Annotated in this window: 43 protein-coding genes, 2 tRNA genes, 1 other RNA gene and 1 riboswitch; of the genes, 9 read left to right on the top strand and 37 right to left on the bottom strand. The window is 42.8% G+C overall.

Features of this window, described 5'->3' with window-relative positions:
• Window positions 1–71 precede the first annotated feature (71 nt).
• The 20 genes from NFR88_RS13525 to NFR88_RS13430 all read right to left on the bottom strand — a co-directional run bounded on the left by NFR88_RS13525 (window position 72) and on the right by NFR88_RS13430 (window position 23,507).
• Window positions 72–1,763, bottom strand: coding sequence for a ribonuclease J (locus NFR88_RS13525; protein WP_251616725.1), 1,692 nt, complete (start codon window positions 1,761–1,763; stop codon window positions 72–74).
• A gap of 130 nt (window positions 1,764–1,893) precedes the next feature.
• Window positions 1,894–4,365 (bottom strand): leucine--tRNA ligase, encoded by a 2,472-nt coding sequence (leuS, locus tag NFR88_RS13520; protein WP_251616720.1) that lies wholly within the window; start codon window positions 4,363–4,365, stop codon window positions 1,894–1,896.
• Between the two features lie 8 nt (window positions 4,366–4,373).
• Window positions 4,374–4,718, bottom strand: coding sequence for a ribosome silencing factor (gene rsfS, locus NFR88_RS13515; RefSeq protein WP_160202626.1), 345 nt, complete (start codon window positions 4,716–4,718; stop codon window positions 4,374–4,376).
• Entirely contained in the window at window positions 4,711–5,292 is a 582-nt protein-coding gene (yqeK, locus tag NFR88_RS13510) for a bis(5'-nucleosyl)-tetraphosphatase (symmetrical) YqeK (RefSeq protein ID WP_251616717.1), read from the bottom strand. The genes rsfS and yqeK overlap by 8 nt, the downstream gene beginning before the upstream one ends.
• Window positions 5,261–5,872, bottom strand: a complete 612-nt coding sequence (gene nadD, locus NFR88_RS13505; protein WP_251616714.1) for a nicotinate-nucleotide adenylyltransferase — start codon at window positions 5,870–5,872, stop codon at window positions 5,261–5,263. The genes yqeK and nadD overlap by 32 nt, the downstream gene beginning before the upstream one ends.
• 2 nt (window positions 5,873–5,874) lie before the next feature.
• Entirely contained in the window at window positions 5,875–7,638 is a 1,764-nt protein-coding gene (gene aspS, locus NFR88_RS13500) for an aspartate--tRNA ligase (RefSeq protein ID WP_251616712.1), read from the bottom strand.
• 16 nt (window positions 7,639–7,654) lie between these two features.
• Window positions 7,655–8,908: a histidine--tRNA ligase gene (gene hisS, locus NFR88_RS13495; RefSeq protein ID WP_251616710.1), complete on the bottom strand. Its 1,254-nt coding sequence runs from the start codon at window positions 8,906–8,908 to the stop codon at window positions 7,655–7,657.
• The gene (gene hemZ / locus NFR88_RS13490; protein WP_251616707.1) at window positions 8,896–10,233 is read right to left on the bottom strand and encodes a coproporphyrinogen dehydrogenase HemZ; all 1,338 of its coding nucleotides are present in this window, start codon (window positions 10,231–10,233) and stop codon (window positions 8,896–8,898) included. Before hemZ ends, hisS begins: the two co-directional genes overlap by 13 nt.
• Before the next feature lie 49 nt (window positions 10,234–10,282).
• The gene (locus tag NFR88_RS13485) at window positions 10,283–10,903 is read right to left on the bottom strand and encodes an MBL fold metallo-hydrolase (RefSeq protein WP_161908517.1); all 621 of its coding nucleotides are present in this window, start codon (window positions 10,901–10,903) and stop codon (window positions 10,283–10,285) included.
• Window positions 10,904–11,014: 111 nt separating this feature from the next.
• Window positions 11,015–13,213 carry a RelA/SpoT family protein gene (locus NFR88_RS13480; protein WP_251616704.1) on the bottom strand — a complete coding sequence of 733 codons (2,199 nt, stop codon included), beginning with the start codon at window positions 13,211–13,213 and terminating at the stop codon, window positions 11,015–11,017.
• Between the two features lie 48 nt (window positions 13,214–13,261).
• The gene (secD, locus tag NFR88_RS13475; RefSeq protein ID WP_251616702.1) at window positions 13,262–15,511 is read right to left on the bottom strand and encodes a protein translocase subunit SecD; all 2,250 of its coding nucleotides are present in this window, start codon (window positions 15,509–15,511) and stop codon (window positions 13,262–13,264) included.
• A 299-nt stretch (window positions 15,512–15,810) separates the two neighbouring features.
• Complete coding sequence (gene yajC, locus NFR88_RS13470; protein WP_160202634.1) at window positions 15,811–16,206, bottom strand: preprotein translocase subunit YajC; 396 nt, start codon at window positions 16,204–16,206, stop codon at window positions 15,811–15,813.
• A gap of 37 nt (window positions 16,207–16,243) precedes the next feature.
• Window positions 16,244–16,330 (bottom strand) — tRNA-Leu (locus NFR88_RS13465).
• A gap of 97 nt (window positions 16,331–16,427) precedes the next feature.
• Window positions 16,428–16,509 (bottom strand) — tRNA-Leu (locus tag NFR88_RS13460).
• 77 nt (window positions 16,510–16,586) lie between these two features.
• The gene (locus NFR88_RS13455; protein WP_251616699.1) at window positions 16,587–18,224 is read right to left on the bottom strand and encodes an ABC transporter substrate-binding protein; all 1,638 of its coding nucleotides are present in this window, start codon (window positions 18,222–18,224) and stop codon (window positions 16,587–16,589) included.
• Window positions 18,208–18,810, bottom strand: coding sequence for a dephospho-CoA kinase (coaE, locus tag NFR88_RS13450; protein WP_160202636.1), 603 nt, complete (start codon window positions 18,808–18,810; stop codon window positions 18,208–18,210). The genes NFR88_RS13455 and coaE overlap by 17 nt, the downstream gene beginning before the upstream one ends.
• A gap of 9 nt (window positions 18,811–18,819) precedes the next feature.
• Window positions 18,820–21,489, bottom strand: a complete 2,670-nt coding sequence (gene polA, locus NFR88_RS13445; protein WP_251616696.1) for a DNA polymerase I — start codon at window positions 21,487–21,489, stop codon at window positions 18,820–18,822.
• Window positions 21,490–21,615: 126 nt separating this feature from the next.
• Window positions 21,616–22,404 carry a formate/nitrite transporter family protein gene (locus tag NFR88_RS13440; RefSeq protein WP_160202638.1) on the bottom strand — a complete coding sequence of 263 codons (789 nt, stop codon included), beginning with the start codon at window positions 22,402–22,404 and terminating at the stop codon, window positions 21,616–21,618.
• 196 nt (window positions 22,405–22,600) lie between these two features.
• On the bottom strand, window positions 22,601–22,924 hold the full coding sequence (locus NFR88_RS13435; protein WP_161908523.1) for a hypothetical protein: 324 nt from the start codon (window positions 22,922–22,924) through the stop codon (window positions 22,601–22,603).
• 61 nt (window positions 22,925–22,985) lie between these two features.
• Window positions 22,986–23,507 carry a hypothetical protein gene (locus tag NFR88_RS13430; RefSeq protein WP_251616687.1) on the bottom strand — a complete coding sequence of 174 codons (522 nt, stop codon included), beginning with the start codon at window positions 23,505–23,507 and terminating at the stop codon, window positions 22,986–22,988.
• A gap of 154 nt (window positions 23,508–23,661) precedes the next feature.
• On the opposite strand from NFR88_RS13430, the gene ssrS reads away from it, so the two are divergent.
• Window positions 23,662–23,840, top strand: a non-coding RNA gene (ssrS, locus tag NFR88_RS13425) — 6S RNA.
• A 12-nt stretch (window positions 23,841–23,852) separates the two neighbouring features.
• On the opposite strand, the gene NFR88_RS13420 is transcribed toward ssrS, so the two are convergent.
• The 8 genes from NFR88_RS13420 to murI form a co-directional block, all read right to left on the bottom strand.
• The gene (locus NFR88_RS13420; RefSeq protein ID WP_251616685.1) at window positions 23,853–24,758 is read right to left on the bottom strand and encodes an alpha/beta hydrolase family protein; all 906 of its coding nucleotides are present in this window, start codon (window positions 24,756–24,758) and stop codon (window positions 23,853–23,855) included.
• A 1-nt stretch (window position 24,759) separates the two neighbouring features.
• Window positions 24,760–25,932 carry a M20 family metallopeptidase gene (locus tag NFR88_RS13415; RefSeq protein WP_160202641.1) on the bottom strand — a complete coding sequence of 391 codons (1,173 nt, stop codon included), beginning with the start codon at window positions 25,930–25,932 and terminating at the stop codon, window positions 24,760–24,762.
• Window positions 25,933–25,948: 16 nt separating this feature from the next.
• Complete coding sequence (locus NFR88_RS13410; protein ID WP_161908527.1) at window positions 25,949–26,893, bottom strand: MBL fold metallo-hydrolase; 945 nt, start codon at window positions 26,891–26,893, stop codon at window positions 25,949–25,951.
• On the bottom strand, window positions 26,868–27,965 hold the full coding sequence (locus tag NFR88_RS13405; protein ID WP_251616683.1) for a YkvI family membrane protein: 1,098 nt from the start codon (window positions 27,963–27,965) through the stop codon (window positions 26,868–26,870). The genes NFR88_RS13410 and NFR88_RS13405 overlap by 26 nt, the downstream gene beginning before the upstream one ends.
• Window positions 27,966–27,968: 3 nt before the next feature.
• A complete protein-coding gene (gene rarD, locus NFR88_RS13400) occupies window positions 27,969–28,862 on the bottom strand; it encodes an EamA family transporter RarD (RefSeq protein WP_251616682.1) in 894 nt (297 codons plus the stop codon).
• Window positions 28,863–29,456: 594 nt separating this feature from the next.
• The gene (locus NFR88_RS13395; RefSeq protein WP_160202645.1) at window positions 29,457–29,669 is read right to left on the bottom strand and encodes a hypothetical protein; all 213 of its coding nucleotides are present in this window, start codon (window positions 29,667–29,669) and stop codon (window positions 29,457–29,459) included.
• 310 nt (window positions 29,670–29,979) lie between these two features.
• Window positions 29,980–30,513 carry a hypothetical protein gene (locus NFR88_RS13390; protein ID WP_251616675.1) on the bottom strand — a complete coding sequence of 178 codons (534 nt, stop codon included), beginning with the start codon at window positions 30,511–30,513 and terminating at the stop codon, window positions 29,980–29,982.
• A gap of 20 nt (window positions 30,514–30,533) precedes the next feature.
• Window positions 30,534–31,346 (bottom strand): glutamate racemase, encoded by an 813-nt coding sequence (murI, locus tag NFR88_RS13385; protein WP_160202647.1) that lies wholly within the window; start codon window positions 31,344–31,346, stop codon window positions 30,534–30,536.
• 72 nt (window positions 31,347–31,418) lie between these two features.
• On the opposite strand from murI, the gene pepF reads away from it, so the two are divergent.
• Genes pepF through NFR88_RS13370 form a run of 3 tightly spaced genes read left to right on the top strand, consistent with a single transcriptional unit; the run spans window position 31,419 to window position 35,104 of the window.
• Window positions 31,419–33,218 (top strand): oligoendopeptidase F, encoded by a 1,800-nt coding sequence (pepF, locus tag NFR88_RS13380; RefSeq protein ID WP_251616672.1) that lies wholly within the window; start codon window positions 31,419–31,421, stop codon window positions 33,216–33,218.
• A gap of 42 nt (window positions 33,219–33,260) precedes the next feature.
• Entirely contained in the window at window positions 33,261–34,064 is an 804-nt protein-coding gene (locus NFR88_RS13375; RefSeq protein WP_160202649.1) for an NAD(+)/NADH kinase, read from the top strand.
• A complete protein-coding gene (locus NFR88_RS13370; RefSeq protein ID WP_160202650.1) occupies window positions 34,061–35,104 on the top strand; it encodes an RluA family pseudouridine synthase in 1,044 nt (347 codons plus the stop codon). The genes NFR88_RS13375 and NFR88_RS13370 overlap by 4 nt, the downstream gene beginning before the upstream one ends.
• Before the next feature lie 6 nt (window positions 35,105–35,110).
• Here NFR88_RS13370 and NFR88_RS13365 read toward each other — a convergent pair whose 3' ends face one another.
• The 6 genes from NFR88_RS13365 to NFR88_RS13340 all read right to left on the bottom strand — a co-directional run bounded on the left by NFR88_RS13365 (window position 35,111) and on the right by NFR88_RS13340 (window position 42,324).
• The gene (locus NFR88_RS13365; RefSeq protein ID WP_251616670.1) at window positions 35,111–37,453 is read right to left on the bottom strand and encodes an ABC transporter permease; all 2,343 of its coding nucleotides are present in this window, start codon (window positions 37,451–37,453) and stop codon (window positions 35,111–35,113) included.
• Between the two features lie 2 nt (window positions 37,454–37,455).
• A complete protein-coding gene (locus tag NFR88_RS13360) occupies window positions 37,456–38,217 on the bottom strand; it encodes an ABC transporter ATP-binding protein (RefSeq protein WP_371874477.1) in 762 nt (253 codons plus the stop codon).
• Window positions 38,218–38,278: 61 nt separating this feature from the next.
• Window positions 38,279–39,559 carry a HAMP domain-containing sensor histidine kinase gene (locus NFR88_RS13355; protein WP_251616669.1) on the bottom strand — a complete coding sequence of 427 codons (1,281 nt, stop codon included), beginning with the start codon at window positions 39,557–39,559 and terminating at the stop codon, window positions 38,279–38,281.
• The gene (locus NFR88_RS13350) at window positions 39,549–40,232 is read right to left on the bottom strand and encodes a response regulator transcription factor (protein ID WP_251616667.1); all 684 of its coding nucleotides are present in this window, start codon (window positions 40,230–40,232) and stop codon (window positions 39,549–39,551) included. Before NFR88_RS13350 ends, NFR88_RS13355 begins: the two co-directional genes overlap by 11 nt.
• A gap of 110 nt (window positions 40,233–40,342) precedes the next feature.
• Window positions 40,343–41,455 carry an ATPase gene (locus NFR88_RS13345; RefSeq protein WP_160202654.1) on the bottom strand — a complete coding sequence of 371 codons (1,113 nt, stop codon included), beginning with the start codon at window positions 41,453–41,455 and terminating at the stop codon, window positions 40,343–40,345.
• A gap of 107 nt (window positions 41,456–41,562) precedes the next feature.
• Window positions 41,563–42,324, bottom strand: a complete 762-nt coding sequence (locus NFR88_RS13340) for a DUF975 family protein (protein WP_161907499.1) — start codon at window positions 42,322–42,324, stop codon at window positions 41,563–41,565.
• An 81-nt stretch (window positions 42,325–42,405) separates the two neighbouring features.
• Here NFR88_RS13340 and NFR88_RS13335 point away from each other — a divergent pair, with 81 nt between their 5' ends.
• From NFR88_RS13335 to NFR88_RS13325, 3 genes are all read left to right on the top strand, one after another.
• The gene (locus NFR88_RS13335; RefSeq protein WP_161907500.1) at window positions 42,406–43,023 is read left to right on the top strand and encodes a thiamine diphosphokinase; all 618 of its coding nucleotides are present in this window, start codon (window positions 42,406–42,408) and stop codon (window positions 43,021–43,023) included.
• A gap of 44 nt (window positions 43,024–43,067) precedes the next feature.
• Window positions 43,068–43,179: riboswitch (TPP riboswitch) on the top strand.
• A gap of 51 nt (window positions 43,180–43,230) precedes the next feature.
• Entirely contained in the window at window positions 43,231–43,881 is a 651-nt protein-coding gene (gene thiT / locus NFR88_RS13330; protein ID WP_161907501.1) for an energy-coupled thiamine transporter ThiT, read from the top strand.
• A gap of 56 nt (window positions 43,882–43,937) precedes the next feature.
• Window positions 43,938–44,714: an enoyl-CoA hydratase-related protein gene (locus NFR88_RS13325; protein ID WP_160202658.1), complete on the top strand. Its 777-nt coding sequence runs from the start codon at window positions 43,938–43,940 to the stop codon at window positions 44,712–44,714.
• Between the two features lie 33 nt (window positions 44,715–44,747).
• Here NFR88_RS13325 and NFR88_RS13320 read toward each other — a convergent pair whose 3' ends face one another.
• From NFR88_RS13320 to NFR88_RS13310, 3 genes are read right to left on the bottom strand one after another with little or no spacing between them, the layout of a single operon-like run.
• A complete protein-coding gene (locus tag NFR88_RS13320; RefSeq protein ID WP_251616664.1) occupies window positions 44,748–45,800 on the bottom strand; it encodes a lysylphosphatidylglycerol synthase transmembrane domain-containing protein in 1,053 nt (350 codons plus the stop codon).
• A complete protein-coding gene (locus tag NFR88_RS13315; protein ID WP_251616661.1) occupies window positions 45,775–46,515 on the bottom strand; it encodes a polysaccharide deacetylase family protein in 741 nt (246 codons plus the stop codon). The genes NFR88_RS13320 and NFR88_RS13315 overlap by 26 nt, the downstream gene beginning before the upstream one ends.
• The gene (locus NFR88_RS13310) at window positions 46,512–47,552 is read right to left on the bottom strand and encodes an MGDG synthase family glycosyltransferase (RefSeq protein WP_251616658.1); all 1,041 of its coding nucleotides are present in this window, start codon (window positions 47,550–47,552) and stop codon (window positions 46,512–46,514) included. Before NFR88_RS13310 ends, NFR88_RS13315 begins: the two co-directional genes overlap by 4 nt.
• Window positions 47,553–47,746: 194 nt before the next feature.
• On the opposite strand from NFR88_RS13310, the gene NFR88_RS13305 reads away from it, so the two are divergent.
• Both NFR88_RS13305 and NFR88_RS13300 read left to right on the top strand, forming a co-directional pair.
• Window positions 47,747–48,463 (top strand): AzlC family ABC transporter permease, encoded by a 717-nt coding sequence (locus tag NFR88_RS13305; RefSeq protein WP_160202661.1) that lies wholly within the window; start codon window positions 47,747–47,749, stop codon window positions 48,461–48,463.
• Window positions 48,460–48,771, top strand: coding sequence for an AzlD domain-containing protein (locus NFR88_RS13300; protein ID WP_160202662.1), 312 nt, complete (start codon window positions 48,460–48,462; stop codon window positions 48,769–48,771). The genes NFR88_RS13305 and NFR88_RS13300 overlap by 4 nt, the downstream gene beginning before the upstream one ends.
• Window positions 48,772–48,870 lie beyond the last annotated feature (99 nt).

Raw genomic sequence — 48,870 nt, 5'->3', positions numbered from 1 at the left:
GGGTCACTAAAGCATAAGGTCTGCCTTTGCCAAGCAAACTTCGCTTCGCTCGTTTTCTTGGGGCAGGACCATTATACATCCAGGAAAATCGGAAGGATGATTGGACTTCTCTTGGTTTTTCGGAAGATGAATTTCCGAAGATCTTCTCTTACGTTGTTCTTAATGGCGCTCCAGTCTTTGCTGCCATTTCCCGATAAGGTATCTTCCAGAGATTGTCTTGCCACAGCTCTGGCATCGTTGATCAGATCCTCGTTCTCTCTGACATAGACAAATCCACGAGAAACAATATCTGGTCCTGAAATCACCTCTCCGCTAGCTCTGTCGATAGCTGCAACCACAATAATCAAACCGGATTCGGACAGCAGTTTTCTGTCCCGAAGAACGATATTTCCAATATCGCCCACACCCAGACCGTCAACCAGTACATCTTCTGCGCTGACAACATTCTGGAACTTCGTTGCATTGCGCTTATCCACAGTAAGCTGATCTCCATTAGACAAAATGAAAATGTTCTTCTTTTTCATACCTATGGATTCAGACAGGGCCGCATGCTGCACTAAATGTCTGTGTTCACCGTGTACCGGCATGAAAAACTTTGGTTTGATTAGCGTATGAATCAGCTTCAGTTCTTCCTGGCAGGCGTGACCTGAAACGTGAATATCCGCTATATCGTTATAAATAACTTCCACTTCTTTCTCGTAAAGTCTGTTTACAACGCTGGATACTGTTTTTTCGTTTCCTGGAACCGGCGTTGAGGATAGGATAACCATATCGCCCTTTTTCAGTTTTACACTGCGATGTTCATCATTTGCCATTCTTGACAGCGCTGACATCGGCTCACCCTGGCTTCCTGTTGTGATAATCACCAGCTGATTGTCAGGAATATTTTTTGTCTTATTCAGGTCTACATAGGTGCCTGCCGGAAAGTGCAGATACCCAAGCTCCTTTGCCAGATTTACTACATTGTCCATACTTCTGCCGGAAACGGCTACTTTTCTGCCGTATTTTGCAGCAAGCTCTACAATTTTCTGTACTCTGTGGACGTTAGAAGAGAAAGTGGCAATAATAATTCGATTCTTTGCCTCTCTGAAAATACCATCCAGCGTCTGACCTACCACTCGTTCAGAGGCGGTATAGCCTTTCCTGAGCACATTGGTACTGTCAGCAAGCATTAAATCTACACCTTTTCTTCCGATTTCAGCAAACTTTGCCAGATCAATAGGTTCTCCATCAATTGGTGTATAATCAATCTTAAAGTCGCCTGTATGAAACAGGCTTGCCGCTGGTGTCTGAATGTACAGACAGATGGCATCAGCAATGGAATGGGTAGTTCTAATTGCCTCTACCTTAAATTCTCCTACTTTAAATTTTTCTCCAGCTTTTACAATATGAAATTTTGCTTTCAGTCCGTGTTCCTTCAGTTTATTTTCTATAAGTCCAAGGGTTAACCTGGTTCCATAGATCGGTACCTGAATCTGTTTTAAAAGATATGGGATTGCACCGATATGGTCTTCGTGACCGTGGGTAATTACCATACCTACAATTTTTTTCGCATTCTTTACCAGATAGCTGAAATCTGGAATGACGACATCAATGCCGTACATTTCATCTTCTGGAAAAGACATGCCGCAGTCAATGAGTAATATCTGGTCTTTATATTCTAAAACCGTCAGGTTTTTACCTATTTCATTGAGACCTCCGATTGGAATAACTTTCAGGTTTTCTGCCTTTTTCGTCTGCTGCGCAGGCTTCACTGTCCTCATTACATTTTTTCTTGGTGAGGATTTTTTCGTAGACTTCTTTAGCGGCAAAACCTCTTTATTCTGCGGTCTCCGGACAGCCGCTTTTTTAGCTTGCGGCTTCTTACTGTTGTAATCTCTCATATACTCCCCTCTACTTTATAACAATATTTACAAGCTTATTAGGGACTGCAATGACTTTTACCACATTCTTGCCCTCTGTCAAAGCTTTTACTTTGTCATCAGAAAGCGCAGTTTTTTCCAGTTCTTCTCTTGTTAAATTATTTGCTACATTTAATTTCTCTTTTAATTTTCCGTTCACCTGAACTACAATTTCAACCATATCTTTCACCAGTGCAGCTTCATCATATGCAGGCCAGCTAACCTCGGTCAAGGTCTTAGTGCCGTCCAGAGTCTGCCACATTTCTTCGCAAATGTGCGGTGTAAACGGTGAAAGGATAATAACCAGTGTATCGATTGCCTTCTTCATGAAGTCCTGGTTTGCGTCTTCCAATTCTTTATATCTGTACAGCGCATTAACAAGTTCCATAATAGAACTGATGGCTGTATTGAAGCTGAATCTTCCTCCTACATCGTCGGTTACTTTCTTGATAGTAGTATTGAGGACATAATTCAATTCCTTATCTGCGTCTGTTTTGATTTCGTATGCACCACCTGTGCCCTGATAATTCTGGGTGAAATCATAAACCAGACGATATACACGGTTTAGGAAACGGTAGCTTCCTTCTACCCCTGCATCGGACCAATCCAACTCTCTTTCCGGCGGTGCTGCAAAGAGAATAAATAATCTTGCAGTATCAGCGCCGTATTTGTTGATAATTTCTTCAGGACTGACAACGTTGCCCAGTGACTTGCTCATCTTCTTGCCGTCCTTGTTTACCATACCCTGTGTCAGCAGGTTCTTGAACGGTTCTTCGTGTTTGGTCAGTCCCAGGTCGTAAAGTGCCATCTGGAAGAATCTTGCGTACATCAGATGTAAAATCGCATGTTCTACACCGCCGATGTACTGGTCAACATCCATCCAGTAGTCGACTTTGTCTTTGGCAAAGGCTGTTTCCTGATTCTTCGGATCGCAGTATCTTAAGAAGTACCAGGAAGAATCCAGGAAAGTATCCATGGTATCCATCTCTCTTTTGGCTTCTTTTCCGCACTTCGGACAAGTGCACTTGCCAAAGGTTTTGGAAGTGGTCAGTGGAGACTCGCCTTTTCCGGTAAATTCTACGTCAGTCGGAAGCAGCACCGGCAGGTTTTCTTCTTTTTCAGGCACCCAGCCGCACTCTTCGCAGTAAATCATCGGAATCGGGGTACCCCAGTATCTCTGTCTTGAAATCAGCCAGTCACGGAGTCTGTAGTTGACAGTTTTCTTACCGATGCCTTCTTCGCTAAGCCATTCGATAACTGCACCGATAGCTTCTTGATTGTTCATACCATCAAACTTGCCAGAGTTAATCATAGTACCTTCTGCGGCAAAGGCTTCTTTCAAGTCATGAACATCAATTTCTGGATTGTTAGAATCTACAACCGGAATAATTTCTAAATCAAACTTCTTTGCAAAGTCGAAATCTCTCTGGTCGTGAGCAGGTACCGCCATGATGGCACCTGTTCCATAACCCATCAGCACATAGTCAGAAATAAAAATCGGAACTTTCTTTCCGTTGACCGGATTGACTGCGTATTTTCCGATGAATACACCAGTCTTCTCGTTGGTGGTGGAAGTTCTTTCGATGTCGTTCATATGCTGTACTTTGTCCAGATATGCAAGAACTGGCGCTTCGTATTCTGTACCCTTTACAAGGTCCATTACATATGGGTGTTCTGGCGCCATAACCATGTAAGTAACACCAAAGAGCGTATCAGCGCGAGTGGTAAATACTTTTAACAACTTATCAGTTTCATCAATTGTAAAATCGATTTCCGCACCGATGGACTTTCCGATCCAGTTTTTCTGCATGACCTTAACCTTGTTAGGCCAGCCTTCCAGCTTGTCAAGGTTGTTCAAAAGTCTGTCAGCATAGTCTGTAATTTTGAAGTACCACTGGGAAAGATTCTTCTTTCCAACCGGTGATTTACATCTTTCGCAGCAGCCATCCACAACCTGCTCATTGGCAAGTACAGTCTGGCAGCTCGGGCACCAGTTTACAGGATTTTCCTTCTTATAGGCAAGGCCCTTGTTGTAGAACTGAATAAAGATCCACTGCATCCACTTGTAATAATCCGGATTGCAGGTCTGCACCTCTCTGTCCCAGTCATAAGCAAGCCCCAGCTGGTCAAGCTGCGCTTCCATTTCGTGGATATTGTCCCAGGTCCATTTGCTCGGTTCCACGCCGTGTTTAATCGCTGCATTTTCAGCAGGAAGTCCAAAGGAGTCAAAGCCCATCGGGTGCAGCACGTTGAATCCCTGCATTGCCTTGCATCTTGCAATGACATCACCGATAGAATAGTTTCTCACATGTCCCATGTGCAGTTTTCCCGAAGGATAAGGGAACATTTCCAGCACATAGTACTTTTCCTTGCTCTCATCAATGTCAGTTTTGAAAGAATCATTCTCTTTCCAGTGCTTTTGCCATTTACTTTCAATTTCTTTAAAGTTGTATTTTTCGTTCATTGCTTTTATTAATCCTCCAAATCTAAAAAGCTGCAGTCGCCCCACACCTTTTCGATATTATATTTTTCTCGCATTTCTTTCGTAAAGATATTGACGATGATATCGCCAAAGTCCATCAAAACCCAGCCGGAGTTCTGCTTTCCTTCAATGTTCTTTACAAGAAGTCCTTCTTTTGCAAACTGATCTTCTACTTCATCAACCAGGCTATTTACCTGTCTTTCTGAATTACCGGTTGCAATCACCAGATAGTCTGCAAATGTTGCTTTTTCCATGATATCGATGACAGCAATATCAAGCGCTTTTTTGTCATCTAAGGTTTTCGCCGCAAGCAGCGCAAAACTTTTATTATCCATTTTCGTTCTCCTTTATGGCATATTGTTTCTGTAAATAATCTCTGGCAGCAATCGTGTCTGTATCAAGGAAATTTCCCTGCTGCCGAACATATTCTATGGTTCTGCTCAGAGAAAGTAAACACGCCTTATCTAAATCTTCTTCTGCCGCCTGTCGGATCTCCTCTACACCCGGATAATTTCGATTTGGCTCAATGGCATCTGCAATATAGATTACTTTTTCCAGCGCGCTCATGGCAGGTCGTCCTGTCGTATGATAGCTGACCGCATTAATAATATCCGGATCTGTTATCCCAAAATCCCGTTCCATCACGATAGCGGCAATTTTTCCGTGGGCCAGATTGCCGTTGTTCAGATAGATTTCAGAAAGTCCCAGATGCTTTACATAGTAATTCAGTACATCGACGCTAACGCCCCGATACATATCGTGAAACAATGCCGCAACCTCTGCTTTTTCGGGATCTGCACCATATTTTTTTGCAAGATTCATTGCAGTAACTCTGACGCCTTCTGTGTGAAGTTTTCTCTTCTCTGAAAAATTCTTCTCAATATACGTCTTGATAGAGTCTGTGTTCATGAATATACCTTTCTATCGGAAAAGGTACCAACGATCTGATAGATTTTCCCTCTTTTATATTTTCTTTAATATCCGTGGAAGATACTTCCAAAATTTTGTTGTGCAAAATTTTAATCTTTGCGTCATAGCATCGGCGTACTTTCTCAACCATCTCAATAGTCTCACTTTCCTTATAACCTGGTCTTACACCGACAACGAAAGGAAACTCCCGCAAAAGATCAGCCCCCTTATACCACGTTTCCAAACTGAGAAACGAGTCTGTACCAAGAATAAAGTGAAGGCGGTCTTTGGGGTACTGACATTTCAATGTCTGCAGCGTCTTATAAGTATAAGAAATCTCTTCGCTGAATGCCTCCACAGTGGATACAACAAAATTTTGATTCTGATGGGCAATTAGACTGACCATATTGACCCTGTCCTCCTCTGCAGCCATGTGACGTCCCAATTTAAAGGGCTGCACCTTTGCAGGCAGAAGAATAATCTGCGAAAGGCCACATTCGCGCATTGCAGCCTTTGCGATGGATAAATGCCCGTTATGGAATGGATCAAAGGATCCGCCTAATATTCCGATATCACTCATGATTACCTCAAGTTGATTCCTAGTTCAGTCAGCTGTTCTTCTTCTACAACGCCCGGCGCTTCGCAGACCATGCACTGTGCATTCTGGTTCTTCGGAAATGCAATGACTTCTCTGATGCTGTGCTCGCCAAGAAGAAGCATAACCAGTCTATCAAGACCGTAAGCAAGACCTCCGTGCGGCGGTGCGCCATATTTGAAAGCTTCCAGAAGGAAACCAAATTTTTCCTGGCATTCCTCCTCTGTCAGTCTCAATGCCTTAAACATCTTCGCCTGTAAATCCTTTTCATGGATTCTGATGCTGCCGCCGCCTACTTCTACACCGTTCATTACGATGTCATAAGCGATCGCTTTAACCTTTTCCGGCGCTGTATCGAGAAGCGGAATGTCTTCTGTTCTCGGATGTGTAAACGGATGGTGCATTGCTTTCAGTTCACCTGTTTCGTCATCCTTTTCAAACATCGGAAAATCCGTTACCCACAGCAAATTGAACTGCTTGTCGTCTAAGAGTCCCAGAATGCCTGCAATATGTCTTCTCAGGAATCCCAAAGTGTCAAATACGACTTTTGCTCTGTCAGCGGCGATGAGAATCAGATCATTCACCTTTGCGTCAAAGACCTTTGCAATCTCAGCAAGCTGTTCCTGCGTAAAGAATTTATTTACGGAAGATTTATATTCGTTTTCTTCTACTCTCAGCCATACCAGACCCTTTGCACCGTAATGTTTAGCCTGCTCTGTAAGCTTGTCGATATCCTTTCTGCTGAACTTGTCGGAAGCGTTATCGATGCAGATACCTCTGACATCGCCGCCTGCGGCAAGCGCATCAGCAAAGACTTTAAACTCTGTACCGGCAACCACATCATTTAAAGACTTTAGTTCAAATCCAAATCTGGTGTCAGGTTTGTCGCTGCCGTAACGCTCCATAGCTTCATCGAAAGGGATTCTAGGAAACGGCACAGCGATTTCTACATCGAGCAGCTCCTTAAACACTCTCTTTAAGAAGCCTTCCTGCATAGCAATCACATCATCTTGATCTACAAAGGACATTTCCATGTCAATCTGCGTAAATTCAGGCTGTCTGTCTGCACGCAGGTCCTCATCTCTGAAGCACTTTGCAATCTGAATATAGCGGTCACAGCCGCTGACCATGAGAAGCTGCTTGAAAAGCTGCGGCGACTGGGGCAGCGCATAGAATCTGCCTTCGTTAACGCGGCTCGGAACCAGATAGTCTCTGGCACCTTCCGGTGTGGATTTGATTAAAATCGGTGTTTCGATTTCGGTAAATCCGTTTTCGTCAAAATAATCCCGGGTCAGCTTGGCAAGTTTATGTCTGAATCTGATGTTCTCTTGCATTTTCAGCTTGCGCAAATCCAAATATCTGTATTTTAAACGAAGGTTATCGTCTACATTGTCATCGTCTTTGATGTAAATTGGCGGTGTTTCTGATTCATTATAAACCAGAAGTTCCTTTGCAAATACTTCGATTTCACCAGTCGGAATATTAGGGTTTTTCGAGCTTCGCTCCTTTACAATGCCTCTCACACCGATGACATACTCACTGCGCAATGATTCCGCTCTTTTAAAAACATCCTCGGAAATCGTATCGTCGAAAGTAATCTGCACAATGCCGGTCTTATCTCTAAGGTCAGCAAAGATTAATCCGCCCAGACTTCTCTGTTTCGCAACCCAACCGTTGAGCACGACTTCTTCATCTACATTTGCAATGCGTAAATCGCCGCAATAATGGGTTCTCTTTAATAATTCTGCCATGTATTTCTTATCTCTCCTATTTTGCTAATTCTTCTGTCAGATCTTCTAATTTTACTTCTCTCTGCTGGGATGTTGCCATTTCCTTTACAGAAACAACGCCTTCAGCAAGTTCGTTATCGCCGATGACTACGGTGTACTGTGCGCCCAGTCTATCGGCATATTTAAACTGCCCCTTGATGTTTCTTGCAAGAGTATCCATCTCAGCTTTCACACCTTTGTTTCTAAGCTGGCGAAGAAGTTTGAGACCGAATGCTTTTGCATCCTCGCCCATGACAGCGATAAAGGCTTTTAGCGGCTCCGGCTGTGGAATTTCAACGCCATTTTCCTCCATCAGCATCAAAAGACGCTCAATACCCAGTCCAAAACCAACGCCAGGAATCGGAGGTCCGCCAATTTCTTCGATGAGGTGGTCGTACCTGCCCCCTCCGCATACGGTTCCTTGTGTTCCGTTACTATCTGTTACAAACTCAAAAGCTGTCTTGGTATAGTAATCCAGCCCTCTTACGATTCTCGGATCTACAATATATTCGATACCCATAGCGTCCAGATTCTTCTGTACATCTGTAAACGCCGTCTTGCAGTCATCGCACAGGTAATCGATCATATCCGGTGCATCTTTTACTAATTCTTGACAGATTTCCGATTTACAATCCAAAATTCTCATCGGATTTCTCTCATATCTGTCTTTGCAGGTATTGCAAAGCTGGTCATAAACCGGCTCCAAGAATTTTTTCAGAGATTCCCTATGTTTCTGTCTGCAGGAAGGACAGCCTACACTGTTGATTTTTAGCTTGACGTCCTTAATTCCCATATCGTGTAAAAAATCATAGCCAAGGCTGATAACCTCGGCATCAGCCAGCATATTGGTAGTTCCAAAGGTTTCAATCCCGAATTGGTGAAAGGCTCTGAGTCTTCCAGACTGCGGTTTTTCATAGCGGAAACACGGTGTAATATAATAGTATTTGGTCGGCTGCACTTCTGCATAGTGTTTGTGTTCAATAAAAGCTCTCGCCACCGGTGAAGTTCCTTCCGGTTTTAAAGTAATGCTTCTCTTTGCATAGTCATCGAAGGTGTACATTTCTTTCTGTACGATATCGGTTGTGTCTCCAACACCTCTTTTAAACAGCTCGGTGTGTTCAAATGCCGGCGTTCTGATTTCCCTGAAGCCGTATTTATCGCAGAATTCGGAGAATTTTTTCTCAACGTACTGCCACTTGTACACCTGTGCAGGCAACGTATCCTTCGTTCCTTTTGGTGCTATGATTGCCATTTTTCTACCTCCATAAATAAATTTTTCTCTTTTCTATCCAGCATTTCTTCAATACGCGCTATGTATTCCTGATAGTTGGTTACATTGGGCACACGTTCCAGACGGTTTTCCTCCGGGTAGTAAACCTTGGTGATTCCTCCCGCTCCAAGGGCAATAATCGTCTGATGTTCGTCCATAATACGCACATTATAAATGCAATCTTTATCTTTTTTGCAGTATCCGGTATTTTCAAAAGCGCCAGCCATATGCTTCTGCCTGTACAGGTAATACGGTATATAGCCAGCGTCCTTGAGGATTTGTCTGCTTTCAGAAAGCTGCTCAGAAACAAGATCAGCTTGTTTATAGTGGAAATCCTTGTCAATGTCCACAAGGCGGGACGCCCGCTTTACCGCAAGACAATGCACCGTAATATTGTCAGGCCCAAGCGCGATAATTTCTTTCAGAGATCTAGCAAAATCTTCCGCAGATTCATCTGGAAGTCCTGCAATCAGGTCTGCATTAATACTGTTAAATCCGTGTTTCTTCGCCATTTCAAAGGCTCTGATGATATCCTCCGGCTTATGATTCCTTCCAATGCGTTCCAGCGTCTTTTCATGCATAGACTGCGGGTTGATGCTAATTCGATCTACCCCTGCCTCTTTCAGCACCATCAGCTTCTCCGATGTAATAGTGTCTGGCCGTCCTGCTTCTACAGTCAATTCCCTAAGCGCCGTCAAATCGAAATTTTGTTTTATCGTCTGCAGCAAAATCCTAAGCTGTTCTGCACTCAGCGTAGTCGGCGTGCCGCCGCCAATATAAATGGTTTCTGCTGTAATGCCGCATTCCTGCATACGCCTTCCTACATAGGTAATTTCCTTTAAAAGCGCCTCAAAATATCTGGCGATTTCACTCTCTGCTACCTGATTGGATGCAAAGGAACAATAGACACATCTGGTCGGACAGAATGGAATGCCGATATAAACGCCTGCAGACTTCGGTACAGCTTTACCGCATGTCCTCTGCTGATGGAAATACATCTCAATCAGCAGTTTCGCCTTTTCTTCTGTTAAATAATACTCGCTCATAAGGATTTGAAGCACAGCATTTTCACTGCCGACTTTTTCGTAGATTTCCCCAGTAAGCTTTACCGGTCTGATTCCAGTCAAAATCCCCCATTGGGGATATACTCCGGTCAGCGCAGATAGCTGATCGTAAATCTGTCTTTTAATCTGATTCTTATCAGAAAAATTTTCTTTATTAAAGACAAGAAACGTTTCTCCATCTTGCTGTACATAATCCTCTGAAACCAGAACATACTGGTCAGGACGAAGAAATATCTTGATCATTTCTTCTAATAAATATTTTTTTTCAAAATGAAAAATCTGAATCTTTATCTTATCTAACAAAAGGATTGTGCTCCTTTTCGTAACCAATCGTAGTTTCGCTCATATGACCCGGATATACCATGGTGTTGTCCGGCAGCACGAAAAGTCTTTCCTTGATAGAATTGATGATTTCTCCAAAATCTCCACCATAAAAATCAGTTCTGCCTATGGACTGGCGAAACAGCGTATCACCGCTGAATACTGCCCCATCTGTAATGATGGACATACCGCCTTTGGTGTGTCCCGGCGTATGGATAAAGGTAAGAGCAGTGTTTCCCACCGTTAGATTTTCTCGGTCTTTCACATAGATATCCGCATCAACGATGACCGGTTTTCCACAGATTTCCAGAGAAACGTTCAAGTTAGAATCCATCAGCATTTCTCTCTCTGCTTCATATGCGACCACTTTTGCACTCGGAAAATCCTTTAAAAAGTCATCGACACCACCAATGTGGTCAGCGTGACCATGGGTCAAAATGATGTATGCTACTTCAATATTCTCTTCCTTTGCTTTTTGGGTCAGCAGCGGGCTGTAGCCGCCTGGATCCACAATAAAACCTTCCTTTGTTTCATCATAAGCCAAATAGGTGTTTACCTGAATCGGACAGGTAATAAATTTAAGAATGTTCATATATTCTTTCCTCTTTCTTATACGACTTGCACCTAGCCAATCGCTGCGCTCTTGGGGTGCAACAGCATAAGGACTTCTCATCAATTTACTTTGTAAATTGGAGCAAGTCCATTAGCTCCTTGCTCTATAAACGTTAGTGACACTCTGGACATTTCTCAGAGTCCGCAATACTCTCTGCATTTGCTGCGTACTGGCAATGGACAGGGTCAGAGTGATATTGACTACGCCGTCCTTTCCGCTCTTTGCATTGACTCCGGAAATGTTCACGTCCATATCTTCACAGGCTCTGGAAATATCCGAAAAAATTCCCTTTCTCTCGCCTGCCGCAATACAAATGTCCGCATTATAGGATTTTCCGACCTTCAGGTCTTCCCATTCTACTTCAATAAATCTTGCTTTCTCTCCTTCTGGAAGCGAAGTGATATTGGAGCAGTCCTTGCGGTGAACAGAAATGCCTCTGCCTTTTGTGATGAATCCGACAATATCATCCCCCGGAACAGGATTACAACACCGGGAAACTCGAATCATCAAATTATCAGCTCCCTTGACAATAATGCCGGGATTTTCTCGCTGGTGACGCTGCATTTTTTCCTTCTTAGCGTCATTTTCCAGCATTTTTTTCTGCTTTTCTTCTCTCTTCTGCTCAAGCTTCTTATCTTCATTAAAATAGCTGAACAGAAGATTTGCGTATTTACTTAAGATGGTAGCGCCTTTACTGATTTGCATATAAGCTTCATCTTGGGTTGCGATATTCATCTCTTTGGTCGCTTTTGTCAGATAGCTTGATTTACCCACAAGCTGTGGATCAAAGCCCTTCTTTCTAATATATTTATCCAGTGCGTCTTTTCCTCTTGAGACGTCATCCGGTTTACTTTCTTTCTTAAGCCACTGCCTGATTTTTGTTCTGGCAGTAGAACTCTTGGCAATTTTTAACCAATCTATACTTGGACCGCTTGAATTCGAAGAAGTGACAATTTCAACGATATCTCCGTTATTCAAGGTATGGTCGATGGTGACCATTTTTCCGTTTACTTTTGCGCCAACACATTTACAGCCAACTGCTGTATGAATTTTAAAGGCAAAGTCCAGCGGCGTAGAACCTGCCGGCAGGTCGATGACCTCTCCCTTTGGCGTAAATACAAAAACCTGACTGGAAAAAAGATCCATTTTAAGAGTTTCCATAAACTCCTTTGGATCGTTCAGTTCACTTTGCCATTCCAGCGTCTGTCTCACCCATGCCAGCTTCATTTCCTCATGATTTTGGTCGCCTTTCGTATTTCCCTCTTTGTACTTCCAATGAGCAGCAATACCATATTCCGCAACTCTGTGCATTTCGTAAGTTCTGATTTGAATTTCAAACGGTTCACCGTTATCGCCCAGTACCGTTGTATGAAGCGACTGATACATGTTCGGTTTCGGCATGGCAATATAATCTTTGAATCTACCCGGAATAGGTTTCCACATGGTGTGCACCTGACCTAAAACAGCGTAGCAATCCCTGACATTTTCTACAATAACGCGAACTGCAGTCAGGTCAAAGATTTCATCCAGCTGCTTGTGCTGCAGTACCATTTTTTTATATACGCTGTAAAGATGTTTGGAACGTCCAGAAATATCATAGTGCATGTTCATCTGGTCCAGTGCTTCTTTAATTTCCTCTATTACTGTATTGATAAATTGTTCTCTCTGCTCTTTTTTCTCAGTAACTTCAGACTCCAGCTTTCCTACTTCTTCCGGGTGAAGATAGGAAAGCGCCAAATCTTCCAGCTCAAATTTCACAGTATAAATACCGAGACGACTTGCTAGAGGCGCATAAATATCAAGAGTCTCTCTGGATTTTTCAATTTTTTTCTCAGGACGCATAAACTGCAGTGTCCGCATATTGTGCAAACGGTCTGCAAGCTTGATAATCAGTACGCGAATATCCTTGGACATGGCGAGAAACATCTTTCTGAGATTTTCCGCCTGCGCCTCTTCTTTACTGTCAAATTTTATGCTTCCCAGTTTAGTGACACCATCTACCAAGAGAGCAATCTCTTCACTGTAGTCACATACGAGCTGCTCTCTGGTATATTCTGTGTCTTCAACGACATCATGCAAAAGCCCACCGACGATGGTTTCCTCGTCCATACCAAGCTGCGCCAATAACTTGGCGACAGCAATAGGATGAATCAGATACGGCTCTCCGCTCTTACGAAGCTGACCATCGTGCAAGGTGCGAGCCGTATCAAAGGCTCGCCCTATTAAATCGGTGTCATAATTTTTATTGATACTGGTAATTTCTTCTAAAAATTTTGCTTTTGTTTCCATTAATGTCTATTCTGCTCCTGCAATCAGTTTAATCTAATTTTGGTTAATTTATTTCTTATTTTTCTTCTTTTCGCTTGCCTGTGCTGCAATCATATACTTGGATTTTTCTTCATTCTTGCTGAATTCATAGAACAGCGGGCTGCACAGGAAGATGGAGGAATAAGTACCTACCAAAACGCCGACCATAAGCGGAATTACAAATTCTCTGATAGACGTCGATACCATCAAAAACAGCGGTACCATGCAAATCAGAGTAGTCAGTGATGTCATGACTGATCTGTTCAAAGTCTGATTGATGCTGCGGTCAATTACCACCTGATTGTTGTCCTTCTTGTAAAGTTTCTTATTCTCTCTGATTCTGTCAAACACAACGATGGTATCGTTGATGGAGTAACCTACTACAGTCAGAATACCTGCGATAAACGGATTGTTAATAGTTACATTGAAGATTGCATAGAATGCAAGCACCATCAGAACATCGTGAGCAATGCCCGCGATAGAAGCAACACCATATTTCCAGGATCTGAATCGGAAAATAATATAAATCAGCATGCCGATTGCTGCAATCAGCACGGACTTCACTGCATTGGTCTTCAGTTCTTTTCCGACTGTTGGGCCAAACTCTTCAGAAGCCAGCACATCTTTATCGGTTACACCAAATTTGCTTTCTAAAGTCTTAATTACCTCGCCTCTTGCGTCGTTGTCAAGAGCATTGGTTGTCTTAATGATAATCTGCTCCTGATTGTCTCCGCTAAGCACAATGGATACGTCTTCCAGATTATATTCAGCAAGTGCGTCCTGTACTTCTTCAGTTGCAACTTTTTTGCCCATATCAAGCTGAATCATAGTACCGCCTGTGAAGTCAATACCATAGTTGAATCCTCTTGCTACAGAGAATATCAGACCTGCAATAATAATCACTGCGCTGATTCCATAGAAAATCTTTCTATTTTTAATAAAGTTGAATTCTTTCTTTAAGAGTTTCTTCTCTGTGCCGTCTTCGTTTACGCCAAAGAACTTGTTCTTTGCAAAGGCTTTGCTGTCAGCAACCAGACCGATGAGAAGCTGGGTTACTACAACGGCTGTAAAGATACTTACGATGATACCAATCATCAGAGTCAGTGCGAAGCCTTTTACTGCTGTAGAACCAATTTCATAAAGCACCACAGAAGCAATCAGAGTTGTAATCTGTGCGTCAAGGACTGTAGTAAGCGCATTCTTAAAGCCCTGAGAAACGGCTACTCTAATAGTCTTTCCTGCTGCAATCTCTTCTTTAATTCTGGCAAAGATGATGACATTTGCGTCAACTGCCATACCGATGGACAGAATAATACCTGCAATGCCAGGCAGAGTCAGCACGCTTCCAAGACCAGCCATAATCCAAAGTACAATCAGTACATAAAGCAGCAACGCGATGTCTGCAACCAGACCTAAGATATTGTACATGATCAGCATTAACAGGAATACCAGTCCAAGCCCTACAGCACCTGCCACAATACTCTTGTTCAGTGCATTAACACCGATAGTTGCAGTCTGTACAGAAGATGTTACTTCGTTTAAGGAAATAGGCAGTGCACCGCCTCGAATCAGTGCTGCCGTATTGGATGCATCCTCCTGCGTATAACCACCGTTACTTGTAATTTCGCAAGTTGTACTGGTGATAACCGTCTGTGCATTTGGAGAAGTTACAATCTCATCATCCAGCATGATGATAATAGCCTGTCCGCGGATTCCTAAATCAGAAAATTCCTGATTTGGTGTTATTTCGTTTGCGGAAGTTTTTCTGGTCGCTTCCTCAAACTTCTTAGAGCCTTCGTTTGTAAACTCCAAAACGATTTTATATCCGCCGTTCTCTGTATCAGTGTCGATGTTAGCATTCTTTACCTCATCGCCGCTGAGTACCTCCGTGCCGTCTGCAAGCAGGAAACGAAGCTGCGCAGTCTTACCAATCTGATCGATTGCCTGCTGTGCGTCTTCCACTCCAGGCATCTCTACTCTAAGTCTGTCGTTTCCTTCAATGGATACAGTCGCTTCGGAAATACCCATTGCGTTGACTCGATTATTCAGAACAGCTCTGGTCTGCTCCATCACCTGCGATAAATCACTGTCTGAAAGTCCCTGTATATCTTCTGCATCGGCTTCAAGAACAACATAGACGCCGCCGTTGATATCCAGCCCAAACTTCATTGCGTCCTTAATGGAATTTATCGAACCAATCCCAAAGATGGAAATATACCATCCAATAAGAAGCGCAATGATGATTAAACTAGCTAAAATTTTTCTTAGTTTTGAATTCATTTTCTTCTTCTCACCTTCTATATAGTCAAAATTTGCCCATAATACCGGCATTTTATTTTACTCTTTATTGTACTACGTTTTCAGAACTTGGGCAAGGGGTAATTCTTAATTTATGAGGCAAACATCAAATCTTCAAAGGATAGCTGTTTTCCAAAATTCTGTATTCGTTTTCTAAAGACAAAACTTTTTACAGTTTAGAAAAACGAGTTGACGAAGTTGTCCTGCCCCACATATGCTAAAAGACTCCCTAACTGTAGGGAGTCTTAATCTAATCATACATATGAACTTATAGAGCCATCTTATTTCTCATCTTCAGGAATTTGCTCTTCTACATCAGCAGCTTTTCTCAGACGTTTAGGCTTAACCTTCTTTTCTTCTTCATCTTCTGCAACTGCAGACTTACCTGCACTCTTACTGGAGCTTACAACTGATGAAACAGACCATCTCATCATCTCAAACTTAACCTTATCAGCACCAACCTGAATTACGATGGAATCTTCTTTGGTCTTTACAATCTTGCCGCAGATACCACCAATTGTGATAATTTCATCTCCAACCTGCAGCGTGTTTCTCATCTGCTGTATGGTTTTCTCTTTCTTCTTCTGCGGTCTAATCAGTAAGAAATACATCGCACCGATAAAAACTACCAGGATTATTAACTGCATTGCAAATGCGTTGCCACCACCGTTACTCATATGTTCCTCCTACATATCTCCAATTCGGATTTTCTATTGGTGCCGGCGATGGGGGTCGAACCCATACGGTGTTGCCACCACGGGATTTTGAATCCCGCACGTCTGCCAATTCCATCACGCCGGCACATTGGTTATATTTTAGCATAACGACTGTTCATCGTCAATACTTCCTTGAAAGAAGAACTGCTGACTATCATCGCTGACAATCAGCAGTTCTCATATGGTGCGGCAAACTGGACTCGAACCAGCACGGTTTCCCACACGGCCCTCAACCGTGCGCGTCTGCCATTCCGCCACTGCCGCAGGATGCGGTTAAATCACAACCGCAAAAAAGATTATATACCATACAGCACAAAAAGTAAAGCATTTATTTTATCTTTTTATTTCTCCTCGTTCTCAGTCACCATGGTTCGTTCCCAGCTCCAGCTTTCACAGCCTCTGTAAATGTCAAAGAAAGTCGGCAGTTCCTCTCCGGTGAATCTAGGTACTGTAATAAACGCATAAGTCTTGTAGCACAGGCAGTAGTACGGCAGCTCATCAGCAAGAACTGGTTTCAGTTTCTCATAAATCCCTTTCTGCTTCTTTCTGCTTAGGCAGGTTTCCATCTGGTTGACATAGGACTGTACTGTGGTGTTTTTGTAGCCGATTGCATTCCCGCTGCTAAACAGTTGCCTCAAATCAAACTTCTTATCGAATTTATAGCCGCCCAGATACAGGTCAAACGCTCCTTCTTTGACTGCTGTTTTATAACTCTGCCAGCCGAGACTTTTTATCTTTACATCAATGCCGATTTCCCTTAGTGAGACGGCAATGCTTTCTGCGGTATCTTCACGATTTCCATCATTCGCATTGACTAAAATGGTCATGGAAACCTTTTTTCCTTCTCCATCTTCCAAAAGCCCATCTTCGTTGACATCACGGTAGCCTGCCGCAGCAAGTAAATCCGAAGCGCCCTTTAAATCCTGGGCATAGGTATCTCCCTTATTCTCAGTACCTAAAAAGCCCGGAAAATAGATTGAATCCGAAGAAATGCCACAGCCTCCGTAGTTGTCATGAATCAAACTTTCCACATCGATTGCTTTTGCGATAGCCTGTCTGACTTCTTTCTTTGCCAGCACTTTATTCTTAAAATTGAAACCCAAATACTCAAGTTCACTTGAACTAATCTTCTCCGTATTCAAATCCTTATCTTCAGCATCAGCGTCAGCGTCCTGGTCTCTGCTCACATAGGCAGTTACCGCTTCCATCGTCATAAGACCCGAGGTTTTGGACTTGTCCGGCAGCACTTTAAAACGCAGTTTGTTTTCCGGCTTCTCACCAAAATAGTACTTGTTAGGATTTAAATTCAAACACTTCGTGTTGTCATAGCTGCTAATCGCATAGGGACCGCTTCCCACAACTCTATCGCTGTCTGCATCGTAATTCGTAGCGGAAATAATTGGAAATACCAAATTATCCAGCGCTGCATCGGCTGGGTCCTCAAAGTGGACAGTCATCGCATATGTATCAGAAATCTGTACCGAATCAATTTTAGAAACGTACTCATAATAAGGTCCGTCAGAACCAATACGCAAAATTGTGTTTATAGTTGCTCGTACGTCATTGGCAGTCAACGAAGAACCGTCACTGAATTTTACGTCTTTTCTAAGCTCCAGTGACACGCTGCCAGCCTGCGCATTGGTATTATAGCTTTCCACCACCTGAGACTTTACACCCAGTTTGTCATCTAAATAAAACAGACTGCTGAATAACAGCTGGCTGATATAATACACATCACTGTCGCCAGATACCAGCGGATTTAAAGTTTCTACCCTGTCCATAGCAAGATAAATTTTGTCCATCGTTTCATAAGTGACCGTTTCCTGCTCTTCCTCCGAGGGACTGACATCGCCGCGCACGATGGCGATGGTGGACAATCCTCCTGCGAGAACTACCACAGCTATTATGATAATAATAATGTGTCTGTGAAGAAAATCAAATACTCTGTAATTCCTATTCCCTTTATTTTGTTTCAGCATATCTCTCTAACAATCGCTCTACCTGCTCATAGAGCGCTTCCTTTCCCTTTGAATTATCTATAATATCTGTAGAACGAGCAATTTTTTCGCTGCTGCTCATCTGATTTAGAATGCGTCGCTTCACTTCTTCAGAAGTAACGTCATCACGAGCCATCACTCTGCGTATCCTAATATCTATGCTTGCATCCACCAGCCAGACCGCATCACACAGTTTGTCCGCACCGGACTCAAAGAGCAGAGGTGCATCTATAAAAACAGGCGCTTCATAGCCTTCTTCCTGCAGTCCAGTAATCTTCTCCTCTATAATCTGTACCACCTTTTTAGTAGTCAATTCTTCCAAAACAAGCCTTTTTTTCTCGTCGGAAAACACTATAGCAGCAAGCTTTTTTCGGTCAAGGCAACCGTCTGTAAAAAGAATATCTTCTCCAAATGCTTCAGTAAGCGCCTGCAAAGTTTCGCTGCCTTTCTCTGTCATAGAGCGAGCAATTTTATCTGCGTCAATGACGGTAAATCCCTTGTCCAGCAAATAATCAGACACTGTGGATTTCCCCGCACCGATTCCACCTGTAAGACCTATTACTTTCATTGCGTTCCCCTACTTTAAATCGTACCAGGTATCGCCCTGATTCAAATCACTTTCCAGCTTTACCTTCAAATCCATAGCATGTTCCATGTTGCGAACCAGGAGTTCTTTCACCTGCTCCATCTCGTCCTTTGCAGTTTTGATAATCAATTCGTCATGAACCTGCAAAATCAGTTTGGAAGCCATATTGCGTTCCTTTAGTTCGCCGTAGACCTTAATCATAGCCAGCTTAATGATATCTGCTGCACTTCCCTGAATCGGACTGTTCATGGCAAGACGTTCTCCCAGCTGACGAGCCATAAAAGTCGAAGAATTAATCTCATGAATATAACGCTTGCGCCCCATCAGGGTCTCAGTATAACCTTTTTCTTTGCAGCTTTCAATCTGACCGTCCATATAAGCTTTTACAGCAAGATGCTTATCAAAGTAATCCCTGATATAGTTTTCTGCCTCTTTTCTGGAAATCCGCAGTTCCTCAGAAAGACCGAACCCACTCATACCGTAGATTACGCCAAAATTTACTGCCTTGGCACGGCTTCTGTCAAGAGGCGTTACTTCATCGTAGGTCAAGCCAAATACTCTGGCGGCTGTATTCCGATGAATATCATCTCCGTTGTTAAATGCAGCAATCAGGTTTTCATCACCCGAAAGATGCGCCAAAATTCGAAGTTCAATCTGAGAATAATCTGCACCGACTAGAGTATAGTTCTCACTTTCAGGCACAAAAGCCTTGCGAAGCTTTCTGCCCAGTTCCTGTCTAATTGGAATATTCTGCAGGTTTGGTTCTGTGCAGCTGATACGCCCTGTCGCCGTCACTGTCTGCTGAAAATGAGCCCGAATCTTGCCATCTGTGCCAATCAATGGTTTCAGTCCTTCTACATAGGTGCTGTTCAGCTTGGTAAGAGTCCGATATTCCAGCACCATATCCACAATGGGATGTAAATCTCTAATTTTTTCAAGCACATCAGCGCTGGTGCTGTAGCCTCGTTTGCTCTTTTTTCCTGCTGGCAATTCAAGCTTTTCAAACAGAATTTCCCCAAGCTGCACCGGCGATTTAATGTTAAATTTGGTACCTGCTAAGGCATAAATCTGATTTTCAATTTTTTCAATCTCACAGGTCAACTGCTTTCCAAAGGTTTCCAAAGTTTCTTTACTTACAGTAAAACCCTCCGCTTCCATAGCGGCAAGAACTTCCACAAGCGGCAGTTCTACTTTTTCATAAACCTGTATCAGACTTTCCTTTTCAAGCTGACTTTGCTGACTCTTTCTCAGTTGTTTAACAGAAAGACACCACTTAAAGCCATAATCTGCATAGCTTTCGTCGCTGTTTCCAAGAAGATCAATCTGTCCGCCCTGCTCCATAAAGGACTTCTCGTCTTCCATTTCATAATGAAGAATCTCAAAGACTAAAGTTTTTAAATCATAGTTGGACTTAGTCGGATCGATGACATATTGGGCAACAGCTGTGTCGAAAGCGGTCACTACATCGTAAAAACCATTCCACATCAAAACATAATAATCCCGGATTAAATCATGTCCTACAAAACGCAGCTTTTTTTTCTGCAGAAACTGTAAGAAGGCTGTCAGGAATCGGTCATCCGATAAGTTTACGTAATAATATTTCTTGTCGCATATAAACCCTGCGCCATAAATGATTGGTTTTTCCACGTGATTGTTGTCGCTAAAGATTTTTAGAATTGCTTCGCTTCCAGCTGTCACTTCATCAAGCAGCTGCATATCCGCTAGCGACTGTACGGTAATTCTAGTATAATCTGCCTCATCTTCGGTAAAATCGGAGGTGATATCAGCAGTCTCCTTGATATGCAGTTTTTTCAAAAAACTATTGAATTCCAGTTTTACATAGAGGTTAATCAGGGCAGTATAATCCGGCTCTTTTGTTTTCATGGATTCCAAATCAATCTCAATTGGCACGTATTTGTTAATAGTCGCAAGTCTTCTGCTCATAGCGGCAAGCTGTGCATGCTCTTCCACTTTTGCCCTAAGCTTTACATTTGCAATTTCCTCCGTATTTGCAAGTAAGTTTGCTATACTGCCAAACTGTGTCAGAAGCTTAATGCCGGTCTTCTCTCCAACACCCGGAATGCCCGGTATATTGTCAGACTGATCACCCATCAGACCTTTCAGGTCGATAAACTGCTCTGGTGTCAGCTGATAACGTTCGATCATCTTCTCTCTGTCATAAAGTTCAAATTCGGAAATCCCTTTTTTGGTAATTAAAACCTGCGTTACATCAGTTGCAAGCTGCAGCGCATCCTTATCGCCTGTGATAATCAGCGGAGCCAAACCTTCCTCTTCCCCGATTCTAGCAATAGTTCCAATAATATCATCCGCTTCAAAGCCGGGAGTTTCCAGATTGGTAATACCCATTGCGGTCAAAATATCTTTCATCAGAGGAAGTTCCATTGCAAGCTCTGGCGGCATTTTCTTTCGTCCTGCCTTATACTCACTATACTCCTGATGTCTGAAGGTCGGCGCTTTCATATCCCATGCCACGGCCATATAATCCGGAGCATAGTCACCCTGGATTTTCGTCAGCATATTGATAAACCCATAAATTCCTTGGGTATAAATTCCTTCTTTTGTAATCATCGGGCGCTGCATCGCATAATACGCCCTGTTTATTAAACTGTTTCCGTCAATAATGACAATTCTGTTTCCCATATGTCTTTCCTTTTCGTTTCTGTATTCCTTTTTAGTATAATGCAGAATGTGCTTTTTTACAAGCAAGGGTTTTGTGAAAGAAAAAACTCCGCAAATTCTAACGGAGTTTCCAAATTATGTAATAGTCTATTTTTTCTTCAGCGCTAGATAATAAATACCTGAGACAAAGACGCTGCCCCCTAAAATATTTCCAAGTGTCACTGGAATCAGGTTATTTACAAAGAACCCGCTCCACGTAATACCTACCTGTGCGCCTCCTGCAAAAATCCCTGCCGGGATGAAGAACATATTGGCGACGCTGTGTTCAAACCCTGCTGTAACGAAAAGCCAGATTGGAAAGAACAGTGAAAAGATTTTACCTACAGTGGAATCAGCGCCGTTTCCCATCCAGACCGCAATACATACCAGAAAATTACATAAAATTCCTCTCACAAAGGCCTGTCCAAAAGGCAGTGCCATTTTTGAAGATGCGATAGAAATGGTCACATCTGTAAGCATGCCGTCACCTGTTCCGAGAAGTCCTGAATAAGCAACCATCCATGCCACCACCATAGAGCCAATCAGATTAGCAAGGTAAACAATCACCCAGTTTTTCAACATGGCGCCTGCAGAAATCTTTCTGTCCAAAACAGCTGCCAGCATAAGGTTATTACCAGTAAAAAGCTCCGCCCCTGCAAAGACTACCATCATCAGTCCCGCCGGGAAAATTACACCAGAGACCATTTTTCCGATTCCGTTTGTCAGAGGTTCTGACAAAAACCGGTATGCACCCATATTAGCGCCAGCTCCTGCGATTGCAATAAAAAAACCTGCCATAAGACCTAAAAGTATCAGCTGTTTCACTGAATAGCCCGTCTTCTTTACGGCAGAATCAATCGTCGCTTCTAAAATTTGCTGTGGATTTTTCTGTGACATAAAACTTCCTTCTTTCATTATCTATAGACTTTATAATTATAGCAACTTTTACTCAATAGTCAATAACTTTACAGGTTCAAAAAAAGAAACAAAAAAGAAAAGTAGCGAGTTTCCTCTCTACTTTTCCATAGTATAAGAAAATATTTCTATGAGTTTAAAAACTAATATTCCCTTTTAATCCACTGCAGATGAATACCTATATATTTTTTTCTTTCTTTTCCTTACTTTCTGCTAATTTTGCTGCCTCTATACATCTAAGTCTTTCCTGCTTGGCTATATGACGCATATATTTAGGCTGAGGACCTTCTCCTGAGTAAACCTTTTCCCAAAATGACTTTTTAGAGTTCTTGGTTGTTGCTACCACTTTCTGTTCAGATGGTGCAGAAACGCCCATTAGCATCAGTTCTTTAAGAGATGGCTCCTCTTCTCCCCTTTGTTCTTCGCTATTTTTTGTTAAATAGTAACGAAGTACTGTTAAAGAAATTACAATTATCATCACTAAGAATATAAAAATACTCATCATAATCCCCCTTTTTTCCTATATTATCTACTTGTCATGCACAGGAAAGTTTTAAATGTTATTAGGCGCCCATTATACTTAGAATAGTCAAAAGTGGTGATCTCTCCCGTGAAACTTCACTTTGTTTAGGATAATCAGGATGATCAAACCATTCTGAATAACTATTGTCAATCTTTTTTCTCCATTGTCCCTTCCAAGTAGTATGATATTCATCATACAATTTGCGTTTATATGTTGAATTACCAACTCTTCTTTGATAAACAATATAATGTTTCTCCGAATAGCAAAAAGCTCGCTTTGTAGCATTCGTACTATTTTGACCTGCGGGGTAAACATACTCATTTGACCGTCTGTCTTTCTCTATCTCTACTTTTTCGGTATAATGCCTTCCCACCATTATATCATCGGCTTCCCCACTAAATACACTAAGTCCTTCAACAATTGTTTCCGAAGTGATACCATCCGAAGTAACTTCTTTGGTTTCTGCATAAATACTGTTACTTGTGCCAAGTAACAAAATTAATAATAATGGCATTACTCTCTTAATTGTTTTTTCATTTTTCTCTCCTTTCTTTATATTCATAAAATTTGCAAATTATTTAATTATTTTAATCATATCGCATTTAATTCTGAATGTCAATATATTTATAATAACTTCACAATGATAAGTTCAAAAAAAAGAACACCGACTGGCAAAATTTTATAGTGCTATCGAAAGGAAAATGCGGTATAATAATAGTAGCCTAGAACTCGCGTTAAGGATTCATAATTGAACCTACACTTTCGCAACGGGAATCCGGGTCCAGGGAGCCAATGTCAAGCCTCCATAGAGTGGAAGACAAAAGCCCCGGCAGGATACCCACCTATCAATAGATAGGGCGTCAATTATATCCTGACGGAGCTTTCTGGGTTTTTTCTTTTTCTAAAATCACAGATTTTCCAGATAAAACTTCGTAATCTCATCAAAGATCATATCCTTAATTTCTGATTTCTCAAAGCCCATTTCATAACCATGAGGACTTTTTACCGATGTGATTTCAATGGTTTTCACATCTTCATATGACCTGGCACATTCCAACGATACCTCTGGCAGCACCACATAATCCTCTGTATTATAGATAACTAAAACCGGCGCTTGAAATTTATATCCGGTTTCCGACGGCACGTAATCTTCAATAGAGCGAAAAAACTCCGGTGTCAGTATCACTTTCTGATGAGTCACGCTGCCTTTCTCCCTCGCTTCTCTTTTGAACTTCTCCCAGTTCTTTGCGCCGCCCATATAACGCTGAAAGGAGTCTCCGTTTCCTGCCGGCGCAACCAGCACCATTGCCTTGTAAGCATATCCGCCTGCATGTTCATTTCCACAGTACATCGCTGCTCTGCCACCCAGACTTCTTCCAAAGATACCAATTCTGTCCGGGTCGACGTTATAATGCGCTACCATATAATCGGTGCAGAGCACCTGATCTGCGACCATAGTGTCCACCGTATACTGATTCGTCTGCTCTGTCTCAGTATCCGCTTTTTCATAGTGACCAAAGTCCATACGAATCGTCGCAATACCATTTTCAGCAAGGTGCTGCGCTAGATACTTTCCACCGGCGCTGTTCATATTGCCATGAAAACCGTGGCTCAAAAATACCAGCGGCAGTTTCTCCTCCTCCCAGTTTTCCGGTATGACAATCTGCGCCTTAGTGTAAGTTTCTTCCTCATTTTTAATCATCACGTCAAGAGTACAAATGCCCTGATTCTTAGACTCACAGCCTGTCAAAGCCCATAGAGAGCCTGTTAAAAAAAGCATTAGAAGCAGGATTGTTACTTTCTGTTTCATCATCTTAGTTTCTATCGAAATCTTCCTTCATAGCCTTTATTTTTTCTTCATCACTGAATATCTTTGCAATCTGCAGTGCAATAATTTTTGCTCCATCACGGAGTGCCTGATGAGCCCTGTCTGTCTTCATAGCTTCAGCAAACCCTCTTGTGTGAATTGGCACATTAGGTTCAGTTACCTGCAGACAAGGATGGAATCCCGGACAAACATAGCTGACATTACCTGCATCAGAAGAACCAAATATTTTTTCACTGTCTCCATTCAGTTCAAGTCCAAGCTCCTGATAGATTTCTGCCAATGCTGCGATACCTGTTGAATTTGCTTTCATATTGTCATAAGTAGCAGCCGTTGGAGTTTTGCACCAAGCTGTCTGTGTGGCTATTGCTGCACCTTCCGCACATAAATCCACCTGGTCAATTAATTTCTGAAGATACTTTTTATCCAGCGCCCGAATATAAAACTCAGCAGATACCTTTTCCGGTACAATATTCGGGGCTTCTCCTCCATTTCTAATGATTCCATGAAACTGTGCATCCGGCTTTACATGCTGTCTCAACATATCTACAGCATGAAACATCAGCTGTGCCGCATTGAACGCATTTCTGCCCTCCCAGGGAGCCGCCGAAGCATGTGCCGCTGTGCCGTGGAATTCATACAGATAAGAGGCAAGACACTGCAGTTTCGGAGCCAGCAGATTCCCATTATATAGATGTACCATGATTGCCATATCATAACCGTTAAAAGCACCTCGCTCTGCCATGGCGCATTTCGCACCGTCAGTCTCTTCAATTGGTGTTCCAATCACATGAATATCTGCATTCAGCTCATCCTGTAAATCTTTAGCTGCAAGTGCAGCTAAAACGCTGATTGAGCCACTTAAACAGTGCCCGCATGCATGACCAATTTCTGGCAGTGCGTCATATTCTGTCAAAATAGCAATCTTATACTTATGATTGTTGGCACCGTAAATCCCCTTAAACGCTGTAGGCAGCCCAGAAAATGGATACTCCGTTTCATAGCCATGAGACCGCAAAAGTTCTACAATTTTGCAGGAAGTCTCATATTCCTCTCCGGAAACCTCTGGATGATCAGCAATATCATCGTTTAAATGTACAAGTTCTGCATAATACGCTTCTATTGCCTTGAAGATTCTTTCTTTTAGTTCGATGTAATTCATCTCGCTCTCCTTCCTTTCAGATTCCTCTGAACACTGTCAATATATGTTTGATTGTATATTTGGCGTTTTCAAAAAATGCCGACTTCGGCTGTTCTTTTCCTCTATCTTCACTCCAAAATTGTGCTTCAAATTTATCCATAATCTGTTCTTTTGAAAAACCCTGATCTGCCCAATAAAGGATAAAATCTCTCTCGCTCTCTGCAGAAGCAATATACATGGAAAAATAATCCTTTGCAAAGAAGTCCGGCGTGATACCATAGTGAGGTGAAATCACTTGTTTCGGTTCGTATTTTTCACACTTTTTCGCTGCTTCTATGGTATCCTCATAGCTTTTTAAAATAGCCGTATGCATGTTGTCCGGATTGATGAAAACGCCTGTGCTTTCAGAAGCGAACATCAAGCCTTGGGGTTCCAGCACATAGGTCAAGGAACAGTCTGTATGTCCCTTTGTTTCCAGTACGTAGAAATATTCGTCATCTCCGAGGTCGATTTTATCTCCTTCGCAAAGAATCCTATCAATGCGCAAAGGCTCAACCAGCACCGATTCTGTACCCGGCGCAAAGACATCTCTGGCAGCATTTCCAAGGCGAAGCATCGTCTTTTTTGCACCATCGCTTTCAAAGACCGACTTTGCCTTTGCTGCGCCGCAAACCGTTACCTCCATCCACCTTTTTATAATATAAGGGAGCGCACCGATATGGTCATAATGAGAATGAGACACCAGTACATAATCCACAGTTTCTCTGCCTCGTGCTAAAAGCGCCTCCTCAATATTCGTGATAAGCCCCTCGTGGCAGTATGCCATACCACAGTCATATAGAACTGTTTTTTGAGGCCCAAAAATCAGAAGGCTTTCACCGCCATGACCGGATGTCACACGTACAATATTTTCCGGATAATTAAATCTGTCATGACCGGGAAATTCCACAATCTGGTCACTCTTCTTTTTCAGTATCTCCATCACTTGAAATTCCCTTCTTTCTGTGATTTTCTATGTAAACCTTGATGAAATTTATGCAGATCATCAGGATAATTAAAAATCCAATATAGCCTTCTATTGGATAAAGGTACGCAACGATGGTTTTAAATCCGCTGAGACCGCAGCCAAAGCCAATAAACGCACCGCCAATGAGAATATATTTTTTTATAGGCGTCTCCTTAATCTTAGTTGAAAAGCCATAATATGTGCTGGTTGCTGCAGAATAAATTGCAAGAAACAACACTGCACCGAATGCAATGTTAGCTGCCGGATGCAGTCTGGCAGAGTATGCCAGCATTGGCAAATCCATATTCTGCGTGAACGCCATATCCTTGCGAAGTGCCGTAATCAGAAGCACAGTCAAAAGCGCCAGCATGAAACCGCCAGCACCAGCTCCAAGAACGCCGCTCTTCTTATCTTTGGCGTTAACAGAAGAAGACGCCACAATTGGAATCATGCCTAGCATATTATATGAAATAAACAGAAATGCCGCCAAAAACCAGTTAGGCGCCATAGCACTGACCGGAAATCCACCCGTCGCGCCGCTCTGCTCTATATCTGATAAAATCACTGTAATGCACAGCACGATATCAATGGCAAAGAGCACCGGCGCAGTGTATTTGAAGATTTTAGATACTCTTTCAAAACTGCCCAGTACGGTGAATATTACCATGATGACGATAATGATACCACCCACTGCCTGATGAATGCCAAACTGCTGTGCGAGGAAAGAACCGCCGGCTGCCGACATGGACACGATAATAGTATATAAAATCGCCGCCATGAAATAACCTACAGCACCTGTCAGCTTCGGATTATCTGAAAACACGATAATACGCCCCATATCCGCAGTATCCAGCGAACGAGCGATGTATGCCACCATCATACCAATCCCCATAAACAGAATTCCTGCAATGGTTATTCCGATGTATCCCTTTGCACCAAACACACCGAAAAACTGCCAGCCTTCTCGCCCTGACGCAAAGCCTGCGCCCATGATGGTTCCTACATAAAGAGCAGCCACATTAAAAAGATTTAGCTTTTTATCTTCCATAATCTATTCCTCCGCTTTATTTTTGTTATCGCTGATTTCACCATAGGTAAAGAAAATCAGTCCAATCCAGATGATAGCAAACGCACTAAACTGAATTGTATCAAATGCCTCTTTGAAGAGGAAAATTCCTAAAATCAATGAAATGGATGGAGATATGTACTCGGTCAGCCCCACTGTAATCAGCGGCAGCTTACTTGCCGCAAAGGAAAACAGTGCCAGAGGAACTGCCGTTGCAATTCCTGCAAACATTAGCAGGATAAACTTGCCGCTTCCTGCTGTCAGCGCGCCGACTCCTGCATTCTCATAGTAGCAGACAAAGCCCAGCGCAACCGGTGCCAGAAAAATCGTCTCATAAAGGAGCGACTGCAGCGGAGCAGCGCTGACGCTCTTTTTAATTGCTGCATAAATCGCAAAGGAAAGGCCCAGACCTACTGCAATCAGAGGCACCTGCTTATATCCAATAATCATGACCAAAAGCCCGCAGACAGCAAAACATACCGATATTTTCTTCCAATTGTTAATCTTCTCTTTATAAATCACCACACCAAAAAGGCAAACCACCAGCGGTTCCAAAAAATATCCCATGCTGGTCTGAATGACCTGCCCTGCATTAACTGCCCAGATATAGATGCTCCAGTTAATCGTGATAATAATGCCCGCTATAATATAAGTCAGCAGACTTTTTTTACTCTCAAACATGGGTTTAAACACATTCTTTGGCCCATACTGAAATGCACATGCAATAAAGCATACCACCGCCATCAGTACAATTCTGTAAAAAATAATCACCCCTGATGGAATAGGTTTCAGACTGTTCCAGTAAATGGGAAGAAGTCCCCAAACAATGGCGCAGCCGATAGCGCTGGTTAAGCCGATTCTATAGTTCCTCTTGTCCATAAATTCTCCTTGCATTCTTTCTATAATCTAACATAATATTTTATCATCGAATCGTTGAATTTTCAAGAGTTTGTTCAAATGCTACATATGGTGGCGCATGGAAAGAGACTTCTATTTCGGAAACTGGTTATTTGACCGCACAGACCGTAAATTGGTATCATGCGGTCAGATTAGAGAATCCGGTTACAGCATTTCTGGCCGTAACCGGTTAGTTTTGAATCAATACGGTCAAAACTTATCATTTGTCGGCTCTATATGACGCAACGACATGTTTATTATTCAAAAATATTACAATATTTTCCAAATCTGCAGATAAGACTACCCTGAATTTCTCTCAACCAGATGAATTTTCTTTGTGCAAATCTGTTTATCATCCTTTTATGACCGTAATTAGTCTAAATGACGGGTTTGCGGTCATTTTAGGCTTCACACATTTTTTACAAATGACCGCAAAGGCTGTTTTTGGCTGCTGTGCGGTCAAATTTGTCGTTTCTAAGAGAATTCTTAGGATTTCGCATGCTTGAACAGATTCGCTTCCTTATAGCCACACAAAAAATCCCCCATCTACCAAAGTATGGGGGATTTTGATTTTGTTTAGAACAGTCCTCCAAAGAGGCCTCCGCCTCGGTTGTTGTCATTTCCACAAAACAGAAAATACAACACAACCAGTAAAATAAGTATACCCAGACCACTTCCGCTGTCGTTATTGCAGCAGCAATTGTTCTGCGGTCTCACGCAGCAGCATTCCGGCGCCGGCTCACAGCACGGTTCACACGGTTCGCAGCAGTCATTTCTGAAGTCTCCCATAAAAAACCTCCCTTATGTTTTATTTCATCATATGCGGGAAGCTTTCTATTGGTTACTGAAAGATACTAACCCTCAGCATTAGTACTTTTCACCGATTTTTCCAGAAAAGGTACTAAAAATTCGGGGTTATTTTTTACTAACGAAAAGATTTCTGGCGATAAAAGTGAAATTCAGTCATGTTTTTTAGACTTTTACGCTTTCATTTACATATAAACATCCAAAATATAGAAATTATTTCCTCAATTTCTATATTTTGAATGAAACAAATGCAGTACTTTCGTACCTTTTCGGTAAAAATCTGCGATAGGTACTAATTCTCCTCAGCAAGATCAGCGTAAGTCATCATAAATTCCTCTACTTCATAGCTGAACGCGTTTGAAAAATCATAGAGATACTCTTCTCCGTTGAGTTTTTCCAGTCTGGCGTCGGCTAGAGCATCCCGGACCGGAACAAAGGATGTTTCACCCGACGGCACTTTCCTTACCTCCACTTCACTTTCGGAGGAATACCAAAGTCTGAACCGATTAAACTCGTCCGCCAGGTTCAGCTCTGCATTGTCCTCACCCTTGCGAACAGCTTCAGAAAGTCCTACCAACACACGCTTAATATTTTCAAGCAAGTTATACAGGTCAATCTGATCTCCCGGCACATTCTCCAAAGTTTCGTAAAAATAGCTTTCACAGAGTTCCGCAAAGGTCTTCATATCCACATCAGTGATCAGTTCATAGACTGCGTCGCTATCGATGAGACCCTCGTGTTCTACAAAATCAGCAAAATTCTCAAAGTATTCAAATTCTGCGCCAGCCTCAATATCTAAAAGTGCAAATAATTCCTCTTTATCCATCGTATCCTACCTACTTTTCTTTAAATATCCAAATTCTTAAATCGAATGTTCAGTTCTTCTTTTTGCCTGCCCAGAATGTTCTGGATCATGTTGACAAAGTTTTCCGAAAGGTCGCTGGCATAAAATACATTCTCGCCTTCCCTTTCTGCAGCAAACATTTCTCTTTTTTCCAGCTCAATATGCACAGCTGTTGCCACTTCTTTGGAAGAACTGATTATGCGAAGTTCCGGATAAATCCGCTTCAGATTGTCACTAATCAGCGGATAGTGTGTACACCCCAGAACCAGACGGTTAATCTGATTCTCCCTGATAAAATCATCTAAATAATACTTGACGGTAAGGTCCATAATCTCATTGTCGATAATTCCCTCCTCAATTAGCGGCACAAAGGCAGGACAAGCCTTGGAATAAAGCTTAAGTCCCGGGTGCTTCTCATTGATCTTCTGCTCATAGGCATTGGACTTAACCGTCACTTTTGTTGCGATGATTCCAATGTGATCGTTCATATTGCACTTGTTTGCAATTACCTTTGCTGTCGGTGAAATGACGCCGATGACCGGAATATCAGGATAAGCCTTTCGCAAATCCTCAACACAGGTCGCACTCACCGTATTACAAGCAATCACAATCATCTTGACGCCCTGCTTAATCAAAAAATCTCCGATTTGCATAGTAAACTGCCTGATGGTGTCCGGCGACTTGGAGCCATAAGGCGTTCTTGCCGTATCACCAAAGAAGATAATCCTCTCTTTCGGCAGCTCGCGCATTATATGGGGAATACTGGTAAGTCCACCCAGTCCCGAATCAAAAAAACCGATTGGTCTGTTATCCATCTATACTATTCCTTTCAGTTTTGTGTTATACTACTCCTATCAGTCTTTTATTATACTACACTGGAGGTAGAAATGGGAAACAAAAAATTAAAAAACAGAAATGAAATTGATCCAAAGTATCAATGGAACATACAGGCGATGTACGCAAATGCTGCCGCATGGGAAAAGGATATCGAAGAAGTATTACAGCAAACAGCTGATTTTTCAAAGTTTCAGGGACATTTAACCGAAAGTCCCGACATGCTCCTTGATGCGTTTACAACAAAAGACGCTATCTGGCAGAAACTGGAGCGCGCTTATGTCTATGCCAGAATGAAATTGGATGAAGATAACCGTGTGTCCGCTCAGCAGGCCATGTACGACAAAGTCAGCGGTGTTATCGCAAAGGTTTCCGCTGCCATGAGTTTTATGACACCGGAGCTTTTATCCGCTTCTGAAGAAACCTTGCGCAGTTTTATCAAAGAGCTGCCCGCTCTTTCACAGTACACCTTTGTTATTGAAGATCTGATCCGTGAAAAGAAGCATGTACTTTCTAAAGAAGAAGAGAATATCTTAGCACAACTTTCTGAAGTGACTGATGCGCCGGATACAATCTTCACCATGCTGAACAATGCAGATATCAGTTTTGGTACTATCAAAGATGAGGACGGAGAGGAAGTTTCCCTCACCCACGGCAACTTTATCAGCTTTATGGAAAGTCACGATAGAAATGTGAGAAAATCTGCGTTTACCCACGTTTATGAAGCTTATAAAGGTCTTGTAAATACCATTGCTTCCGCTTACAACTACAATGTAAAAACCGATGTCATCGGTGCAAACATTCGACATTATGACTCTGCCAGAGCCGCTGCTCTTTCCGGCGGCAATATCCCGGAATCAGTTTACGATAATCTTATTACTGTCGTACATGAGTATTTACCCGTACTGCATCGCTATATCGACCTAAGAAAAAAGGTACTCGCAGTTGATGAACTGAAAATGTACGATATTTATGTGCCTCTCGTTGAAATTCCAAAGCGGAAAGTTTCTTTCGAAGAGGCCGTAAAAATCATGGAGGAAGGATTGGCACCTCTGGGAAATGCTTATATGAATCGCGTTCTTTCAGGTATTGATGCCGGCTGGATTGATGTTTACGAAAATGAAGGAAAAACCAGCGGCGCTTACAGTTTCGGATCTTATGACAGTTTTCCTTATATCCTTTTGAACTATTCAGATACCTTAAAAGATGTATTTACGCTGGTGCACGAAATGGGTCACTCCATGCACGCAAGCTACACAAGAGAAACTCAGCCTTTTACCTATGGCAGTCACTCTATCTTTACGGCAGAAGTTGCCTCCACAGTCAATGAATCCCTGCTGATGCAGCATCTTTTAAATAAAGAAACAGATCCGACCATGCGCAAATATCTTCTGAATCTGTATATCGAAGAATTTAGAACTACCCTGTTCCGTCAGACTATGTTTGCAGAATTTGAACATATGACACACAAATATGTAGAAGAAGGCGGCTCTCTAACTGCTGACTGGTTATGCGAAAACTACGAAAAGCTGAACAAGGATTACTTTGGTGCCAGCCTTTCAGAAGACGAATATATCAAATATGAATGGGCAAGAATCCCGCATTTTTATAGAAGTTTTTACGTATATCAGTATGCAACCGGATATTCCGCAGCGACCGCCATTGCAGGCAAAATCCTAAAGGAAGGCGAAACTGCAAGAGACGCCTACATTGAGTTCTTAAAGACCGGCGACAGCAATTATCCCGTAGAACTTCTCAAAATTGCTGGTGTTGATATGAGCAGTAAGGAGCCTGTAATTCTCGCCATGGAAACCTTTAAACAGCTGGTAGAAGAACTTGCAGCTCTCCTGTAAAACCTCTTGAAAAGCCATTTCAGATGTTATAGAATACTTGATATGAATAAAAAAATTTATATTTACGCCAACGACAGCGAAACATCAAAGAGAACGAAAAAGCAGTTAAAACAAAAGCTGGATAATTCCGGCTTTGTTTTACTGCCAAAATACACCGAAAAAGCGGACCTTCTGGTCTGCATCGGCGGAGACGGCACCTTCCTAGAAGCCATACATAAGTTTGACTTCCCTACTATGCCGATCATCGGCATCAATACCGGTCATCTAGGTTTTTTCCAGGAAATCATGCCCTCTATGCTGGATGATTTTATCTTCTACTATACACAAGGACGCTATTCCATTCAGCAGCTTTCTACTGTTAAAGTGCGCATCACTACAGATATCGGAACTGCTGAGCATGTGGGACTCAACGAGGTGCTCCTAAAGGGCAATTCCACCTACTCCATTCACTTAAATATTTCCATCGGCGGCAGCTTTATTGAGCGTTTTTCGGGAGACGGACTGCTGATTGCTACACCTGCCGGAAGCACCGCCTATAACTATTCTCTGGGCGGCAGCATTGTAGATCCGAGGCTGAAACTGCTTCAAGTTACACCAATTGCGCCGATGAATACCACCGCCTATCGTTCTTTTACTTCAAGCATTCTGCTGCCTTCGGATTTATCCCTTGGCGTTGTACCGGACATGAATGAGGAAAAGAATAAGCTGTGCGTAGTTTATGACGGCACCACTGCCGAATACGAAAATATCAAAGAAATCGAAGTCAGCTTCTCTGACATTCACGTCAACCTGATGCGCTTTGAAAACTACGATTTCTGGACGAAAGTAAAGAGTAAATTCCTATGAGCAAGTTTCAATATACCATCACAAAAGAAGACGAAGGCATGACCATCAAAGCCCTTCTCAGAAGCAAATTCAGCTTCTCCTCCCGCCTTTTGAGCAAGCTAAAATTCCAGCATCTTGTCTTTCTCAACGGAAAAGAAGTGGCAGGCTGGATTTCTCCTAAAGAGGGCGATGTACTATCTATTAAACTGCCGGAGGAAAAAAGCGACTTTCCTGCTGAAGATATTCCCATTTATCCTGTCTATGAAGACGATGACCTGCTCGTCATCAACAAGCAGCCGGGCATTATCGTCCACCCCACCAAGGGACATCCTTATCACACCATCGCCAACGGTCTGATGAAATACATGGAGGATACCAATCAGTCCTTTAAAATCCGCTTCGTAAACCGGCTCGACATGGACACCACCGGTCTTTTAATCGTGGCAAAAAACTCCCATGCCCAGGACGATGTGGTAAAGCAGATGAAAGCTAATACTACTGAAAAACGCTACATCGCACTGGTCGCAGGTATTATTGCCGAAGATAGCTTTACCATCGACCTTCCTATCGGCAGACCAGACCCTGAGGATGTAAGGCGAAAAGTCATGGAGGAAGGCGGATACCCTTCCGTGACCCACGTAAAAGTCCTAGCCCGCTACGAAGGAAAAACCCTGGGCAGCGGACTTGCCGCCTACCAGGGCTATAAAGACAGCATTATGGAAGATGAAAAAGTCACAGAACCAGCATTTAAACCGGGTGATCTGATTACCGTAAATGGCGATTTAATTACAGTAACCGAGCTTCCTGCCGGATTTACGCTGGTAGAGCTGCTCCTTCAAACCGGCAGAACCCATCAGATTCGCGTACATATGTCCCATCTGGGTCACCCTCTCATCGGCGACCATCTCTACGGCGGCTACAACCCTTCCCTTTTAGATAGACAGGCACTGCACGCCTATATGCTGAGATTTTCTCACCCAGTGACAGGAGAGCCCCTTGAAATCAAAGCGCCGCTCCCTGCGGACATGGAAAAACTCATCGAAAAAATCAAAGAAGCCTGAGACCTTTTATTCACCGGATAAAAGGTCTTTTGGCGATATCCGTCTAATTCTTAGGGACAGAATACAGGTTACTGCGAAAACAAACAGAACCAGAAGTGCGCCGCAGACTGTAATAAATCCTATTGGCACTGTAAAGGTGCATTTTACTATCCCAATTCCCTGTAAGAACAAAGCTGTCAGCGGATTGATAATTAAAGCACTGATGATAAGCCCTACTGCTGCAGATAAAATCACAACAGGCATAAAGCTGAGCGCCGTCTGCAAGATCAGTTGCCATGTTGTAAATCCTAAGGCTTTCATAATACCATAATCTTTCTTTTTTCTATTGAGCATAATCCGAACTAGCAGGTACAATACGAATACCGTAATCAGAAAGCTCAATGCTAGAATTGCAATGACAATTATCTTCATCAACGAAACATAGACCTTCGAACCGCCTATAACAGCTGAAGCCACATTAATGGTGGTATTAACCTGCGTGCCGAAGGCTTCACTGATTTCTTCGTGAAACTCATCGATATCCACGCCTTCTGCCACATCAATATAAAAGCTAAGATTCTGTAAATCAGCCATTCTTTCATAGCCAGATCTCGTCAAAAGACAGTCCTTGCCCAAATTATTGGAAATCTGCGTCAGCCCGCAGATGAGATATACCGCCTCTTTACCACCGGCACTCAGCGTAATCTCATCACCTATTTCCAAATCTTTTTCCCCAGCATACTTGCCAGCAAGCGCCACCTCATTATCATACTTTGGAAATCTTCCGTCAAACACCACATTCTGATTATTTACATCGTTAAAATCGTCACAGCAGGTCATCATAAGAGCGACCCCGTCTTTATGGCGAACCTCCTCGCTGTGATAAAGATACACCTTCTCCACCTTCTCATCTTCTGCAAGACGCTGTAAAAAAGCATCTTCTGCGCTATGGTCGATGCTGATACAGGAATCCGCTGTTTCTCCTACGATTAGATTAATAAATGGCTCCATATTGACAATCATATTTTCTCGCATGAGTCCTGAGAATACGATAAACAAAGACAATACTAACACCGTAATTGCAGTCACAATATTTTGCTTTCGCTGTGACAGCCCTGCCTTCAGTCCGAGAGCAGCTGTTAGTGAAAAACGAGTCCTTTCCAGAGGAATGTAGCTCTTTGCAAAACTGTGAGTCCGTATCCCCTGACGCAGCGCTGTAATCGGCTCCAAATTCTCAATTCTCCGTGCAGAAAGCCACACAACCAGCGATACGATCAGAGTTAGCAGGCAAATCGTAATTACATATGGCATAGACAGAAAATGCATTTTATACGGTATGCCAGTCTGCGATATCATCATGTTGTTTATCATCGGAAAAATCCCGTAGGCAGCAGCTGCACCAAGACAAGATACAGGCAGCGCTACACCAGAAAACTGCAGGAGGAGCGATTCAACAAGCTGTCTGCTGGTATATCCCATGGCTTTCAGTGCACCCAGATTATGCATGTTTTCCTGTATATAATTGATTACATTAGAGGAGATCACTACCAGCGCAATCAGTGCAATAAAACAAGCCATAGCACTGACAATACTGGTACAAATCATCTGGGAAATATAGCGCGAAGATGTAACAAGCTCATAGGAATTGCTCACAATATAAAGGTCCGGGTATGCAGAAGATACTGCATTTTTCAAAACTGCCTCAAATTCCTGACTCTGCTCTTTATCCTTAATCCGAACAGACACCATCATAGTTTCTGCAGCGATTCCTTTATCCTTCAAAGCGTCATACCGGTCTTTGGTGAAGAGAACTGCCGTAATCACACAATTGTGAGAGCCTGCCATAACACTGTTGATAAATCCGCAGACAGGATAGTTTTCTACCGTATTTCCGATGGTGAAGTCTACGGTGCCGCCTGCTGTAATTCTGCCGTCCGTACCATAAAGCATGGGTAGATAGATCCCACTGCTACAATCTTCTTCCACAATTTCCACCTTTCCGATAGAACGGGACAGCGCGGTTTCCTTCTCTAAGATTAGCAGATTAGAATTAATCTCACCATCTCCATAGGGAAAAGAGCCTATCATCATATAGGCATCACTAAAGCTGTAATCTTCTGTCAGCACATTTGCAGTCAGTTCTTCTTCTATCGTCTTGCGAACCTCTGGGCTGCAGCTGCCAACTGCTAAGATGACATGCTCGGCATTAAGTTCTTCATGATATCTGTTAAAGTTTTCCTTATAATCCATAGAAAGCATGAGTCCCAGATTCAGCATAACAGAAGCAAGAAGCACAAGCGCAACGATAGCAGCAGTTTGCCCCTTTGCTCTGCGCAGATTGGCAGCTGCAATCAGAAAAAGTCTCTTCACGGCTACCACCCCATCTCTTCCAGAAATGCTGCAAGTTTTTCATGACGAGACTTATCGTCATGGACATAATGACCAAGATTGCACTCGCCCAAAATCATACCATCCTTTAAATAGAGGATTCGATTTCCTCTTCTGGCTGAACGCATATCGTGAGTCACCATCACAATGCTCTGTCCCTTTTCATGAAAGGATGTCAACAGATCTAGCACCGCAAGACCGGTCTTTGAATTTAGCGCCCCTGTAGGCTCGTCTGCAAAAAGGATCTCCGGCGTATTAATCAGCGCCCTGACAATGCCAACCCGCTGAGCCTCACCGCCTGAAAGCTGGGAAGGAAATTTATGCAGCATTTCCTCAGAAATTTCAACAAGCTCGCATAAAGCTTTTGCTCTTTCAACCAGCTCCCGTTTCTTCTGGTTCACAAGAAGACCTGCAGAAAGAATATTATCCATCACTGTCATGCCTTCAATGAGGTGGATCTGTTGAAACACAAAGCCGCAGTGTTTTCGTCTGAACACAGCAAGCTGATCCTGATTCAAATGAGAGATATCCTCATCGCCAAAGGTGATTTTTCCAAGGGTCGGCGTGTCCATGCCCGACAGTGCATACAGAAGCGTCGATTTACCTGCGCCGCTGGCACCCATAATTACAGTAAAATCTCCTTCGTAAAGGTTCAGGTCGATATTTTTAAGAACGTGCTGCAAAGTTCCTCCATTAGAAAAGGACTTGCTCAAATTCTCTGTCTCCAGCAGTATATTTTTCATCATAAAACCTCCATTTCAGCTTCTATTCTACCGCTGCAGCTGCTTAACAGTCTTTAGCAAATCCTTAAATAATCCTTAAATCTTCGCTTGCACTTAGCGCAATCTCCACGATGACCTTAAGGCCTTGTGCGCCGTTTGCTAACTTCAGACTTCCGCCCATTTCCTGCATAATATAATCCGCAATATAAAGGCCCAGTCCTGCGCCGGAATGCTCGCCCGCATTACTGCCCCGCTTAAACTTCTGCTTTAGCGTCTGCAGTTCCTCTTCCGCAACCCCGCCGCCACAGTCTTCTATGACTATATGTAAATGCTTATGAACAATCTCTGCGGAGGTTTTTATTTGCGTATCTGCGTATTTATATGCGTTGACAAAGATATTATCAAAAACCTGCTGCAGCCGCAGTAAATCCGCGTAAATCAAGCATTCTGGAATCTTTGGAACTTCGGTGCGGTGCAGATAATCAGCGCTAGTCAAAAGACCAAAAACCGCTCCGCTTTCTACATCTGCCGGCGTAACAGAAAGCTGCACAAGTTCTTCTAACGTAGCCGTCAAGAGATTATTTGTCAAAGCCGTAATCTGGTCAGCTTTTTCAACAATTCTTAGATAATTCTCTCTCGTTTTTTCATCAGCGGCAAGGGCGGCGCCGACCTCCCCTGCTGCTTTGATACTGGCTACTGGGGTCTTGATATCATGGGAAAGCTCAGCGACCAACTCCTTTTTGCTGCGGTTTGCCAGAGCCTCCGCTTCCCTTGCCTTTTTCAGCTCCGCTCTCATCATATCAAAGGCTTCTGTAAAAGCACCAAAGATATTTCTTCTGTCCATTTCCAGCGGTATATCCAGGTTACCCTTCGCCACTTGCTTTGCAAAGTCACTCAGTTTCGCAAAAGGTTTTATCACCACTTTTGTAAGATAAGCAAAATACACAAGACAAATTAGAAGCTGTAGGAAAATCACTGCAGAAAGAGCCCAGATTAAACGCTGCTGATAGCTTTGAAAAACTTCTTCAGATGTATTTTTGATAATCACCTTTCCCAGAGAGACCCCGTCTATTTCCACATCAAGTATGGTATCGCCGTGAACGATAGCTTTATGTATTGTATCGCTTTCTCCATGTTCTGTCCGAAACAGCACGTTACCTTCTGTATCAATGACTGTATAGTCCATCCCTTCAGCCTGCTGATGATGAGACAAATCCGTCCAGTCCTCCTCCACAGACTGCAGTACACGATTGACTGCCACGCTATCCTTAGAAAAATCTTTGCTGGAGCCTGCCGCAAAGAAAAGAATGCCCAACTCCACTACAAAACAGATAATGAGAGAAATAACAAATGCTCTATTTTTCATTGATTTCCCCCACAAATTTGTAACCTTCGCCCCAGACCGTCAAAATATATTTAGGATTTGCAGAATCTCTTTCAATTGCAGCTCTAATCTTTCTGATATGCACATTGAGGGTACCGTCTCCTGTGAATTTGTCTTCCCAAACATTTTCAAAAATCTCTTGTTTAGACACTGTGCCGCTGCTCTCCATCAAATAGGTTAAAAGCTTAAATTCCATAGCAGTAAGCTTTACAGGCTCGCCGCCTGCAAAAACCTCACGGGCAGTAAAATCAACACGAAGATAACCATCGTCGTAGCAAGTATTTTGCGCTCTGCCGTAACGCTTCAGCACCACCTTCACCTTCGCCAGAAGTACGCCAAGAGAATAAGGTTTCTGTATATAGTCATCACCGCCGATGGAAAGTGCCGCAATTTTATCATCGTCGCTGCTTCTTGCAGAAATAAACAGGATCGGAATATCCGTCGTCTCCCGCAGCTCTTTACACAAAGAAAAACCGCTGCACTCACCAAGATTGATATCTAAAAGAAGCAAATCAATTGTATGTTCACTTAAAAATGCCAAACATTCAGCGCCGCTGTACACCGCTTCTGTTTTCACATCGAAGAGATTGAAGTACTCCGCCGTGCTGTCCGCCAACATTTTTTCATCGTCTACGATTAAGCAATTGTAATGCATGTCCTACCACCTTTTTCTCTATTGAATGCTCTTATTATAACCGCTTGGAAAAAGAATAGCAAGAAGGCACTTGCCTTTGGTCCCTCTGACCCTGGCAAGTGCCTTTTCATCTACTTCAAAATCTCTGCTACAGTGTCTTCCACCAGCTGATCGATTTTCTCAAAATCCATATTTCTAATATACATCTTCTCTACAAGATCGTGGGTCTCCTTGGCTCTTGCCAGCGCATCCATGGCCTCCTGAATCAAAGAAGCGTACAGTTTTGAGAGTTTCCCGATGATACCTGCGTTCTTTTCAGCGAAGTAAGTGCTCTGATAATCGCTGATATCCACCATAGTGATTTCTTTCAATGTGCCTTCTTCCCCGGTGATTTCCCAAGGCTCCAGATCGTGCCACTTGTTTGTGGTGATGAATGCAAGACCCAGCTCAGGCACCAGCAGATGTTCCAGTTTATAGGCAGGATCCATCGGACAGTAGAAGCTTTCCACGTCGAAGCCGCGGTACACAGCACCATCCTGCAACACGTTCATAAAGCTTGTATTGCTGTAGCCCTCCGGTACGTTAATCAGGTAGATTTTCTTGGACTGCTGCAGCAGGGTTTTCAGATAGGAAATACTGCCCTCCCATGTGAGACCCGTTGCAAAGAATTTTTTTACTGCACCAGACTTAAAAGAAATATCATATTTCTGATATTCCTGACCGATGATATCTGCAGCCAACTTGTAAATCTCAGAAACCTCAATTCCGTCATCGTAGATGGTTGCCATGCTATCGTAAATTTTCTTTGCTGCCGCCAGATAATTATAAGCGATTTTGTACCATCCGGAGCATTCTTCGTTATAGCGGATGATGTCCTCCTTGCAGTCTGCGATTTTCTTGTCGTTCCAGAATTCTCCGAAGTTAATGATGTAATCAACAGCTCCCGGCGTAATGGGATCTATAACATGAGGGCTGGTACCGTCCACAAAAGCGATTTTTCTATCTGGCAGAATGATTCCGTCCAGGGAATTATCGTCTGCAGAGCAATGCAGAAAATCTACACTTTCCCCCGCTTCCGAAAGTCTTTTGCCCACCTTCTTTAAAAAAGTAGATTTTCCTGTGCCGGGACCGCCTTTAATGCAAACGATACGGCTTGCCTCACGCTGTCCAAGAATGTATCCGTAGTAAGAGAAAAATCCCTCTGGCGTATTATTGCCAGGGAAATAGTGACGTATGATAGACAATGTAATTCCTCCAATCTATTTCTGATTCTCTATCATATGAAGGAACCCTTGTCACTTGTTCCAACTGAAAAAGCGCCTTCCTAAGAAAGCGCTCTTTATAATCATTATTAGAAGTAATAGCTATCTTCCGGCGAAGGCTCTGACTTTGCAACCAGATGACCACTGGCTAAATCGTAAAATACCACTCGTGTGACGTAAAGATATGTCAGCATAAAGAAAACTGGAATAGAATATACCAAATCAATAATTTCGCCAACTATGCCAGGAATTATTGGCATAAATGCGCTCGGAATTGCGGCCAGAATTGCCCAGCCGATAAAGGACAGCATCAGGCAGAAAAACTTGCCCTTGTTGCCATTCATCATACGTTTGCTCTCCTCGATACATTCCATAACGCCCTTGTCTGGATGATCAGCAAGAACATAGAATGCCTGACTGTAACGAATTGCCGCAATAATTCCTGGAACTACCAAAAGCAACGCCCACAGGGCAATGAAGATATTCTGTACGACAAACAGGCAAAAAGCCTTTGGAAAGTTCTCAAATCCATTGAAAATGCCTGCTGGATTGCTTTCCTTTCTGCGGAAAAATCCAATCATAAAACTGCAAAGTCCCAGCTCAAAGGCGCCGGTCAGCACTAGATTATACAGTCTGGCTACATAAGAAAGACTAATGGATTGTTCAAAAAACGTATTATAGTAATTGTAGGATGCAAAAGGCATTAGATAGCCTAAAATAACCGGAATTGTCATTGTCATTACATAGTACAAAAACACACCGATTGCCACCTGAGGCCAGCAGCCTTTCAGAGAGCTGCGCGCAATAGCACGAATTTCAGAACTGGTTTCTCTTACAATAATATTGTACATATAAAAACTCCTTATTTTAAACTCGATAAAAATATTATATAATATCTGTAGAATAAATACAATTGAAATCGGAGAATTCCTATGGAAAAAACCTTAATTATTACTTCACACCTTGAACACACAGATAGTCTGACCCTTGATTTTTCTGAGTTTAATAAGATTATCTGTGCCGACGGCGGCCTGCTTATTGCCCAAAAACTGGGGCTTTCTCCTGACTTTCTCATCGGCGACTACGATTCCATGAACGTACCTTCCGGCGATGTCATCAAGCTTCCCATGGAAAAGGATATGACCGATAGCGAAGCTGCCATTGATCTGGCAGTTTCCAAAGGTTATAAAGATATTACCCTCCTCGGCGGGCTTGGAGGCCGCTTTGACCATACCATGGGCAATATCGGCATGCTTGCAAAATTTTGCGGCACAACCATTCGTCTTAGCCTTATTGATGGACAAAATTACCTCTTTATGGTTGCGCCCGGCACTTACACGGTTCCAAAAAACGCCTATACCTATCTGGGTATTATCAGCTACGGAGACGATGCAAAAAATGTCACCCTCCGCGGTGTCAAATATCCACTAACGAATCACCACCTGACGAATAAAACCACTTTAGGTGTTAGCAATGAAATTATCTGTGATTCTGCTACAGTTTCTTTTACGGACGGCATGCTTCTCATTATTCTGTCCAAAGACCTGTAAAATTAACCATTGACAAAATGGAAAAATCGCACTATCCTTATTATTGTATTCGCTAGGGGAGCTTTTGCTGAGAATGACTGTCAGCCTGCGGGCGCAGCCAGACCCTCAACACCTGATGCAGTTAGTACTGCCGTAGGGAAGCATTGATTATATCACATATGCCAGGTTCAGTTCCCCTCCAATCATTTACAAGATGGAGGTATTTTTATGTTCAAAAACATGCAGGGATTCTTTGAATCCACCATTGGTCACGTCGTCATCATCGCCGTGATTGTCGTATTTTTTGCTTTAATTCTAATTCCGTCCAAGGAAGAACGGGAAAACAAATCACAAAAGCCTGATGCAAAGGCACTGACGATTTCCGCCCTGCTCGCTGCGCTGGCACTGGGGCTTGGACAGCTGAAACTCTTTGAAATGCCATTTGGCGGAACGGTTACGGTATTTTCCATGCTTCCCCTCGCCCTCTGCGGCTATTTTCTGGGGACCCGCCGAGGCGTCATCTGTGGCTTTGTCGTGGGACTTTTGAATCTGCTGTTCAGCCCTTACGTCATTCACCCCGTGCAGCTTCTTGTGGATTATCCCTTCGCTTTTGGCGCTCTGGGACTTGCCGGCGTATTTAAGGATAAGAAAAACGGTCTTGCAAAAGGCTACGTGCTGGGACTCTTCGTGCGTTATATCTGTGCAGCCCTCTCCGGCATTGTCTTCTTCGGCAGCTATGCACCTGAAGGATTTAACGCGGTTACTTGGTCTTTATGGTATAATTTCACCTATCTTGCCGCTGAAGGAATCCTGACATTGATAATTATTTCACTTTCTCCTGTGAAGAACGCTTTTGAAGGGTTGAAAAAGAGCTTATAAAGTGTTATATTATTAACAAGGACTATTTTTCTATATATGTAAGAAGGAGAAAAAACATGTACGAGAACATCAAATACGAAATAAAAGAAAATATTGCTTACGTTACCATTAACAGACCGAAAGCAATGAACGCGCTGAACATGGATGTACTTACTGAGCTTTATGACGCTTTCACCAAAATTGAAACAGATAAAGACGTTCTGGCAGTTATTTTAACTGGCGAAGGCAAAGCCTTTGTTGCAGGCGCTGATATTGCGCAGATGCACCAGCTCACTGCCTTGGAAGGTCGCCAGATGATGATTATGGGTCACAAAGTAATGAACCTGATTGAAAACATCGAAAAGCCTGTAATCGCTGCAGTCAACGGATTTGCTCTCGGCGGTGGCTGCGAACTCGCCATGGCATGTGACATCAGAATCGCCTCAGAAAAAGCCAAATTCGGTCAGCCGGAAGTTGGTCTTGGCATTATTCCGGGATTTGGTGGCACCCAAAGACTTGCTAGACTGGTCGGCAAAGGCATGGCAAAATACCTGATTATGACCGCTGAAATGATTCCTGCTTCTGAAGCGTATAGAATCGGTTTGGTTGAGAAAATCTCCGCACCTGAGGAATTAATTGCAGAAGCCGAAAAAGTTGCTAAAACCATCGCTTCTAAGGCTCCTATCGCTATCGCAACTGCTAAAACCGCTATCAACAACGGTTACGATATGGATATGAAATCCGCAAGCAAATTTGAAATCGAAACCTTCACCGCTGCCTTTGGCTCCGAAGACAAGACAGAAGGCATGGCTGCTTTCCTGGAAAAGAGAGCACCGGAATTTAAGAATAAATAAATTTCGCAAGAAGATAAAAAGTGCACCAATAGCCTAAATTTCAGGTCTAATGGTGCACTTTTTAACACCTACCAGCAAAATCATCGTGCAAATTCCGCTGACCGCAAGTGGCAGATAAAAACTCATGCTTCTTGAGAGCAACATAGCACCCGGCAGCAGCCCTCCTGTAAATAGAGTTTGAAACAGGATAGAAAATGCCCCTTCGCTGACTCCCATAGCGCCCGGCAGCGGCAGTGCAGATACAGAAGCAAAAAGCACCGCCTGCAAGAAAATCACAGTTACAGCCGAATATCCTGACAAGCCTAAGCTTAAATAAATCCAGTAAGGAATGCTGTACATGGCTATCATCTGTACAACTGTCGTTACCAGGGTCTTAACAAAAATGTTTTTATTCTGCTTTAAGAAAACCGCACTCCTTTGATATTCCTGCAGCGCGCTGGTCAGGGTTTCTTCCAGACGTGCTCCCCTTTCCTCACTGCATTTCTTTGCAAACTTTACAAATAAACTAACTATCTTTTCATCCACCTGTCCACAAAAAATTGCACAGATCAGTACTATCATCGCAACCGCATTGAGGCCAACTCCAAAAAACAGCAATACCTTCATATCCCCCATGGACGCCGAAATTGTATCCTGCACAGCAAAAAAACCAAATACAGCTAACGCAATGGTTACAATCTGATAGCTGAGCAGTTCAAAGAGCAGCGCCAGCGTTCCATGGGACAGATTTACGCCGTCCCTGTGCATAAAATAAAGCTGCAGCGGCTGTCCACCGGAAGCAGACGGCGTCACAGAACTTCCAAAGAATCCGCAAACAGCATATTTGATGCCGCAAAGCACAGACCTGTTCTTTTCAAAAAGCTGCAGACAACGTCCAATGTTCAGTCCCTCTCCGAGAAGAAAAATCCCCATAGCACAGATCGCCAGCAATAGATACTTTATATCTGCCCCTGATACAGCTGACAAAATCTGTGACGGCTGTGTTTCCCGAAAGATACTGTAAAAAGTCAGCAATAATAGTATCAGAAATAAGCCGCCGTTTTTGCATAATTTTATAAAGCTAATGTTCATGTCTATACTTCTCATCTATGGTTTCAAATCTGTACCCTTCTTCCAGCCAAAGGGGAATGGTTTTCTTTAACGTCTCAATCATGCGAAGAGGTGCATCGTTTTGTACTGCTCCATCGCCTCTGCCGTCATGGAGACAGATAGTACTCCCCGGCGATGCGTGCTTTAGCAGCCGGTACTGCATTTGTTCTTCATCAGAGTCTTCCTCCCAGTCACCGACCATCACGTCCCAAAGAACCTTTTGCAGACCGTGATTTTTTATCTGCTGCAAGGTAGACCAGTTGACGTGTCCCCAAGGCGGTCTGTAGTATTTTACGTCAATGCCCAAATCCTCCATGATTTCCAGGCTCTTCTTAAAATCCCAGCGGGTATAAGATGGTGTCTGTATCATTGCACTTTTATGCTCCAGAGAATGGATTCCCACAGTGTGCCCTTCCTGTGCCATTCGCAAGACGAGATCAGAATTATCCTCCGCAAATTTTCCTACTACAAAGAAAGTCGCTTTTATTTCATACCCTGCTAGCAACTCCAGCAGCTCTTCTGTATACACAGAATGCGGACCATCATCGAAAGTCAAATAAAGCACCTTTTCTGGTATTGCCAGGGACTGAATTGCATCTTCTGCATTCTGCTTAAGCCTCTGTTGCACTTTTCCAAGCTGCGACGGTATATAACTGTAGCCCGCCGCAATTCCCATTCCTAGCAATGTCGTTATTAATAATTTCTTTTTCATGCAATCAACCCTTTACTAAATCCTTTTCCTATTTCCTGCATATTTTTCTTCATTGTCTCCAGCAGTCTGTCATGTCTGAGCAGCTGTAAAATATCTTCTGCTTCATCGGCATAGGTGTCCCATAAAACCCTGCCAATGTTATGATCTTCAATATACTTAGCATTGCCAAACTCCTGTTCAAGAAATGGTTTTATAATATAAAGAGGTGTCTTTGTCGCAATTGCTTCAAAGGTCGTAATACCGCCTGCCTTCGTAATAATCAAATCTGCCTGCTGCATATAACGGTTAACTTCTTGTGTATACCCAATGACTTCAATTGCTGGGAATTTTTTCTCAAGTTCCCGCTTCAGTTTCTCGTTTTTTCCTGTGATTACGGTCACTTTTACATCACGGCACTTTGACAGCTTTTCCAGGAAATCTTCAGAAGACGGTATAAGCCCCAGACCTCCGCCCATAATGAGCACCTCTTTCTTGCCGGTATCCTGTTTTTCGTACTCTTGATAAAAACATTGTCTTACCGGTATTCCAGTAATTTCAATCTTCTCTTCGCTGACCCCTTTAGAAAGCAACGCATTTTTCGTCGATATATCCCCAACAAAGTACTTGTCTGTTTTCGGTGCAATCCACTCCTCATGCGCAGTAATGTCTGTAATATAGGTATAAAGCGGTATACTGCACTGTCTCATTTTCTTGTAAGAGGAAATATACTGGGAACATACAGGAAATGCTACCACGATAGCATCCGCATTATGTTCCTCTATGAGTCTGTCAATTTTTCTGGTAAAAGTCAGCTTCAGCGGCACCCCACTATTCTTTCCTGCTGCCTTATTCATCGCATTATAAAGTCCCGAGCAACGGCTTACCATAAAATTAAACCCCTGATAAATCGTTTTACTGAGTACAGGAAACATATAGTCGATAAAATCAATCGTCGTTACCTTTGCATCTCTGTTTTCTTGTAAAATCTGTTCTTTGATTGCTTCGGCAGCTTTAACATGCCCCATGCCGAATCGTCCTGTCAAAATTAGAATGTTCATATCTTCTACCTCTTTTGATTTATGATACTACCATAGTACAACATAAATCTTAACTGCCAATGAATAGGAAATTAAGATTCATTAATGTTTTTATTACGAAATTCTTACATTGGAAAAAAATTGGGTTTACTAAGTAAATCAGATAGATTACAATAGAACAAGACGAATTTTTACAATGAGGCGATAAAAAACGTATGAACAATAAAAAACAATATTTAAAAGGTTTAAAAGATGGTACCCCTATCGCACTTGGTTACTTTGCGGTAGGTTTTACACTGGGAATTGCAGCAAAATCAATGGGCATCAATGCTTTTCAGGCTGGTCTGATGTCTTTTCTGATGCACGCTTCTGCAGGTGAATTTGCAGTATTAACAGTCATTGCAGGTCAGTCAGGCTATATTGCCATGATTATCACGCAGCTGGTTATTAATATCCGATATTTTCTCATGTCCTGCAGCATGTCACAGAAGATTAATCCGAACACTTCCCTGCCCAAAAGGCTGCTGCTGTCCTATTTTGTAACAGACGAAATTTTCGGTATTTCTGCATCAATCAAGGGAGAACTGAATCCATATTATCCTCTAGGTGCTGCCACAGTTGCTTCTCCAGGCTGGGTACTTGGAACTATTCTCGGCGCTCTGGTCGGCAATATCCTGCCTGTCAGTCTTGCAAGCGCACTCAGCGTAGCGCTTTATGGTATGTTCCTGGCAGTGGTGATTCCAGCCTCAAAAAACGACAAAGCCATCGCATTGGTAGTTTTGGCTTCCATGGCAGGAAGCTGTGCTTTTACCTTTCTGCCGGTTCTATCAGAGATTTCTTCCGGCACCAGAATTATCATTCTCACCCTGGTGATTGCAGCAGCCGCGGCAATCATCAAGCCGGTCAACACTACTGAGGAGGTGCAGTCATGAACTTCGAACAGAATACATATATCTATCTTTTGGTTGCGGCTGCTACCATTTATGCAATCCGCGCCCTGCCGCTCACGCTGATCCAAAAAGAGATTACCAACACCTTTATCAGATCTTTCTTATACTATGTGCCGTATGTGACACTGGCTGTCATGGCGTTTCCAGCTATCATCACGGCAACCAGCAGCTTAATTTCAGGGATGGTCGCCTTTGCCGTTGCCGTTATCGTAGCGTGGTTTTCCGGCAATCTCTTCACGGTTGCTCTGGCATCCTGTGCAGCAGTGTATCTGGTGGAACTTTTCTTATAAAAAAGCCCCGGCATTTCCTATGCAATGGCATTAAGTTAAGAAAATCTCACATCACAGAAAATGTGGTGTGGGATTTTTTTGAGAATAAGTATTGACATA

It is taken from the genome of Senimuribacter intestinalis (genome assembly GCF_943192965.1).
In the GTDB taxonomy this organism is placed as follows: domain Bacteria; phylum Bacillota; class Clostridia; order Peptostreptococcales; family Anaerovoracaceae; genus Senimuribacter; species Senimuribacter intestinalis.
Note: the sequence above shows the minus strand (reverse complement) of the source record. Positions and strands in the feature narration are given on the sequence as shown.

Coding starts and splice junctions, on each gene's coding strand:
- NFR88_RS13360 (WP_371874477.1), bottom strand. CDS start 38,217: ATGATGAAAAATATACTGCTGGAGACAGAGAATTTGAGCAAGTCCTTT.
- hisS (WP_251616710.1), bottom strand. CDS start 8,908: ATGGCAATCATAGCACCAAAAGGAACGAAGGATACGTTGCCTGCACAG.
- rsfS (WP_160202626.1), bottom strand. CDS start 4,718: ATGGATAATAAAAGTTTTGCGCTGCTTGCGGCGAAAACCTTAGATGAC.
- NFR88_RS13335 (WP_161907500.1), top strand. CDS start 42,406: ATGGAAAAAACCTTAATTATTACTTCACACCTTGAACACACAGATAGT.
- yqeK (WP_251616717.1), bottom strand. CDS start 5,292: ATGAACACAGACTCTATCAAGACGTATATTGAGAAGAATTTTTCAGAG.
- NFR88_RS13480 (WP_251616704.1), bottom strand. CDS start 13,213: ATGGAAACAAAAGCAAAATTTTTAGAAGAAATTACCAGTATCAATAAA.
- NFR88_RS13320 (WP_251616664.1), bottom strand. CDS start 45,800: ATGAGAAGTATAGACATGAACATTAGCTTTATAAAATTATGCAAAAAC.
- NFR88_RS13440 (WP_160202638.1), bottom strand. CDS start 22,404: ATGTCACAGAAAAATCCACAGCAAATTTTAGAAGCGACGATTGATTCT.
- NFR88_RS13390 (WP_251616675.1), bottom strand. CDS start 30,513: ATGGATAAAGAGGAATTATTTGCACTTTTAGATATTGAGGCTGGCGCA.
- thiT (WP_161907501.1), top strand. CDS start 43,231: ATGTTCAAAAACATGCAGGGATTCTTTGAATCCACCATTGGTCACGTC.
- NFR88_RS13455 (WP_251616699.1), bottom strand. CDS start 18,224: ATGCTGAAACAAAATAAAGGGAATAGGAATTACAGAGTATTTGATTTT.
- NFR88_RS13370 (WP_160202650.1), top strand. CDS start 34,061: ATGAGCAAGTTTCAATATACCATCACAAAAGAAGACGAAGGCATGACC.
- NFR88_RS13435 (WP_161908523.1), bottom strand. CDS start 22,924: ATGAGTATTTTTATATTCTTAGTGATGATAATTGTAATTTCTTTAACA.
- nadD (WP_251616714.1), bottom strand. CDS start 5,872: ATGAGTGATATCGGAATATTAGGCGGATCCTTTGATCCATTCCATAAC.
- coaE (WP_160202636.1), bottom strand. CDS start 18,810: ATGAAAGTAATAGGTCTTACAGGTGGAATCGGTGCGGGGAAATCCACA.
- NFR88_RS13310 (WP_251616658.1), bottom strand. CDS start 47,552: ATGAACATTCTAATTTTGACAGGACGATTCGGCATGGGGCATGTTAAA.
- NFR88_RS13315 (WP_251616661.1), bottom strand. CDS start 46,515: ATGAAAAAGAAATTATTAATAACGACATTGCTAGGAATGGGAATTGCG.
- NFR88_RS13350 (WP_251616667.1), bottom strand. CDS start 40,232: ATGCATTACAATTGCTTAATCGTAGACGATGAAAAAATGTTGGCGGAC.
- polA (WP_251616696.1), bottom strand. CDS start 21,489: ATGGGAAACAGAATTGTCATTATTGACGGAAACAGTTTAATAAACAGG.
- hemZ (WP_251616707.1), bottom strand. CDS start 10,233: ATGATCAAGATATTTCTTCGTCCTGACCAGTATGTTCTGGTTTCAGAG.
- pepF (WP_251616672.1), top strand. CDS start 31,419: ATGGGAAACAAAAAATTAAAAAACAGAAATGAAATTGATCCAAAGTAT.
- NFR88_RS13355 (WP_251616669.1), bottom strand. CDS start 39,559: ATGAAAAATAGAGCATTTGTTATTTCTCTCATTATCTGTTTTGTAGTG.
- NFR88_RS13525 (WP_251616725.1), bottom strand. CDS start 1,763: ATGAGGACAGTGAAGCCTGCGCAGCAGACGAAAAAGGCAGAAAACCTG.
- NFR88_RS13415 (WP_160202641.1), bottom strand. CDS start 25,932: ATGAATTACATCGAACTAAAAGAAAGAATCTTCAAGGCAATAGAAGCG.
- NFR88_RS13410 (WP_161908527.1), bottom strand. CDS start 26,893: ATGGAGATACTGAAAAAGAAGAGTGACCAGATTGTGGAATTTCCCGGT.
- NFR88_RS13485 (WP_161908517.1), bottom strand. CDS start 10,903: ATGAACATTCTTAAATTTATTACCTGTCCGATTCAGGTAAACACCTAT.
- leuS (WP_251616720.1), bottom strand. CDS start 4,365: ATGAACGAAAAATACAACTTTAAAGAAATTGAAAGTAAATGGCAAAAG.
- rarD (WP_251616682.1), bottom strand. CDS start 28,862: ATGGACAAGAGGAACTATAGAATCGGCTTAACCAGCGCTATCGGCTGC.
- NFR88_RS13420 (WP_251616685.1), bottom strand. CDS start 24,758: ATGATGAAACAGAAAGTAACAATCCTGCTTCTAATGCTTTTTTTAACA.
- NFR88_RS13375 (WP_160202649.1), top strand. CDS start 33,261: ATGAATAAAAAAATTTATATTTACGCCAACGACAGCGAAACATCAAAG.
- NFR88_RS13300 (WP_160202662.1), top strand. CDS start 48,460: ATGAACTTCGAACAGAATACATATATCTATCTTTTGGTTGCGGCTGCT.
- NFR88_RS13405 (WP_251616683.1), bottom strand. CDS start 27,965: ATGGAAGATAAAAAGCTAAATCTTTTTAATGTGGCTGCTCTTTATGTA.
- NFR88_RS13395 (WP_160202645.1), bottom strand. CDS start 29,669: ATGGGAGACTTCAGAAATGACTGCTGCGAACCGTGTGAACCGTGCTGT.
- aspS (WP_251616712.1), bottom strand. CDS start 7,638: ATGGCAGAATTATTAAAGAGAACCCATTATTGCGGCGATTTACGCATT.
- NFR88_RS13305 (WP_160202661.1), top strand. CDS start 47,747: ATGAACAATAAAAAACAATATTTAAAAGGTTTAAAAGATGGTACCCCT.
- NFR88_RS13340 (WP_161907499.1), bottom strand. CDS start 42,324: ATGTACAATATTATTGTAAGAGAAACCAGTTCTGAAATTCGTGCTATT.
- NFR88_RS13430 (WP_251616687.1), bottom strand. CDS start 23,507: ATGAATATAAAGAAAGGAGAGAAAAATGAAAAAACAATTAAGAGAGTA.
- yajC (WP_160202634.1), bottom strand. CDS start 16,206: ATGAGTAACGGTGGTGGCAACGCATTTGCAATGCAGTTAATAATCCTG.
- NFR88_RS13325 (WP_160202658.1), top strand. CDS start 43,938: ATGTACGAGAACATCAAATACGAAATAAAAGAAAATATTGCTTACGTT.
- secD (WP_251616702.1), bottom strand. CDS start 15,511: ATGAATTCAAAACTAAGAAAAATTTTAGCTAGTTTAATCATCATTGCG.
- murI (WP_160202647.1), bottom strand. CDS start 31,346: ATGGATAACAGACCAATCGGTTTTTTTGATTCGGGACTGGGTGGACTT.